Source organism: Methylomagnum ishizawai, from assembly GCF_019670005.1.
Taxonomy (GTDB): Bacteria; Pseudomonadota; Gammaproteobacteria; order Methylococcales; family Methylococcaceae; genus Methylomagnum; species Methylomagnum ishizawai.
Genome location: NZ_AP019783.1, coordinates 2,565,055 through 2,622,725, shown reverse-complemented (window position 1 = coordinate 2,622,725; position 57,671 = coordinate 2,565,055). Strand labels below are relative to the sequence as shown.

The 57,671-nt window shown below is 64.5% G+C and carries 46 protein-coding genes (2 of these 46 only partly in view); 26 read left to right on the top strand and 20 right to left on the bottom strand.

Annotated features, from left to right (window positions below; genetic code table 11):
- On the bottom strand, positions 1 to 429 hold the start of the coding sequence (locus K5658_RS11885; RefSeq protein WP_221063347.1) for a radical SAM protein. The gene continues 615 nt to the left of window position 1, outside the view; only the first 429 of its 1,044 coding nucleotides appear in the window; the start codon lies at positions 427 to 429; its stop codon lies off the left edge, out of view.
- A 258-nt stretch (positions 430 to 687) separates the two neighbouring features.
- Between K5658_RS11885 and K5658_RS11880 the strand changes: the two genes are divergently transcribed.
- Genes K5658_RS11880 through cas6 form a run of 3 tightly spaced genes read left to right on the top strand, consistent with a single transcriptional unit; the run spans position 688 to position 2,824 of the window.
- Positions 688 to 1,020, top strand: a complete 333-nt coding sequence (locus K5658_RS11880) for a cupredoxin domain-containing protein (RefSeq protein WP_221063346.1) — start codon at positions 688 to 690, stop codon at positions 1,018 to 1,020.
- A gap of 11 nt (positions 1,021 to 1,031) precedes the next feature.
- Positions 1,032 to 1,856: an FTR1 family iron permease gene (locus tag K5658_RS11875; protein ID WP_221063345.1), complete on the top strand. Its 825-nt coding sequence runs from the start codon at positions 1,032 to 1,034 to the stop codon at positions 1,854 to 1,856.
- 14 nt (positions 1,857 to 1,870) lie between these two features.
- On the top strand, positions 1,871 to 2,824 hold the full coding sequence (gene cas6 / locus K5658_RS11870) for a CRISPR system precrRNA processing endoribonuclease RAMP protein Cas6 (RefSeq protein ID WP_221063344.1): 954 nt from the start codon (positions 1,871 to 1,873) through the stop codon (positions 2,822 to 2,824).
- 56 nt (positions 2,825 to 2,880) lie between these two features.
- Here cas6 and K5658_RS11865 read toward each other — a convergent pair whose 3' ends face one another.
- The 6 genes from K5658_RS11865 to K5658_RS11840 all read right to left on the bottom strand — a co-directional run bounded on the left by K5658_RS11865 (position 2,881) and on the right by K5658_RS11840 (position 14,092).
- Positions 2,881 to 7,425 (bottom strand): EAL domain-containing protein, encoded by a 4,545-nt coding sequence (locus tag K5658_RS11865; protein ID WP_221063343.1) that lies wholly within the window; start codon positions 7,423 to 7,425, stop codon positions 2,881 to 2,883.
- 27 nt (positions 7,426 to 7,452) lie between these two features.
- On the bottom strand, positions 7,453 to 8,391 hold the full coding sequence (locus K5658_RS11860; protein ID WP_221063342.1) for an ABC transporter substrate binding protein: 939 nt from the start codon (positions 8,389 to 8,391) through the stop codon (positions 7,453 to 7,455).
- 69 nt (positions 8,392 to 8,460) lie between these two features.
- On the bottom strand, positions 8,461 to 10,590 hold the full coding sequence (locus K5658_RS11855; RefSeq protein WP_246628432.1) for a TonB-dependent receptor plug domain-containing protein: 2,130 nt from the start codon (positions 10,588 to 10,590) through the stop codon (positions 8,461 to 8,463).
- Between the two features lie 44 nt (positions 10,591 to 10,634).
- Entirely contained in the window at positions 10,635 to 11,474 is an 840-nt protein-coding gene (locus tag K5658_RS11850) for a citrate synthase family protein (protein ID WP_221063341.1), read from the bottom strand.
- A 1-nt stretch (position 11,475) separates the two neighbouring features.
- Positions 11,476 to 12,297 carry a citryl-CoA lyase gene (locus K5658_RS11845; protein WP_221063340.1) on the bottom strand — a complete coding sequence of 274 codons (822 nt, stop codon included), beginning with the start codon at positions 12,295 to 12,297 and terminating at the stop codon, positions 11,476 to 11,478.
- Positions 12,284 to 14,092: a thiamine pyrophosphate-binding protein gene (locus K5658_RS11840; protein WP_221063339.1), complete on the bottom strand. Its 1,809-nt coding sequence runs from the start codon at positions 14,090 to 14,092 to the stop codon at positions 12,284 to 12,286. Before K5658_RS11840 ends, K5658_RS11845 begins: the two co-directional genes overlap by 14 nt.
- A 557-nt stretch (positions 14,093 to 14,649) precedes the next feature.
- On the opposite strand from K5658_RS11840, the gene queA reads away from it, so the two are divergent.
- The 5 genes from queA (at position 14,650) to K5658_RS11815 (ending at position 18,507) form a co-directional block, all read left to right on the top strand.
- Positions 14,650 to 15,678 (top strand): tRNA preQ1(34) S-adenosylmethionine ribosyltransferase-isomerase QueA, encoded by a 1,029-nt coding sequence (queA, locus tag K5658_RS11835; protein ID WP_221063338.1) that lies wholly within the window; start codon positions 14,650 to 14,652, stop codon positions 15,676 to 15,678.
- A 204-nt stretch (positions 15,679 to 15,882) separates the two neighbouring features.
- Positions 15,883 to 16,308, top strand: coding sequence for an HIT domain-containing protein (locus tag K5658_RS11830; RefSeq protein ID WP_221063337.1), 426 nt, complete (start codon positions 15,883 to 15,885; stop codon positions 16,306 to 16,308).
- Between the two features lie 3 nt (positions 16,309 to 16,311).
- On the top strand, positions 16,312 to 16,569 hold the full coding sequence (locus K5658_RS11825) for a YkgJ family cysteine cluster protein (protein WP_221063336.1): 258 nt from the start codon (positions 16,312 to 16,314) through the stop codon (positions 16,567 to 16,569).
- A gap of 140 nt (positions 16,570 to 16,709) precedes the next feature.
- On the top strand, positions 16,710 to 17,324 hold the full coding sequence (locus tag K5658_RS11820; protein WP_221063335.1) for a response regulator transcription factor: 615 nt from the start codon (positions 16,710 to 16,712) through the stop codon (positions 17,322 to 17,324).
- Between the two features lie 241 nt (positions 17,325 to 17,565).
- The gene (locus tag K5658_RS11815) at positions 17,566 to 18,507 is read left to right on the top strand and encodes a sensor histidine kinase (protein WP_221063334.1); all 942 of its coding nucleotides are present in this window, start codon (positions 17,566 to 17,568) and stop codon (positions 18,505 to 18,507) included.
- Between the two features lie 389 nt (positions 18,508 to 18,896).
- Here K5658_RS11815 and K5658_RS11810 read toward each other — a convergent pair whose 3' ends face one another.
- Positions 18,897 to 19,571 (bottom strand): NnrU family protein, encoded by a 675-nt coding sequence (locus K5658_RS11810; RefSeq protein ID WP_221063333.1) that lies wholly within the window; start codon positions 19,569 to 19,571, stop codon positions 18,897 to 18,899.
- A 35-nt stretch (positions 19,572 to 19,606) separates the two neighbouring features.
- Entirely contained in the window at positions 19,607 to 20,128 is a 522-nt protein-coding gene (gene moaB / locus K5658_RS11805; RefSeq protein ID WP_221063332.1) for a molybdenum cofactor biosynthesis protein B, read from the bottom strand.
- Positions 20,129 to 20,295: 167 nt separating this feature from the next.
- On the opposite strand from moaB, the gene K5658_RS11800 reads away from it, so the two are divergent.
- Positions 20,296 to 21,135, top strand: coding sequence for an HDOD domain-containing protein (locus K5658_RS11800; protein ID WP_221063331.1), 840 nt, complete (start codon positions 20,296 to 20,298; stop codon positions 21,133 to 21,135).
- A 144-nt stretch (positions 21,136 to 21,279) separates the two neighbouring features.
- Here K5658_RS11800 and K5658_RS11795 read toward each other — a convergent pair whose 3' ends face one another.
- Genes K5658_RS11795 through K5658_RS11785 form a run of 3 tightly spaced genes read right to left on the bottom strand, consistent with a single transcriptional unit; the run spans position 21,280 to position 22,315 of the window.
- Positions 21,280 to 21,492, bottom strand: a complete 213-nt coding sequence (locus K5658_RS11795) for a DUF2970 domain-containing protein (protein ID WP_221063330.1) — start codon at positions 21,490 to 21,492, stop codon at positions 21,280 to 21,282.
- A 3-nt stretch (positions 21,493 to 21,495) separates the two neighbouring features.
- Positions 21,496 to 21,984 (bottom strand): hypothetical protein, encoded by a 489-nt coding sequence (locus K5658_RS11790; protein ID WP_221063329.1) that lies wholly within the window; start codon positions 21,982 to 21,984, stop codon positions 21,496 to 21,498.
- A 10-nt stretch (positions 21,985 to 21,994) separates the two neighbouring features.
- Positions 21,995 to 22,315: a lipocalin family protein gene (locus tag K5658_RS11785; protein WP_246628431.1), complete on the bottom strand. Its 321-nt coding sequence runs from the start codon at positions 22,313 to 22,315 to the stop codon at positions 21,995 to 21,997.
- Positions 22,316 to 22,645: 330 nt separating this feature from the next.
- On the opposite strand from K5658_RS11785, the gene metH reads away from it, so the two are divergent.
- The 5 genes from metH (at position 22,646) to K5658_RS11760 (ending at position 31,047) form a co-directional block, all read left to right on the top strand.
- A complete protein-coding gene (gene metH / locus K5658_RS11780) occupies positions 22,646 to 26,356 on the top strand; it encodes a methionine synthase (RefSeq protein WP_221063328.1) in 3,711 nt (1,236 codons plus the stop codon).
- 74 nt (positions 26,357 to 26,430) lie between these two features.
- Complete coding sequence (locus K5658_RS11775) at positions 26,431 to 27,639, top strand: ATP-binding protein (protein ID WP_221063327.1); 1,209 nt, start codon at positions 26,431 to 26,433, stop codon at positions 27,637 to 27,639.
- A complete protein-coding gene (locus tag K5658_RS11770) occupies positions 27,636 to 28,667 on the top strand; it encodes a ParA family protein (RefSeq protein ID WP_221063326.1) in 1,032 nt (343 codons plus the stop codon). The genes K5658_RS11775 and K5658_RS11770 overlap by 4 nt, the downstream gene beginning before the upstream one ends.
- A gap of 218 nt (positions 28,668 to 28,885) precedes the next feature.
- Positions 28,886 to 29,416, top strand: a complete 531-nt coding sequence (locus K5658_RS11765) for a TIGR00645 family protein (protein ID WP_221063325.1) — start codon at positions 28,886 to 28,888, stop codon at positions 29,414 to 29,416.
- Complete coding sequence (locus K5658_RS11760) at positions 29,413 to 31,047, top strand: aspartate ammonia-lyase (RefSeq protein ID WP_221063324.1); 1,635 nt, start codon at positions 29,413 to 29,415, stop codon at positions 31,045 to 31,047. The genes K5658_RS11765 and K5658_RS11760 overlap by 4 nt, the downstream gene beginning before the upstream one ends.
- A gap of 6 nt (positions 31,048 to 31,053) precedes the next feature.
- Here K5658_RS11760 and K5658_RS11755 read toward each other — a convergent pair whose 3' ends face one another.
- Positions 31,054 to 32,184 (bottom strand): polysaccharide pyruvyl transferase family protein, encoded by a 1,131-nt coding sequence (locus K5658_RS11755; protein ID WP_221063323.1) that lies wholly within the window; start codon positions 32,182 to 32,184, stop codon positions 31,054 to 31,056.
- 352 nt (positions 32,185 to 32,536) lie between these two features.
- On the opposite strand from K5658_RS11755, the gene K5658_RS11750 reads away from it, so the two are divergent.
- A complete protein-coding gene (locus K5658_RS11750) occupies positions 32,537 to 33,523 on the top strand; it encodes a serine/threonine protein kinase (protein ID WP_221063322.1) in 987 nt (328 codons plus the stop codon).
- Here K5658_RS11750 and K5658_RS11745 read toward each other — a convergent pair.
- The 3 genes from K5658_RS11745 to K5658_RS11735 all read right to left on the bottom strand — a co-directional run bounded on the left by K5658_RS11745 (position 33,516) and on the right by K5658_RS11735 (position 36,075).
- The gene (locus K5658_RS11745) at positions 33,516 to 33,827 is read right to left on the bottom strand and encodes a c-type cytochrome (protein WP_221063321.1); all 312 of its coding nucleotides are present in this window, start codon (positions 33,825 to 33,827) and stop codon (positions 33,516 to 33,518) included. The genes K5658_RS11750 and K5658_RS11745 overlap by 8 nt on opposite strands.
- 28 nt (positions 33,828 to 33,855) lie before the next feature.
- Positions 33,856 to 34,746, bottom strand: coding sequence for a hypothetical protein (locus K5658_RS11740; RefSeq protein ID WP_221063320.1), 891 nt, complete (start codon positions 34,744 to 34,746; stop codon positions 33,856 to 33,858).
- Between the two features lie 102 nt (positions 34,747 to 34,848).
- A complete protein-coding gene (locus tag K5658_RS11735) occupies positions 34,849 to 36,075 on the bottom strand; it encodes a DUF1015 domain-containing protein (RefSeq protein ID WP_221063319.1) in 1,227 nt (408 codons plus the stop codon).
- A gap of 119 nt (positions 36,076 to 36,194) precedes the next feature.
- On the opposite strand from K5658_RS11735, the gene K5658_RS11730 reads away from it, so the two are divergent.
- From K5658_RS11730 to tsaB, 3 genes are read left to right on the top strand one after another with little or no spacing between them, the layout of a single operon-like run.
- Entirely contained in the window at positions 36,195 to 36,767 is a 573-nt protein-coding gene (locus K5658_RS11730) for a tetratricopeptide repeat protein (RefSeq protein ID WP_221063318.1), read from the top strand.
- 2 nt (positions 36,768 to 36,769) lie between these two features.
- Positions 36,770 to 38,695, top strand: coding sequence for a DNA repair helicase YoaA (gene yoaA / locus K5658_RS11725; RefSeq protein WP_221063317.1), 1,926 nt, complete (start codon positions 36,770 to 36,772; stop codon positions 38,693 to 38,695).
- A gap of 11 nt (positions 38,696 to 38,706) precedes the next feature.
- Positions 38,707 to 39,402, top strand: a complete 696-nt coding sequence (gene tsaB, locus K5658_RS11720) for a tRNA (adenosine(37)-N6)-threonylcarbamoyltransferase complex dimerization subunit type 1 TsaB (protein ID WP_221063316.1) — start codon at positions 38,707 to 38,709, stop codon at positions 39,400 to 39,402.
- Between the two features lie 73 nt (positions 39,403 to 39,475).
- Here the strand turns inward: tsaB and K5658_RS11715 are convergent, their stop codons facing one another.
- Positions 39,476 to 42,238, bottom strand: coding sequence for a glycoside hydrolase family 44 protein (locus K5658_RS11715; RefSeq protein WP_221063315.1), 2,763 nt, complete (start codon positions 42,236 to 42,238; stop codon positions 39,476 to 39,478).
- 233 nt (positions 42,239 to 42,471) lie between these two features.
- On the opposite strand from K5658_RS11715, the gene K5658_RS11710 reads away from it, so the two are divergent.
- The 7 genes from K5658_RS11710 to K5658_RS11680 are packed head-to-tail and all read left to right on the top strand — an operon-like array spanning position 42,472 to position 48,961.
- A complete protein-coding gene (locus K5658_RS11710) occupies positions 42,472 to 43,092 on the top strand; it encodes an L-threonylcarbamoyladenylate synthase (RefSeq protein WP_221063314.1) in 621 nt (206 codons plus the stop codon).
- Positions 43,093 to 43,114: 22 nt separating this feature from the next.
- Positions 43,115 to 43,801 (top strand): site-2 protease family protein, encoded by a 687-nt coding sequence (locus K5658_RS11705; protein ID WP_221063313.1) that lies wholly within the window; start codon positions 43,115 to 43,117, stop codon positions 43,799 to 43,801.
- Positions 43,802 to 43,810: 9 nt separating this feature from the next.
- On the top strand, positions 43,811 to 44,632 hold the full coding sequence (locus K5658_RS11700; protein ID WP_221063312.1) for a segregation and condensation protein A: 822 nt from the start codon (positions 43,811 to 43,813) through the stop codon (positions 44,630 to 44,632).
- A 1-nt stretch (position 44,633) separates the two neighbouring features.
- Positions 44,634 to 45,233 (top strand): SMC-Scp complex subunit ScpB, encoded by a 600-nt coding sequence (scpB, locus tag K5658_RS11695; RefSeq protein WP_221063311.1) that lies wholly within the window; start codon positions 44,634 to 44,636, stop codon positions 45,231 to 45,233.
- Complete coding sequence (gene rluB, locus K5658_RS11690) at positions 45,190 to 46,080, top strand: 23S rRNA pseudouridine(2605) synthase RluB (RefSeq protein WP_246628430.1); 891 nt, start codon at positions 45,190 to 45,192, stop codon at positions 46,078 to 46,080. Before scpB ends, rluB begins: the two co-directional genes overlap by 44 nt.
- 10 nt (positions 46,081 to 46,090) lie before the next feature.
- Positions 46,091 to 47,662 carry a hypothetical protein gene (locus K5658_RS11685; RefSeq protein ID WP_221063309.1) on the top strand — a complete coding sequence of 524 codons (1,572 nt, stop codon included), beginning with the start codon at positions 46,091 to 46,093 and terminating at the stop codon, positions 47,660 to 47,662.
- 3 nt (positions 47,663 to 47,665) lie between these two features.
- Positions 47,666 to 48,961 carry a type III PLP-dependent enzyme domain-containing protein gene (locus K5658_RS11680; RefSeq protein WP_221063308.1) on the top strand — a complete coding sequence of 432 codons (1,296 nt, stop codon included), beginning with the start codon at positions 47,666 to 47,668 and terminating at the stop codon, positions 48,959 to 48,961.
- A 6-nt stretch (positions 48,962 to 48,967) separates the two neighbouring features.
- On the opposite strand, the gene K5658_RS11675 is transcribed toward K5658_RS11680, so the two are convergent.
- The 3 genes from K5658_RS11675 to K5658_RS11665 form a co-directional block, all read right to left on the bottom strand.
- Positions 48,968 to 49,864: a GGDEF domain-containing protein gene (locus tag K5658_RS11675; RefSeq protein WP_221063307.1), complete on the bottom strand. Its 897-nt coding sequence runs from the start codon at positions 49,862 to 49,864 to the stop codon at positions 48,968 to 48,970.
- A 188-nt stretch (positions 49,865 to 50,052) separates the two neighbouring features.
- Positions 50,053 to 54,045, bottom strand: coding sequence for a translocation/assembly module TamB domain-containing protein (locus K5658_RS11670; RefSeq protein ID WP_221063306.1), 3,993 nt, complete (start codon positions 54,043 to 54,045; stop codon positions 50,053 to 50,055).
- A 437-nt stretch (positions 54,046 to 54,482) separates the two neighbouring features.
- The gene (locus K5658_RS11665) at positions 54,483 to 54,692 is read right to left on the bottom strand and encodes a hypothetical protein (protein WP_221063305.1); all 210 of its coding nucleotides are present in this window, start codon (positions 54,690 to 54,692) and stop codon (positions 54,483 to 54,485) included.
- 45 nt (positions 54,693 to 54,737) lie between these two features.
- Here K5658_RS11665 and K5658_RS11660 point away from each other — a divergent pair, with 45 nt between their 5' ends.
- Positions 54,738 to 57,671 carry the 5' portion of a methyl-accepting chemotaxis protein gene (locus tag K5658_RS11660; RefSeq protein WP_221063304.1) on the top strand. The gene runs 324 nt beyond the window's last position, so 2,934 of the gene's 3,258 nt are visible here — the first part of the coding sequence; its start codon is at positions 54,738 to 54,740; its stop codon lies off the right edge, out of view.

The following is a 57,671-nucleotide window of genomic DNA, read 5'->3' as shown; positions in this document are numbered from 1 at the left end:
GCGCAGCTTGAATTCCTCCGGCGAGGTGGAGACATGGATGCTGAGGCTCATCGCCAAATCCAGGAAGCGCCGTTGCAGGTTCGAGCCATTGGTGATGAGGGTGATTTTCAAGCCCTTGGCATTGGCGGCCTGGGCGAATTCATAAAAGTGCTTGTGGAGGGTGGGTTCCCCGTCGCAATGGAAATGGATGGGGCCGGGCGTCAGTGCCGCGACCTGATCGAGTACCCGGTGGAACAATCCGGGCTCCATCGCCGTCTTGCGCGGATGTTCGTGGCTTTCGCAGTAGAAGCAGTGGTAATTGCAGACCGAGGTGAGTTCGATGAAAACCTGCGGCTGGGCCAGACAGGCGGTTTCGAGATGGCGGGCATAGCCGGGATGGGCGGCGTCGCCCCGCAAGGCCGGTGGGTCGGCCTGGGTTGGATGGGTCATGGGGGCCTCGTGGGATGGCGGGAAATCCGGTGTCCGGGGAACGGGGCGCAGTATACCCGGCGCATCGGGCCGTGGCCGGGCGGAGGGCGGTTGGGCGGAGCGGCGAATGGTGAATTTTGCGGCGGTCCCGGCCGCGGCGGCGCGGTTTCCGCCCATCGGCGATTGCCTCGTCAAATGATAGCCAATATCATCTGGACCCATTCCCCGAGTTCGCGAGGGGATTCTCCTCCCTATCCTCATCACGGAACCCATAACACCATGCGCCATCCCGCTCCACGCCTCGCCCTGTCCGCCGCCGCCCTCGTGTTTGCCTGCGCCGCGACCGCCGCCGAGGATTACGTCCTCACGATCAAGGACCATCAGTTCACCCCGGCGGAACTCGAAGTCCCGGCCGGCCAGAAATTCAAGCTCACCGTCAAGAACGAGGACGCCAGCCCCGAGGAATTCGAGAGCAAGACCCTCAAGAAGGAAAAGATCGTGCCGGCCAAGAAGCAGATCGTCATGCCCATGGGGCCGCTGGAACCCGGCAGCTACGACTTCGTCGGCGAATTCCACGAGGCCACCGCCAAGGGCCGTTTGATCGCCAAGTAGGGGGAACCGCCATGCTCGCCACCGCCATCATCGTATTCCGCGAGGTCATCGAAGCGGCCTTGGTCATCAGCATCGTCATGGCCGCCAGCCGGGGGGTCGCCCGCCGCGGCCTGTGGGTCTGGGGCGGCGTGGGCTTGGGCCTTGTGGGTTCCTGCGTCGTCGCCGCCTTCGCCGACCGGCTGGCCGAAGCCGCCGCCGGGGTGGGCCAGGAATTGTTCAACGCGGCGATCCTGTTCACGGCGGTGGGGATGCTGGGCTGGCACAACGTCTGGATGCGCCGCCATGGCCGCGAGTTGGCGATGGAGATGAAGCAGGTGGGGCAGGCGGTGTTGTCGGGCACCCGGCCCTTGTACGCGCTGGGCTTGGTGGTCGGGCTCGCGGTGCTGCGCGAGGGGTCCGAGGTGGTGCTGTTCCTGTATGGCATCGCCACCGGCGGCGAGGGCGGCACCGGTGCCATGCTGCTGGGCGGCGCGGTGGGCCTGGGGTTGGGGGCGGCGGTCGGGTTGGCCATGTATTTCGGCCTGCTGCGGGTGCCGACCCGGCATTTGTTCGCCGTGACCAGCGGCTTGATCCTGTTCCTGGCGGCGGGTTTGGCTTCGCAGGGCGCGGCCTGTCTGGTCGATGCCGATTGGCTGCCGCCCCTGGGCCGCGCGGTGTGGAACACCTCGGACCTGCTGTCGGAGGACAGCCTCGCCGGACAGGTGCTGCATACCCTGGTGGGTTATGTGTCGCGGCCCGACGGGGTGCAGATCGTGTTCTATCTGGCGACCCTGGTCATCATCGCCAGCCTGATGCGGCGGTTCGGCGACAAGCCGGGCCGCTCTGCCTCGTCCTGAGCGGGGGATATCCAGTGCCGGACGCCATTTCCCTGCCCATAGGCCGCTACCGCGCCTGGTTTTTGGCCGACGCGCCGGTCGGGTTCTCCGAATTCCCCGGCTCGGCCTGGCGCGGGGCGTTCGGCCACGCCCTGAAGGGTGCCGCCTGCGCCACCCAGGAGCCGCGCTGCGAAACCTGCATGCTCTACCGGAGCTGCGCCTACCCCTATTTGTTCGAGACCCCGCCGCCGCCGGACGCCGCCAAGATGCGGCGCTATTCCGCCGTGCCCCATCCCTATGTGTTCGATCCCCTGCCCCCGACGGCGGCGGGGTGCGCCCTGGAATTCAGCCTGTTCGGCGCGGCCAACCGCCATCTGGCCTTGGTGGTGTACGCGCTGGGGCGGGCGGGCGCGGGGGAATTGGGCGTCGCCGGCAACCGCCTGCGCCTCGACCGCCTGGAACGGGAACTCGGCCTGGGTTCGGGGGAATGGCGGGAAGTCGCCCTGCCGGAAGGCTTGGCGGCGGTGGGGATGCCGTCGCCGCCGGAGATTCCCGGTCCCTTGGGCGCGGTGGAGATCGCCATCGAAACTCCCCTGCGCCTGAAGCGGGAGGGGAAGCATGTCGGTCCCGGCGTGTTCGCCTTCGCCGATCTGTTCGGGAACCTGCTGCGGCGGATTTCCATGCTCACCTATTTCCACACCGATACCCCGCTGGAGACCGATTTCCGGGGCTTGAGCGACGACGCCCGGCGGGTGCGGGCGGAGTCGGCGCTGGAATGGCGGGAGCAACGCCGCTATTCCAACCGCCAGCGCCAGGCCATGCGCCTGGGCGGGGTGTGGGGGCGGATGCGGCTCGAGGGGGAGGATTTGACGCCGTTCTGGCCCTATCTCTGGCTGGGCCAATGGACCCACGCCGGCACCGGCGCGACCATGGGGCTGGGCCGCTACCGGCTCCATGCGGGGGCGGAGCGCGGGGCCGTGGACGTGTAGGGCCGTCGCGGTGGGCACGCGATACGTGCCCACCCTACAGGAAATATGAAAACGCGCTAGGTCCGCCGTTCCAGGCCGGGTCCGGCCAAGAGGGCGGTCCAGTGCGGCGGCGGATAACCCGCCTTCCCGGCCAGCAGGGTGGCGGCTTCTTCCGGCGGCACCGGCGGGCTGTGGTAATAGCCCTGGATTTCGTCGCAGCCATGCGCCTTGAGGAACTCCCATTGCTCCGGGGTTTCCACCCCTTCCGCGATCACCCGCAGCTTCAGGTTCCGCGCGATGGCGATGATGGTCAGCACGATCTCGGCGTCGTCGGTGTCGTGCGACAGATCGCGGATGAAGGACTGGTCGATCTTGAGCTTGTCGAACGGGAAGTTCTTGAGGTGGTTGAGGCTGGAATAGCCGGTGCCGAAATCGTCCACCGAGATCGAAATGCCCCGCGCCTTCAGCTTGGCCAGGGTCTCGCCGGTCTTGGCCGGGTCCTTCATCAGGGTGGTCTCGGTCAGTTCCAGTTCCAGGTAGCGGGGTTCGAGGCCGGTGTCCTCCAGCACCTTGGCGATCATCCGCGCCTCGTAGTCCACTTCCAATTGCCGCGCCGAGAGGTTCACCGCCATCACGATCCTGGGGAGTCCTTCGTCCTGCCACGCCTTGTTCTGGGCGCAGGCGGTGCGGAGCGCCCATTCGCCGATGGATTCGATCAGGCCGGTTTCCTCGGCCAGCGGGATGAACTGGCCGGGCGAGATCAGGCCGAATTCCGGGTGCCGCCAGCGGATCAGGGCTTCCAGGCCGACGATCCAGCCGCTGGCCAAATCCACCTGTGGCTGGTAGTGCAGCAGGAATTCCCCATGGTCCAAGGCCCGCCGCAAATCGCCCTCCAGCCTGAGTTTCCGGGAAATCTCGCTGGCCATGCTGTTCTCGAAGAAGCAGAAGCCGTTGCCGCGTTCCTTGGCGCGGAACATCGCCATGTCGGCGTGCTTGATGAGGATGCCGCTGGACGTCCCGTCGGCGGGGTACAGGGCGATGCCGATGCTGGTGCTGAGATAAAGCTCCCGCCCCAGGAACACGAAGGGCTTGGCGATGGTGGCGCGGACCTTCTCCGCCACCATGGCGGCGATCTCGGGACCGCCGATGTTGTGCAGGATGACGGTGAACTCGTCCCCGCCGAAGCGCGAGACGGTATCGACCGGCCTCAGGCAGCCCTTGACGCGCTCGGCGGCGGTCTTGAGCAGCAGGTCGCCGACCTCGTGGCCCATGGTGTCGTTGACCAGCTTGAAGCGGTCGAGGTCCAGGAACAGGATGGCATGGACCCGCTCCGGGTCCGCGGCGGCGGCGCGTTCCGCCACCAGGGTTTCGAGGCGTTCGCGGAACAGGGCGCGGTTGGGCAGGCCGGTGAGGGCGTCCTGGTAGGCCAGCCGGGTCACATGCTGCTGGGCGCGGCTGGCCTCCAGCATCCGGGTGACGCGCTGGCGCAGCACGGAGAAATGCACCGGTTTGGGGATGTAGTCGCTGGCCCCCGCCGAGAACGCCCGTTCGATGGAATGGTCGTCGTCCAGGGCGGTGATGATGAGGATGGGGATGGCCTCGCCGCCGGGCAGGTCGCGGATGCGGCTACAGGCGGTGAAGCCGTCCATCTTGGGCATGCGGGCGTCCATCAGGAGCAGGTCCGGCATCTTGCGCTCGCACAGGGCCAGGGCTTGCAGGCCGTTGGTGGCCTGCTCGATCTGGTAGCCGTCCTTGAGCAGGACGTTGTGCAGGGCGAAGCGCATGGAGCGGTCGTCGTCGGCCACCACGATGCGCGGGGTTTCCTTGGGTTCCACCGTTTTCTGGGCGCGGCGCGGGTGGGGGTTTTGCCCGCGCAGTTCGACCACCAGCCGTTCGTATTCCTCGGTCAGCCGGGCGTAGAGTTCGGGCGCGGTGTCCTCGCCGCCGCCCCGGCCCAGTTCCTCCAGTTGCCGGGTCAGTTCCACCAGGCCGTGCGCCCCCAGGTTCTTGCCGCTGCCCTTGAGGCAGTGGGCGACTTCCTCGATGGCGGCGAAGTCCTCCGCCGCGATGGCCTTCTCCAGCGACCGCAGGTACATCGGCGTGTCCTCCAGGAACACCTCGATGATACGGAAATACGCCGGGCCGGTTTCCTCGCGCAGCTTGTCCAGGATTTCCCGGTCCAGGCAGTCCGGGGCGGCGGGCGGCGGTAGCGCGGGGTCGGCGTCCGCCGCCGGGTCCTGGGGTTCGGCCCGGAGCCGGTCGCGTTCCTGCGAGAGCCAGCGGGTGAGCTTGTCCTTGAGCGGCTCCATCTTCAAGGGCTTGGACAGGTAATCGTCCATGCCGGCCGCGATGCAGGTGTCGCTGTCGCCGTCCTGCACATGGGCGGTCATGGCGATGATGGGGATTTGGGCCGGGTTGCCGCCCAGCATGCGGATGCGCCGCGAGGCTTCGTAGCCGTCCATGCGCGGCATATGGCAATCCATCAGCACCAGGTCGAACGGCGACTGGGCGATGGCGTCCAGGGCTTCCTGGCCGGTGCTGGCGATGGCGGTCTGGCAGCCCAACCGTTCCAGCATGCCGAGCGCGACCTGTTGGCTGGCGCGGTTGTCCTCCACCACCAGGATGCGCTTGCCGCCGTAGGTCGGGTGCTTGGCCTCGGCCAGCCCGGTATGGGGCGCGTATTCGAGCAAGGCCAGCTTGGCGCTCATCAGGCAGTCGTGCAGGGGCGAGGCCTGCACCGGCTTGGCGATGCTGTCGACGATATTGGCGGGCCGGGCTTCGTCCCATTCGGGTTCGGGCGGGCTCGCCATCAGCACGATGTGCAGTTTCGCCAGGGCCGGGTCCTCGGCGATGCGGTGGGCCAGTTCCAGGCCGCCCAGCCCCGGCATGATCTGGTCCACCAGGGCGATGTGGTAGGGTTTGCCGCGGGCGGCGGCGATCCGCATCAGGCGCAGCGCCTGGTAGCCGGTGACGGCGCTGGCGTAGGACGCCCCCCAGCTTTTCAGGAATTGCTCCAGGCAGCGGCAGTTCACCGGGCTGTCGTCCACGATCAGGATGCGTAGCCCCGCCATGTCCTCGCGCTGGGGGCGGACCGGCGCCGGGGTTTCGGTGGAGGGCGTCTCGAAGGGGATGGTGAACCAGAAGGTGCTGCCCTGGCCGGGTTCGCTGTCGACGCCGATATCCCCGCCCATGAAATCCACCAATTTGCGGCAGATGGCGAGGCCGAGGCCGGTGCCGCCGTAGTTGCGGGTGGTCGAACCGTCGGCTTGGGTGAAGGCTTCGAAGATGCGCTGCTGGGCCTCGGCGGGGATGCCGATGCCGCTGTCCGCCACCTCGAACCGGAGCGCGGCCTTGCCTTCCCTGCCCCCGGTCGGGTCGATCCTGCCCCGGACCTCCACCGTGCCGTTTTCGGTGAACTTGATGGCGTTGCCGATCAGGTTGACCAGGACCTGGCGGATGCGGGCCGGTTCGCCCTTGAGCCGGTGCGGGACTTCGTCGGCGACCACGTAGGCCAGTTCGATGTGCTTGCGCTGGGCCTGCCCGGCCAGGAGTCCGATGACCTCGTCCAGCATGTCCTGCAAATCGAAATCGATGGGCTGGAATTTCAGCTTGCCGGAATCGGTGCGGGAGAAATCCAGGATATCGTCGATCAGCTTGAGCAGGGATTCGCCGGCGTTGCGGGCCACGCTGACGTATTCGTGCTGCTTGGGCCCGAGGCCCATGTCGTGCAGCAATTCCAACATGCCCAGCACGCCGTTGAGCGGCGTCCTCAGTTCGTGGCTGACGTTGGCGGCGAATTCGCCCTTGATCCTCGCCGATTCCAGGGCGGCGTCGCGGGCGTTCTCCAATTGCAGTTCGCGGGTCTCCAACACCGCCATCATGGCGTTGAAGGCGCGTTCCATGTCGATGATGTCCTTGGGCCCGCGCACGTCGGCCCGGAGGTTCTTCTCCCCGGAGGAGGCCTTGCCCATGATCTCGGCCAGGTTCTTGAGCGGGTGGGTCAGGCGCTGGGTGATCGCCAGCAGCAACAACAGCAGCAGCAGGGCGAAGGCCACCGACACCGCGAGGTTGGTGCGCAGGATGCTGGCGGCCATGGTCTTGAGGGTGTCCTTGCCCATCTTCATCCGCGCATGGCCGATCAGTTCCGCCGTCTTGGGCGTGGCGGCGAAGGGCGAGTCCTGGTCCTCCTTGCCCATGTTCAGGTAGACCGGGGCCACGAAATACCAGGCGTCGGCGGTTTCCAGGTCCAAGCGCGGCCAGCGCGGCCATTCCCCGGTTTCCGCGCCGGGCGGGATGGCGCCCTCGCCCTTTTCCAGGAGGGCGTGGTGGTTGAGGTCGTAGATGCCGGCCCCCCGCACGTCCGGGAAGGCCAGCCCGGCCCGCAGGGGTTCCTCGGCGTTGTCGCCGCTGAGGTAGATCAGGGCCAGGGCGCTCTGCCCGGCCAGGGTTTCGGTGGCTTGCAATCCTTGCTCGATGAGCTTGGTATGCACGATCCGGCTCGACAGCGTCGAGATGGCGAGCGAGGACAGCAAGGCCAGGCAGAGGATGCCGATGGAGAAGGTCAGCGCCAGTTGGTGCAGGAAGCTGGTGCGACCGAACAAGGACCGGGATCGTTTTTTCATCGGAGCTTGTTATGGGTTGGCACGGTTTCAGGGAGAGGGGAAGATCAGGTTGAATTTGCGCTTGTCCTGGCTGGATATCCTGAGCCCCAGATGCTCGGCGGTGCGGGAGTTCACCGCGATCAGCAAGTCCTTGAGGGGCAGGATGCCGGGGGGTTTCCCCCCGCCCGGCAACCATTCCTGGGCCAGGGCGGCGAGGCTGTGGCCCAGGCCTTCGTTGTCGGGATAGAGCGAGAACAATACCCCTTTCTTGACATGTTCGGGATTGTTCGAGAACACCACCAGGTTTTTTTCCCAGGCTTCTTTCAAGACCGCCGGCAACAGGGCGGTTTCGTCCAGGGTCGAATTATCCTGGGGCAGCCACAGGGCTTCCGAATTGTCCTTGATTTGGCCGAAGAAGTCCCGGTAGAGGTTGGCGGCTTCGCGGATGTTCCCGGCCGGCAGGGTGTTCAGCGCCAGGCCGCGCCGCTTGGCGGCCTCCCGCGCCCGGACCATCATCCATTCGTCGCGGCCCTGGTTGTAGATCACGGTCACCCGCTTGACCGGGGCGACCAGGGACTTCAGCCAGTCGAACAACACCTCCGGGTCCGGGGTGAGGGCGATCCCCGAATAGGCCGCGCTTTCCGGGCTGTGCACGACCAGGACCGCCCCCATCACGACCGGCAGCCCGGGCGGGAACTTGCGGATCGCCAGCATCCCCAGGCGGCCCAGGGCGACGACCACCTTGACCTGCTCGTCCCGCAGCCGCGTCCCCAGGGCCGCGATATCGTCGGTTTCCTCCACCATGTATTTGTCCGAGGGGACTTTCAAGCCGGCCTGGATCCCCTCGACGATCTTGGCGAACACGCTCCGGTAGGGTTCGCGCACGTCGGGGTAGAGGATCGCCACCGGCGCGGCCTGGGCCAAGGCCAAGGCCGGCCACAAGGCCAGCACCAGGGCGGCCAGCACGGCGCGGACCGGCCTGTTCAAGCGCCACATCCTGGCCGGGGCCGGTGGCCCGCGTCGGAAGGGGGGTACGCCCGCAGGGGGGGCCGGGACTCAAAATTCAAACCGGATTTCCCCGTAGAAGTTGCGCCCGGCCAGCGGGAGGTCGTAGGGGATGAAGGCCGGGTTGCCCGAGGAACCCGCCGGACTCGGCTCCCTGGCGTCGGTGTTGAACAGGTTGCGGACCGAGAAGGCGATTTCCCAATGGTCCATGAGGTATTTGCGCCTGAGGGTCAGGTCGACCAGGCTGTAGTCGGCGATATTGGGCCGGTTGTCGCCGGCCGCCCGTTCCCGGTCCAGGATCCATTTGACCTGGGGGTTGAGATGCCAATTGGGCAGGAATTGCCAGTCGCCCCGGAGGTAGAGCTGGTGGTGCGGGGCGTAGCCGGCGTCGTGGTGGGTGGACTGGTCGATGGAATGCTGGTAGGCGTACCAGCCGGTGAGCTTGAAATCCTCGGTGGCCTGCCAGTCCGCCTCCAGTTCCAGGCCGTGGCCGTTTTGTTGGCCGCTGTTCTGGGCGATGTAGGTGCCCGAGCCGGGAGCGGCTACGAAACGGATGATATCGCTCCACCAATAATTGAAGATATTGGCCCCGAGGCGGAGCTTATCCGTGGGATGGTAATCGAAAGCCAGCTCTATGGAATTGATGGTCTCGGGTTTCAGGTTGGGATTCCCAAGGTCCACCGGGTTGTTGATATTCCGGGTTTCGGCGAAGGATGGGGCGCGGAAGGCCCGGCCATAGAGGAGTTTGGTGGTCAAATCCTGGCGGGTTTCCCAGACCAGGGCCAGGCGCGGATTGATGGTGTCGCCGAAGTCGGAGTAATGGTCGTAGCGCACGCCGGTGGTGAGTTGCCAGTCGTTGGAGAAACGCCATTCGTCCTGGAGGAAGGCGAAGGTGTCGGTACGGCTGCCTTTTTTGAGGAAGACATCGGGGGTGTCGCTGACATCCTCCAATCCTCCCAGGGGTTGCGGAATGCCGGAGGCGAGGGGGATGTAGTAGTTCTTGGTTTCCCGGACATCGTAGATGCTGAGGTAGTTGAAGCCCATGCCCAATCTCACGACATGCCGGTCGAAGCCCGAATAGAACGCCGACAGGTTGGAACGGACTTGGCGCTCGAAAACCTCGGGGTTGCCGATCATGCCGCGGGTGAAGGTGCCGGTGCCGAAATCCGCCCCCTTGGGATAGAGCAGCGCGTTCTCGCCCACTTGCTGGCTGGTGTCGAAATAGCTGACCTGTGCCGTTACGTCCCAGTCCTTGGTGAATTCTGGATTGTGGTAGGTGATATCGGCATTCCAACGGTCGCTGGAGAAGCGTCCGTTGGGGTCGAGGGCCTGGCCTATCCCCGGACCCGTACCCCAGTTGTTCCGGTGTTGCAGGCCGCCCCTCACCCGCCAGTTTTCGCGGGAAAGGTCCAGGCGCGCATCGAAGTTTTCGCGCTGGAGGTTGACGGAACCGGGGGCCAGGGAGGCTTGGGTGTGGTAAAGCCCGTCGTACAGGGTTTGGGCGTCGGCTTGGATGGTTCGGTCTTGTCCGGCGGTTTGGTGGTATTCCACCATGGCCGCCACATCGAAGCCCGCCCAGGTGTCCCCGTGCAGCCCCCAGCCGTCATAGGTGTCGAAGCTGCCCACCCTGCCGCCGATCTCGGTGCCGTTAATATCTTCCTTGGTCTTGGTGATGATGTTGATGACACCGGCGAAGGCGTCGGCGCCGTATAGCGCCGATCCGGGGCCGCGGATCACCTCGATGCGGGAAATGGCTTGGACCGGCATGCCCCCCCATACTTGGTTCCTGTCGCCGACGAACAGGTTGGTGATGGGTATTCCATTGACGAGGACCAGGACCTGCGGGTTTTCTTTGGAGTAGATCCCCCGGATGGTATAGATGGGATCGTAGCCGGTGGTGTTCCTCGCCACGTGGAGGCCGGGCACCGTCTCCAAGGCCTCGTCGAGGTCCGTGGCGCCCATCCGCTTGATATCCTCGGCGGTGATCACGGTGGTGGTGGCCGGGGCTTCGGAGATGCGTTGCTTGCCGCCGGTCGCGATGCTGATGATTTCCTCGTTCCCATAAACCTGAAGCAATACCTTTTCATCTTCTTGCCCGACCGTTTCTTGCTCGACCGTTTGGGCCATCGCCATGCCGGGCAGCAGAAAAAGGCCGATGACATGCCTATATATCGTGGCCATAGGGGGTTTCCGTTAGGGGGCTATCGATTCCGGGGGCCGGGCGCTTACGGCGATTGCCCCGGTTCGCCCGCGGCGGGGGTATGCCACGGCCGGGCCGGGGTGCCCTCGTAGGCGATCCTATCGCAACGCAGGGGGAAAAAGCCCAGGCCGGGTTGGTTTACCGCCTCGATATAGCAGGGGAACATGCCGGCGGAAAAACCCAGGATCATGAAATGGTGGTATTCGCGGCGCGAGAGGCCCTGGTCCGCCGCGATGGCGGCCAGCAGCGCCGCGATGTTCATCGGCAGCCGGAACCTGTGGGCGAGCAGGATATCCTCGATCTCGAAGGCCAGCGCCACATGGGGACCGCGGGGGAAGCCCAGTTCGCCGAGCAAGGCCAACACCGGGCCGATCCTCTCGTCGGTCCGCCGCACCGGCCTGCCGTAGCCGGGCAGGGTCCGGTTCCGCCGTAGCCGGTCCTTGACGAACTCCGCGAGGTTTCCCCCGAGGTCCCTGGCCGTTTTGGCCGCCAGCAGGAAATCTATGGCCCCGATGATGGGCCGGTGGCCGTAGATCGTGGCTTCGGAGACCGCGTTGGCCCCGCAGACCGCCAAGGAGGCCGTGCTGCGGACGGTCCCCGCCAGGGCCGCGACCCGGTTGTTCCATAGCCTGGGGTCGGGATAGCTGGTGCAGAGGGTCCAGATGCCCTCGAACAGCCTGGTTTGGTTGGCGTCGAACCTGCGCCCGGTGATGCCGTAGAGCAGGAGTTCCATCCAGGCCATGTCCTTGCAATCGCGGTGCAGGTCCTTGCCGCGGAACACCACGCGCCCTTCCGCCGGGAAGAACGCGCCCATCCCGGTGGTCCAGCGGTCCTCGCTTTGTTCGAGCCGTTCGGGGCCGCCCATGTCAGTCTGTTTCCGGGCGGCGCGGGCCGGGGTCGTCGGCGAGGACGAGGCCGTCGCCAAAAAAGGGGAATTTGCGCCAGCCGTAGCCCCGCTGTTCCAGGGCGTGGACCGCCGCGCCCGGCAGGCGCAGCAGCAGGCAGAGCATCTCGGCTTGGTCGCGGTCGAAGCCGAGGTCGGCCAGGGCCGCCGCCGCCACGCCGATCAGGGTCAAAGGCGACCGTGCCGCCGCTTCCAGGTCGGGCCGTTGTCGATGCAGCCAGGGCAGGGCCGGGCCCGGACTCAGCCCGGCGAGGTGGGCGAGGGTTTGCCGCACCGGCAGGGGGCAGTCCGCGCCGTTGGGATCGAAGCCGGGGAAGTGGTCGATTCCGGGCCAGATATCCGCGGGGCCGGGAGGGGCCGGCGGTTGCCGCAGCCGCCCGGTCCAGGCCTTGAGGTCGGTGCCGCAGTCCCGCCAGAGGTCCATGGCGAGGGCGGTTTCGTGCGCCCCGCCCAACTGCCCGGCACCCACGGCCAATGCGGCCATCAGGCTGGCGGCGTGGGTGGATCCGCCGACCCCGCCGCACATCGCGGCGTGTACGCCGGGATCGCGCGGGCCGGGATTGGCCAGGGCCACGGCCAGGTCTTCCAGCAACCGCGCCTCCGCCGGGGCCGGGCGTTCCCGCTTGAACAGGAGATAGAGGTATTCGGCCCAGCTTGCTTTGCCCAGCAGGTCGCCATAGACATCGTAGCCGCCGCAGCGGCAGACGGCGGCGGCGAACGGATTGCCGGCCTCGGGGGTTTCTTCCCAGATACGGGTGTGTATGACTTCCTTAGCCGGCTTCATCGTCGAGTCCCAGGACTTTGATGCGCATGGCGATGGGGGGGACTTCATCGGCGTCGATCCGCACATCCAGCACCGTGGGGCCGGGCCGGGCGCACAGGGCGGCGATATCCAGCGCCCTGAGGTCGGCCGGGGAACGGATGATCTGGCCGGCCGCGCCCATGGCCTCGGCATAGGCCCGGAAATCCGTGGGCGGCAACTCGAACGCGACCGGCTCCGATCCCCGGAGGCGCTGGCCATGCTTGACCATCCCCAGGGCGGAGTCGTTCAGCACCACGAAGATGATGGGCAGTTTTTCCTGGACCGCGACGCTGATCTCCTGGCCGCTCATCAAGAGGCTGCCGTCCCCGGTGATGCAGACCACCGGCTGTCGCGGATTGCCCAGGGCGGTGCCGACGGCGGCGCCTATCGCCCAGCCCATCGAGTCGAATTCCATGCAATGCCGGAACCGGCCCGAGCCGTGGGCGGCCTGGGTGGAAGGCCCGCAACCGAAGGGGTGCAGGTAATGGATGGCCCAGGCTTGGCTGTTGCCGGCGTCGGCCAGGAAGCAGGTGTTGCGGGGGAAGGTATCCACCAGTTCCCGCATCAGCCGCTGCGGTTTGATGGGGGCGGAAGTATCCGCGTATTTGTGTTCTTCGTCGAGCCGGAAATGGAGCAGGGTGTCTTGGCTGGCGGTGTCCACATCGCCCATGCCACCCTTGGGGAGTCCGGCCTTGCTGTGGTTTTTGAAATATTCCAGCACGTATTCGAAGATCGACAGGATGCGGCCCCGTACCTGGAGCCGGGCCACCGGGGAGCGCATCAGGTAGCGCTCGTTGGAGTCGATATGGATCAGCCGGTTGTTCATCAGGAGGTCGGTGTTCCAGCCGCAGCTTTCCCATTCGCCCAGGGCCGTGCCCATGGCGACCACCAGGTCCACGGCCGGGTCGGCCAGGGTGTCCTTGGCGGTTTGGTGCCCGGCGAAGCCGATCACGCCTTTGAACAAGGGGAAGTCGGAGCTGACATGGCCCTTGCCGTTGGGCGTGGCCACCACCGGGGCGTGTAATAGGCAGGCCAGTTCCAGGATGTGGGCGCGGGCCTCGCCGCAGCCGCCGCCGATCACGAACACCGGCTTGCGGGCCTGTTCGATCTGCTGGCAGAGTTTATTGGTGATATCCCGGTCGAGCAGGGAAGGGGGTAGGGTGTGGGTGGCGAGGTCGTAGAGGGGGGGAGTGTCGGGCAGGTGGTGGCGGAGGATATCCAGGGGCACGCTGATATGGGCCGGGCCGTGCGGGGAGCCGAAGGCCGCCATCACCGCGGCGGCGAATTTATGCTCGAACTGGTCCACATGGGAGATGAGCGTGCTGTAGCGGGTGCAGTAACGGAAGATGCCGACGGTATCGATTCCGGTGCAGGAGGACTCCTGCAAGGCACCCCGCCCGAAATGGGACAGGGCGGTCTGGGCGGTGACGACCAACATCGGGATATGGTTTTCGTAGGCCGAGGCCACGCCCGTGACCAGGTTGGTGGTGCCGGGCCCGGTGGTGCCGCAGCACACGCCCAGCTTGCCGGTTTCCCGGTAATAGCCATCGGCCATGAACGCCGCGCTGGTTTCGTGCCGTGCCACGACGGCCCTGGGCCCGCCCTTCCTGGCGCTATGGGCCAGGGCGTTGTAGAGCGGTTCGATGGCACCGCCTGGGATGCCGAAGACATAGTCCACCGATAATTGGGCGAGATAATCGATGATGAGGTCGGCGACCTGCCTGTGACGTTTTGATATCACCGTTCCGTTGTCGATGAGATCATTGGTTTGTGACATAGGTTTATCGCTCGGAATGACTGTGGGATTTAGGGGCGTTGTGTTTTGGTTTGTGAGGGAGGTCTATTTCGGGGTATTTAATATCGGGGTTTGGGCGGGGCGTGAGATTCTTTATAATATACCCGTATCGACGGTGCCCTTGGTTTTTGGGGGGTGTGGGACTCTGGTTGTGGCGTTTTTGGGGGCGGGGCCACGCCGATAGCTTAATGTAACGCAATTGTCGGGATTGTTCTACATGTATATGTTTGTGCGGTTTGTGTCTTCTGTCGGTTTAATCCGTGGGCGCGCTGTGGATTTAATCCCCAGGCGCGCGTGACTGTGGTATGGCTGGGGCTACTTGCGGCCGGGGCGGGGTCGGGATCGGAGGGGCCGTGGTGGTGATCCAATGGGTGGACGCCTACCGCCGCGCCGCATCCCGGCCTCGATGACCCCGGCCCTATGGGTTTCTGCCGGATTCCGCCCGGCCGGGTGGTCGAACCGGGCTTGATTGTGGAACTATGAACGTCCCGCCGGATGTCGGCGGTTTTTCCATGCCCATCACTCAGAAACCGTGCCCGATGCTCAAAAGCGATTTCCATTACGACCTCCCCGAACACCTGATCGCCCAAACCCCTTTGCCGGAACGCGCCGCCAGCCGCCTCCTATGCCTGGACGGAACCAGCGGGCGGTTGGAGGACCGCCATTTCGCCGCCTTGCCCGACCTGTTGGCGGCGGGCGATCTGCTGGTGCTGAACGATACACGGGTGATCCCGGCCCGGTTGTTCGGCCACAAGGCCAGCGGCGGCCGGGTGGAGGTACTGATCGAGCGGGTGCTGGACGTCCGGTTGGCCCTCGCCCATGTGCGGGCCAGCAAAGCGCCCAAGCCGGGCGGGGCGATCCATCTGGAGGGCGGCTACGCCTGCCGGGTCCGGGGACGGCGGGAGGATTTGTTCGAATTGGAATTCCCGGAAGGGCCGGGGATCGAGGCCGTGCTGGCGGCGGTGGGGCATATGCCCTTGCCGCCCTATATCGCCCGCGCCGACCGGGACGAGGACCGCGAGCGCTACCAAACCGTGTTTTCCCGGACGCCGGGCGCGGTGGCGGCCCCCACCGCCGGGTTGCATTTCGACGCCGGGACGCTGGAGCGGCTGGCGGCGCGGGGCGTGGAGTCCGCCTTCGTGACCCTGCATGTGGGCAGCGGTACTTTCCAGCCGTTGCGGGTGGACGATCTCGACCGGCACCGGATGCACTTCGAGTTCTGCGAGGTGTCCCCGGCCACCGTGGACAAAATCCGGGCGGCGCGGGCCGGTGGCGGGCGGGTGGTGGCGGTGGGCACGACCGTGGTGCGGACCTTGGAGACCGCCGCCCTGGGCGGGGAGTTGGCCCCATACCGGGGCGAGACCGATTTGTTCATCCGGCCCGGCTTCCGCTTCCGCTGCGTCGATGCCCTGGTCACCAATTTCCACCTGCCCGAATCCACCTTGCTGACCCTGGTGTGCGCCTTCGCCGGGCGGGCGGAGGTCTTGGCGGCCTACCGCCACGCGGTGGCCGGGGGATATCGGTTCTTCAGCTACGGCGATGCGATGTTCGTGACACGGCGGCCTTAGCGCTTTTGGGTCTGGCGCGCGATGGGTGCCCACGTCGGCCCCGGCGCTGTTAAACTACCTCCCGTTCCGCCACCCCAGGAAATCATCGACCATGGATTGTGTCGCACATGCCCGTTCTGGCCGTGCCGTTCGAGTTCCCGCCCGTTCCGGGCGGTCGGGGCGGCGCTTCCCGCGCGTACCGGCCCCGTTCCGGGGGACTCCCTGATGATGTTCGAACTCCATCCCCGCCTCGCCCAGGACGGCCTGCCGCTGGGGCGTTTCCCCCTCTGCCGCCTGCTGTTGATGAACGAGCGCCGCTATCCCTGGTTCATCCTGGTGCCGGAGCGGCCCGGCATCGCCGAAATCCACCAATTGCCCGACGCCGACCAAATCCGGCTGATCCGGGAGTCCTCGGTCCTGGGCGGGGCGCTCGCCGCCGCCTTCGCCGCCGACAAACTCAATATCGCCGCGCTGGGCAACCTGGTGCCGCAACTGCATGTGCATCATGTGGTGCGCTACCGCCACGATCCGGCCTGGCCCGCGCCGGTGTGGGGCCGGTTCGAGCCATGGGCCTACGACGCGGCGGGCTTGGCCGCCGTCCGGGAGCGGCTGGCCGGGATGGCGCTCCCGGACTTCGTGCCCTGGTCCTAGCCTATGGAATGCCGTCCCGGTTGTGGCGCGTGCTGTATCGCGCCCTCGATCAGCGGTCCGATTCCGGGGATGCCGCGCGGGAAGCCCGCCGGGGTCCGTTGCGTCCAATTGACCGGGGACGATCGCTGCGCGGTGTTCGGAAGCCCTGGGCGTCCGCGCTGCTGTTCGGGCTTGCAACCCAGCGAGGAGATGTGCGGCGCGGACCGGGACGAGGCACTGGCACGGTTGGCTTGGCTGGAGCACGCCACCCGGCCGGGGTGAATCGATGAACCCGTCCCCGTCACAAGGGATGGGCATGGAAATAGTCTATAGTTAAAAAGGAGATTCTATCGTGAGCCTACCCGATCCATTTGCTGGATACCTTATGACCGGCGGCTACCCGTTGATTTGGGAGCGAGACCATGGCGGTTGACGAATTAACCCTATTCATCGTCGATGACGATACCCCGGTGCGCGAAGCCTTGGCGGCGCTTTTGGAAGCGGAAGGTTTCAAAGTGGCGCTGTTCGCCACGGGCACCGAATTCCTGGAGGCCATCCGGCCCAACCTCCATGGCTGCATCGTGCTGGATATCGACCTGCCGGGCTTCACCGGCCTCGAAATCCAGCGCATCCTGGCCGAGCGCGATATCGACCTGCCCATCATTTTCCTCACCGGCATCGGCGATGTGGAAAAGGCTCGGACCGGTTTCAAGGGCGGGGCGGTGGATTTCCTGGAGAAGCCGGTGGATGCCGCGGTGCTGATCGAGGCGGTGCGGCGGGGCTTGGAACTCGGGGTCCGGCGCGATGTGGAAAAAGCCCAGCATAGCAAGCTGGAAGCCCTGTATTCCCATCTCACGCCCAGGGAGAAGGAAATCCTGGTTTTGTTGGCGCGGGGATATTCCGCCAAGCAGGTGGGGCGGGCGTTGGGAATCAGCCATCGTACCGCCGAGATCCATCGCGCCCGCATCATGGAAAAGCTGGGGGTGGATTCCCTGGCCGATTTGGTCGCCTTGGCCATCGGGATTGGCGTGCGCTGAGGAATGTAGCAGAAGTGGTGGAACCCGCTGGCGCGGACGTTTCATAGCTAGGCTATAAGCAGTACTACGTACACCCAAGAGGCACAGGAATCACGTATTCTAGCCGGAACAAAAGGTATTTCCGGATACCGTTTAATCGTCGCGGTTATCCCTAGTGTTCATTCATTTTCCCTTGGATCGGGCCATGGATTTCCCCTGGAAGCCGTGGGGTTGGGTCCGAGGCGTTCAGAAGGCCGGCGCCATGGAAAAACGATATACCCCGCCACCCGATCCAGGAGTCCCGGCGGACCGCTGTGTGTTACTTCCCCCCGACCCTTACGGCAGCGGCCCGGCCCGGCAGGGCAAGGCCGCGCCGACCGCGAGCGAAGAGGAATGCCACGTATTGCGGGAACGCATCAGGCTCAGCGAACAGGCCCGGCAGCGGGCCGAAGCCGAGAACCGGCGCCTGGCGGGGTTGCTCGCCGGCTCCGGCGGTGTGGCGCTGGAGGCCGGGCATTACGCCGATTTCCTATCCGTCCTGGTCCATGAATTCAGGAATCCCCTGACACCCATCCTGACCTCGGCGCAATTGCTCAAGCGCTACGGCATGGCCCGGCCCGAACTCCTGGAATCCGCCGCCGGGAGCATCGAGCGGCAGGTGCGCCAGCTCAGTCAGATGATCGCTGACCTGTCCGATTTCTCGCGGATGGAGCAGGGCCGTTTGGAACTGAACTTGGAAAGCCTGGACGCGGTCGCGCTGACCCACCACGCCGCCGAGACCGGGCGGCAACTCTTGGCCAAGCGCCGGCAAAGCCTGAGGGTCGAACTGCCGCCGCCGGAGTCCTGGAGCCTCCAGGCCGATCCGGTGCGCCTGGGCCGCGTCCTGGAAATCCTCCTGGCCCACGCCTCGCGCTATACCCCGGCGGAGGGCGAGGTCCGGCTGGGGCTGTGGCGCGAAGGGCGCGGCGTCAGCTGGACAGTGCGGGCCGAGGCGATGGGCTTGGCCCCGCCGCGCTTGGAACATCTCTTCGAGCCTTTCATCCCCCTCGACCCGCCCTTGCACGGTGGCAAACACGAAGGCATGGGGATCGCCTTGGCCTTGGCGCGGTGCTATGCCGGCCTGCATGGCGGGAGCCTCGGGGCCGAGGTTGCCGACACGGGGCCTGGCGGGCGCTTCGTCCTGGCCCTTCCTCTCAGCCCGTAAGTACCGGGAACCCCCGCTCACCCGCCCCCGCCACAAGGCCACCGGGAAATCGCGCGGCCATCCGGCCCCGTCGACAGCCGCAAGCCATCGCCCGGCACCTGGATCAAGGTATCGCCCCAGTTTTCCGATCCCAGCGGCAAATCCTCCAGGTCTGGCGGCTCGCCCAGGGCGCGGTTGCCGATCCGGTTGTGGTTTTGTGAAAAGTTGACGAAGGCAGTTGGAGGTAACCAGGAGGTGGGTTGGCCCCGTGGGATGCCAACCCGGAAAGCCGAAATCTGGCTAGGACATTGGACCCAAAGCTTTTTTACCGCAATCGGTAGGCTTACTCATGCGAAAAAATCCGCGTATGGGGGGCCGGGTTCGCGGGCAAGGCGCGCCCGGCTCCAAGCTCAAAACAGCGGCGACACCCCGAACAGCCCCTTGTGGAAATGCAACATCGCCAAATAAAGCACCAAGGCCAGCGCCGGACGCCACCCGCCGATTTCACCCGGCACCAGGGTGTTGCGCTTCTGGATGATCGCCAGGAACGGCAGGTTCGAGGTTGCCAGCGAATATTTTTCCCAGTCTTCCCCATACATCCGCAAGCGCTTGTCGTCGATGGCATAGGTACCGCCCACCGCCAGCAGCAGCAATGAACCGAACAATACCAAGGACGCCGCGTCGCCATTGGCGATGAGGTGCGTGGCCGCCCACAGCGCCACGCCCCACAGGAAGGGATGGCGGGTGATCCGCAGGATGCCCCGCGCGGTTTGGGCCGTCGGGGCGGCGCCGCCCACCGCGGTGGGATTGGCCGGGGTCGTCCCCAGCGTGGCGAACAGGAAGGCGGGCAACATCAACAACAGGGCGGCCGGCTTGAACCAACCCAGTTGCCCCCAGGTTTCGATGTAAGGCGCGGCCCGGTAGGCATGGGCTAGCCACCACAGCCCGAATATCGACAGCAGGCTGAATCCCGCCCGGAACCGGGATTCGCCCAGCCGGGCGACCAGCGTGTCGCGCAGCCTGGAACCCGAAATCACGAAATGGATGCCGACGAAGAAGATCGTGGCCAATACGAGTGGGATCATGGAGGCCTCCTGGAGCGGGGGTTGAAAGACGGGGTTCATTTTTCCAGCAAGCGCGGCATCAATTCCACCAGGTTGCAGGGCCGGGTGCGGTAATCGAGCTGGTCCTGGATCAAGCGGTCCCAACCGGTGCGGCAAGCGCTGGCGGAACCGGGCAGGCAGAAGAGATAAGTGCCGTTGGCCACCCCGGCGAGGGCGCGGGATTGGAGGGTCGAGGTCTTGATCTCCTGGTACGAGAGGGCGCGGAACATCTCGCCGAAGCCGTCCAGGGTCTTGTCGAACAGCACCGCCACCGCTTCCGGCGTGCCGTCGCGCCCGGTGACGCCGGTGCCGCCGGTGGTGATGACGGCCTGGATGGCGGGGTCGGCGATCCAGGCCGAGACGATGGCGCGGATTTGGTAGATATCGTCCGCCACGATGCGCTTGTCGGCGGCGCGGTGGCCGGCGGCGGCGAGGCGCTCCACCAGGGTCTTGCCGGAGGTATCGGTCTCCTCGGTACGGGTATCGGAGACGGTCAGCACGGCGATGGACAGGGGGATGAACTTGCGTTCCTGGCTCATGGTTCGGGTCCGGGGGTTGGGGGTGGGCCGCTAAGCTACCGGAGCCCGGCCTCCGGCGCAATCGGCCCTGTTCGGGGTCCGGGCGGAAATCCCGGCTTTGCCCTAAACTTGCCGATGGAGCGGGAAACCTCATCCCGCGATGTCTCAACCTAGGTTTGGACCCTACTGTGGATTTACGCAACGAAAAGGTATTTCTCGCCTATATGCAGGCGGCGGTGCAAAGCGACAAACTGCGCCTGCCGACCCTTCCCCAAGTGGCTTTGCAAGTCCGCCAAGCGTTGACCAGCAACCGGGCCACCGACGCCGAAATCGCCCGGCTGATCGCCAACGACCCCAGCCTCTCGGTGCGCCTGTTGCAGATGGCGAACAGCCCCTTGTTCCGGGCGCGGACCAAGGTCGAAAGCCTCCAGACCGCCATCGCCCGCATGGGCCACAACACGGTGCGCACCCTGGTCATCAGCCTGGCCATGAAGCAATTGTTCAAACCGGGCTGCCTCAACCTGGACCGCCAGTTCCAGGCCATCTGGCGCGAGAGCGTCAACGTCGCGGCGGTGTGCCGGGCGCTGGCCGTCCGCTGCCGCCACCTCGACCCGGACCTCGCCATGCTCGCGGGGCTGCTGCATCAGATCGGGAAACTCCCGATCCTGACCCTGGCCGAGAAATTCCCCGAACTCGGCAACGATACGGAAGTCTTGTCCCAGCACTTGGAGCATCTGCATCCCTTGATCGCCAAGCTCATCATGCGGTCGTGGGATCTGCCCGAAGCCCTGGCGCGGGTGACTTGGGAATACCTGGAGTTCCAGCGCGATCCCGAACCCGAGGCGGATTATGTGGACGTGGTGCAGGTGGCCTATTTGGAAAACCGGGTGGCCGCCGATCCCGGATTCCAGGTGGATTTGGCCAAGGTGCCGGCCTTCGCCAAACTGGGTTTCGAGGGCGGGGTCGAGATATTGCAGATGGAGGATATCTCGGCGACTTCCGCCGAGACCCGGAATCTGCTGTTGTAGGGGGCGGGGGGGCGATGGGCGCGGGCTGGACCGCCCGTCAGATCGTCCCCCACCGCCAAGGGCGGGACTAGGGCATTTTCACGTGTGGATACGTATTCCGTGCCCACCGGGATAGCCTGAGCGTAAACCCGGACCGGTAGCGCTCTAGCCGACCACCGTCTTCACCACGGCGACGATGGCCATGATGAAGAGGACGGTGAAGATCAGGCCGGCGACGATATAAGGGGTCGCCGAGGTGCCCTGGGCGAAATCGCGCCGCCGGTTGGCGTCGCTCTGTACGCCGAAGGCGGCGGCGAACACGCTGCCCACGATTTGCATCAGCGAGGGTTTGCCGGAGGGATTGTCTTGTTCTGCCATGGTTCAAGCCTGGGGGTTGCCGGCCTTTTTCGCCTGGTAAATCCTCACGCCGATGGCGACGCCGATCACCAGGAGGACGGTGAACAAGGCCCGCCAGGAGGCGCTGCCGGAATAGATCATCTCGTCTTCCACCGTGCCCATCAGGTCGCCCTTGGAATCGGCGATGCCCATGTCCAGCAGGTATTTCCACAGGTAGTTGATGGGGACGATGGTGGCGATGCTGCAACCCATCGAGACGATGAACTTGTCGATGGCCTTGTTGATGATGGGGTTCTTGGTCATGTTTTCGTTGATGACCATGTTGTCCATGTACAGTTTCACGATCACATAGCCCGGCAACACCATCACCACGGCCAGGCCGATCAAATCCTTGACCACCAGTCCGGTGCTGGAGATGAGGCTCAGGGCCAAGATCATGATCAGGCTGAAGATACCCAGCCCGGCCCACATGTATACATCTTCCTTACCGAATTTGAATAAGTCTTTTATCATTATCGCCTCCTCATTGTTTTTTGAAGAAATAGAATCCCTCGATTCCGCCCTTGAGAATCATCTCGTTGCCTTTCATCTCGTAGACGGAGTAATCGATGGTTTTGCCCGGCCTGCCCGGATCGTCGGCGGATATTCTCCCGTTGACGATTTTGTATTTCCACTCGTGGCGGTCTTCGGTTTTGAAGTGCCGGTTATAACCGCTGGTGATGATGGTCCCGTCGGTGCGGAATTCCCAGATGCGGTTTTCTTCGGTCCTGGGTTTGTCGAGGGCCGCAGCCACCGAGACCAGTTTCCAGGTTCCGGCGATTTCGCTGCCGTCTTTGAGTGGCATGTCCGCTTGCGCGGCCATGTGATAAGCGCCCATGATTCCTAGGAAACCGGCGGCGCAGAAAGTCCTTATTTTCATAATAACCCCCTTGGCGTTGTTGTTGTGGGAAGCCCAGGCTTTCCGTGCCGGGATCGGGGCACCGATGTCGGCGGAATCTGTGGGCCTCGTGGATAAAGAACGCCGAATTTTTACATTTTTCATTTCCCGATAGCAAGGAAACCCAAGGGTTTGCCAAGGCTAGGGGCTGTTTATACCAAGGTCCGCCCCGACTAAAATATGCCGCCCGGACTTCCGGGCAAACCTTCCGCTTTTTCTCCACAGGAACAGGACACGATGACCGATTTCACCGCCCGCGCCGCTTTGCTCCAACGCCTGCTCTCCGAACGCATCTTGTTCCTGGACGGCGCGATGGGCACCATGATCCAGACCTACCAACTCGGCGAGGCCGATTACCGGGGGCAGCGCTTCGCCGCCTGGCCTTCCGACCTCAAGGGCAACAACGACCTCCTGTGCTTGACCCAGCCCCGGATCATCCGCGCCATCCACGACGCCTATCTCGAAGCCGGGGCCGATATCCTCGAAACCTGTTCCTTCAACTCCACCCGCGTCAGCATGGCCGACTACGGCATGGAGGAATGGGTCTACGAACTCAATGTCGCCGCCGCCCGCATCGCCCGCGAGGCTTGCGACGCCATGGCGGCCAGGACCCCGGACCGGCCCCGTTTCGTGGCGGGCGTGTTGGGGCCGACCAGCCGCACCTGTTCGATTTCGCCCGATGTCAACGACCCCGGTTTCCGCAACGTCCATTTCGACGAACTGGTCGAGGGCTATCTGGAAGCCATCGCCGGTTTGGTGGACGGCGGGGCCGATATCATCCTGATCGAGACCGTGTTCGATACCTTGAACGCCAAGGCCGCCGTGTTCGCGGTGGAGGTGTACGGCGAGCGCCATGGGGTCGAACTGCCCGTGATGATTTCGGGCACCATCACCGACGCCTCGGGCCGCACGCTGTCGGGTCAGACCGTGGAAGCCTTCTGGAATTCCCTGCGCCATGCGAAACCGCTCGCCTTCGGTTTCAACTGTGCGCTCGGGGCCAAGGAACTGCGCCAATATGTCGAGGAACTTTCCCGTATCGCCGACACCTATGTCTCGGTCCATCCCAACGCCGGTTTACCCAATGAATTCGGCGGTTATGATGAAACGCCGGAAGCCATGGCCAAGGAAATCGCCGAATGGGCCGAGCAGGGCTTCCTCAACATCGTCGGCGGTTGCTGCGGCACCAATCCGGCGGTGATCCGGGCCATCCACGACGCCGTGTCCAACTTCCCGCCGCGGCGGATTCCCGACATCGAACCGCGCTGCCGCTTGTCCGGCCTGGAACCCCTCAACATCGGCCCGGACACCCTGTTCGTCAACGTCGGCGAGCGCACCAATGTCACCGGCTCGGCGGCGTTCCGGCGCTTGATCCGCGAGGAGAAATACGAACAGGCCATCGACGTGGCCCGGTCGCAGGTCGAGAGCGGTGCCCAGATCATCGATATCAACATGGACGAGGGCATGTTGGATTCCCAGGCTGCGATGGTGCGCTTCCTCAACCTGATCGCGTCCGAGCCCGATATCGCCCGCGTGCCGGTGATGCTGGATTCTTCCAAGTGGGACATTCTCGAAGCCGGTTTGAAATGCTTGCAAGGCAAGGGCATCGTCAATTCCATCTCGCTGAAGGAGGGAGAGGCAGCCTTCCTTCATCACGCCAAGCTGGTGCGGCGCTACGGCGCGGCGGTCATCGTCATGGCCTTCGACGAGACCGGGCAGGCCGACACCCAGGCCCGCAAGGTCGAAATCTGCGCCCGCGCCTATAAGCTCCTGACCGGGACCCTGGATTTCCCGCCGGAAGACATCATCTTCGACCCGAATATTTTCGCGGTCGCCACCGGCATCGAGGAACACAACCGCTATGGCCTGGATTTCATCGAGGCGGTGCGCGACATCAAGGCCAGTTTGCCGCACGCCCTCATTTCCGGCGGCGTTTCCAACGTGTCGTTCTCGTTCCGGGGCAACAACCCGGTGCGGGAAGCCATCCACGCCGTGTTCCTGTACCACGCCATCCGCGAAGGCATGGACATGGGCATCGTCAACGCCGGGCAGCTCGCCATCTACGAAGACGTGCCGGTCGAACTGCGCGACGCCATCGAGGATGTCATCCTGGCCCGCTCGCCCGAAGCCACCGACCGGCTGCTGGCCCTGGCCGAGAAATACCGCGAGGAAGGCGGCGGCGCTACGGAAAAGAAGGAGGAACAGGCGTGGCGGTCCTGGCCGGTCAACAAGCGCCTGGAACACGCCCTGGTCAAGGGCATCGACGAGTTCGTCGAGGCCGACACCGAGGAAGCCCGCCAGCAGTACGACCGCCCCCTGCACGTCATCGAAGGCCCGTTGATGGACGGCATGAACGTGGTTGGCGATTTGTTCGGCGCGGGCAAGATGTTCCTGCCGCAGGTGGTGAAATCGGCGCGGGTGATGAAGAAATCCGTGGCCTATCTGATGCCGTTCATGGAGGAGGAAAAAGCCAACAATCCCTCGCCCAAATCCAACGGCAAAATCCTGATGGCGACGGTGAAGGGCGATGTCCACGATATCGGCAAGAACATCGTCGGCGTGGTGCTGCAATGCAATGGCTTCGACGTGGTCGATCTGGGCGTGATGGTGCCCTGCGACAAAATCCTGGAGGCCGCCCGCGAACACAAGGTGGATATCGTCGGCCTCTCCGGCCTCATCACCCCGTCGCTGGACGAGATGGTGCATGTCGCCAAGGAAATGGAGCGCTTAGGGTTCGATATCCCCCTGATGATCGGCGGGGCGACGACTTCCCGCGCCCACACGGCGGTGAAGATCGAGCCGAATTACAGCCGGGGCACGACGGTCTATGTCACCGATGCTTCCCGCGCCGTGGGCGTGGCCGGGAGCCTCCTGAGCGAGGATTTGCGCGACGACTACATCGCCAAGTTGCGCCAGGAATACGGGGAAGTCCGCCAGCGCCATGTGGGCCGCAAAGCCCAGGCGCCGATGCACGAACTCGCCGCCGCCCAGGCCAACGGCCTGCACGGCGATTGGCCGCATTACACCCCGCCCAAACCCAGCTTCACGGGGGTCCGCGCTTTCGAGCGCTATCCGCTCGCGGAACTGGTGCCCTATATCGATTGGACGCCGTTCTTCCACACCTGGGAACTTTCGGGCAGTTATCCCAAAATCCTCGACGACGCCATCGTCGGCGAACAGGCCCGCACCTTGCTCCAAGATGCCCAGGCCATGCTGGAACTGCTGGTGCAACAGGAATGGCTGACCGCCAACGCCGTCGTCGGCTTCTTCCCGGCCCAGCGGGTGGGCGACGATATCGTCCTTTATACCGACGACAGCCGCGCCGAAGTCCTCACCACGCTCCACCACCTGCGGCAACAGGCGGTCAAGCCGCCGGGGCAACCCAATTACTGCCTGGCCGATTTCGTGGCCCCGGCGGACAGCGGGCTGCCCGATTACATCGGCGGGTTCGCGGTCACGGCGGGGCAGGGGATCGAGGCCAAGCTCGATGCCTTCGCCGCCAGCCACGACGATTACAGCGGCATCATGCTCAAGGCGCTGGCCGACCGTTTGGCCGAAGCCTTCGCCGAGCGGCTGCACGAGCGGGTGCGGCGCGAATTCTGGGGTTACGCGCCCGAAGAGCATCATAGCCACCGGGAATTGATCGACGAGGCGTACCGGGGCATCCGGCCCGCCCCAGGGTATCCCGCTTGCCCGGACCACACCGAGAAAACCGCGCTGTTCGACCTGCTGCGAGTCGAGGCGAATACCGGCATCACGCTCACCGAATCCTGCGCCATGTATCCGGCGTCCTCGGTCAGCGGCTGGTATTTCTCGCATCCCGCCGCCAAGTATTTCAACGTGGGCAAGATCAACCGCGACCAGATCGAGGATTATGCCCGGCGCAAGGGGATGGAGGTGCGGGAGGTGGAGCGGTGGTTGGCTCCGGTGTTGGCTTACGAGCCGGAGTAGGTTAAGGAATAGCAAAGGTGGTTATTGAAGGGCCGTTTTTGTATGGATTGCTATAAACAACCGGTAATTAGGACATGAAACGATATTCGGACCTAGAACTCGAAGCCCTTTTGAGTGATACCGAGTCGGACCGGGTGGAGCGCAAGGAAACCTTTAAAGGCGATGTCCCCAAAAAGGCCCGCCAAGCGGTGTGTGCTTTCGCCAACGATTTGCCGAATCACAACGAGGCGGGTGTATTGTTTATCGGTGCCAAGGATGAGGGAGTGCCGACGGGATTGGATATCTCGGACCAGCTTTTGCTCGCGCTCGCCGATATGAAAACGGATGGTAATATCCTGCCGCTTCCGGTGTTATCCGTGGAGAAACGGGTGATAAAAGGGGCAGGGATGGCCGTGGTGACCGTCATGCCGTCCGATATGCCGCCGGTCAAATATGAAGGCCGCATCTGGATACGGACGGGGCCGCGCCGGTCCATCGCCAACGAGCAGGAAGAGCGGATATTGAACGAGAGGAGGAGATATAAAAATATTCCGTTCGATATTTATCCCATCCCCATCGCCAAGCTTTCTGATATTTCAAAGACCGTTTTCGAGAATGAGTTCCTGCCGGCGGCTTTCGCTGCCGATATATTGGAAAGCAATGGCCGGACTTATGAAGAACGGTTGGCCTCATGCAAGATGATCGTATCGCCGATGGATACAACGCCGACCGTGCTGGGTTTGTTGAGCTTGGGCAAAAGTCCGCAGGATTTCCTGCCGGGAGCCTATATCCAATTCCTACGTATTGATGGGGTGGACCTGGCCGACCCGGTCGATGACGAAGAAGAAATAACGGGCGCGTTGGTCGAAATGTTGCGTCGGACCTTGGAGAAAATCAAGGCGCACAACCGGATCGCCATGGATATTACAACCGCCGCCACGCATATCAGGACCACGCCTTATCCGCTGGCGGCCATCCAACAAATACTATACAACGCGGTATTGCATCGCACCTATGAAAGCACCCATGCCCCGGTGCGTATTTATTGGTTCAATGACCGTATCGAAATTAACAGCCCAGGCGGTCCTTATGGCAATGTGACATCGGAAAATTTCGGCAGGCCGGGCATCACGGACTATCGGAATCCGAATATGGCCGACGTATTGAAGACATTCGGCTTTGTGCAAGCCTTTGGCCGGGGTATCGCGGTTGCCAGGAGGGAAATGGATAGAAATGGCAATCCGCCCCCCGAGTTTGAAACCAGCCAGAGCGCGGTGTCTTGCATTTTAAAGGCTAAGCCATGAGCACCTCGGTATTGACGTTTTTCAATAACAAAGGGGGTGTGGGCAAAACCTCGCTGATTTATCATTTGGCATGGACCTTGTCGGAATTAAGAAAGCGTGTTGTGGCGATTGACCTGGACCCGCAATCCAATCTTACAGCGGCTTTTCTGGATGAGGAAAAAATAGAAGAGGTTTGGAATCAATCGGGTACTGGTTCCACCATCTATAAATGTGTGAAACCGCTGACGGGCGTAGGCGATATTACCGAGCCTTCTCTACAGAACATCGCTACCGACCTTTATCTTTTGCCGGGTGACGTAGATTTATCCGGTTATGAGGATGCTTTGTCGGCTGAATGGCCGAATAGCATGGGTGATAACAACCTTTATCGTCCCATGCGGATACTCAGTTCCTTCTGGCAAGTCATGCAAATGGCCGCTTCCAAGGTCCAGGCGGACGTGGTTTTGGTCGATATAGGTCCCAACCTTGGCGCGATCAACCGTTCGGTGCTGTTGGCGTCGGATTATGTGGTGATTCCCTTGGGGGCGGATTTGTTTTCTTTGCAAGGGTTGAAAAATCTCGGGCCTACGCTACGGACCTGGAAAAACCTATGGCGGAAAAGGCTTGATAATTGGGATGAGAGCCGGGATAAATCCAGTTTTCCAGGGTTCAGGTTACCACAGGGTCGGATGCAGCCTATTGGGTATGTTTGTCAACAGCATGGGGTGAGGCTGGATCGTCCGGTCAAAGCTTACGATAAGTGGATACAGCGTATTCCCAACGTCTACCGGGAATTCGTGCTGAATGAAAAGCCAGGTCCTGACGAAACCGTTGAAATCGTGCGTCAGGAAGACGACCCTTATTGTTTGGCGACCATCAAGCATTACCGTAGCTTGATCCCTATGGCGCAAGAGCATCGTAAGCCCATTTTCAACCTGACTTCGGCGGATGGTGCTATTGGTTCACACGCCGGCGCGGTGCAAGCTGCAAAAAAGGAGTTTAAGAGTTTGGCGGCTCGGATCGCTAAGGAAATAGGTATGGCTCTATAAGCACCGACAATGCCCTATAGAGACTTCAACCTGAAACGCGCTAGCACCGACTGGGCATCGCCGCCGCCAAAGCCCGAGGTATTGGCATCCTGGCCGCGATGGTGGAGCAGACGGCTTGATAAGGCTTCCATCCCACCCCATTGATAAGCCCGCCGGGCTCTTTTGACTCAAGTCCCGCCCAATCCGCTTATCAACCTCTTAGAACCAATCTCCCCGATATGACCGTAGAACACCTGCTCGAACGCTGCATGTACGCCAGCCGCTGGCTGCTCGCCCCCATCTACCTGGGGATGAGCCTGGGGCTGATCGCCCTGGGCCTCAAATTCTTCCAGGAAGCCTTCCACGTCCTGCCCCATGTGCTGGAAACCGCCGAGGAAGACCTGGTCCTCACCGTGCTGTCCTTGATCGACATGGTGCTGGTCGGCAGCCTCCTGGTCATGGTGATGATCAGCGGCTACGAGAATTCCGTGTCCCAATTGGAATTGACCGAGGACACCGAGCGGCTGGGCTGGCTGGGCAAGCTGGATTCCGGCTCCTTGAAGATGAAGGTCGCGGCGTCCATCGTCGCCATTTCCTCGATCCACCTGCTTAAGGTGTTTATGAACGTCGAGCGGATGCCGGACGACAAGATCATGTGGTCGATCTTTTTGCACCTGACCTTCGTGGTCTCCGCCTATTTCATGGCGGTGATCGATAAAATCACCAAGCACGGCCACGGCGACAGCCCCGCCGGGAGCAAGCCGCATTGAGCCGCCTCGAACTCTATGGCACTTACGGCTGCCATCTCTGCGACGAGGCTGCGGCCCTGTGCCGGGCGGCGGCCTCTTTCGCGTGGTGTTCCATCGATATCGCCGACGATCCCGGCCTGATGGAGCGCTACGGGCTCCGCATCCCGGTCCTGCGCGACCCCGGATCGGGGCGGGAACTGGGCTGGCCGTTCGACCCGGCCCTGCTGGCAGGCTTCCTACAAAACTTGACGAGAGAGAGCAACATGACCGCTACCGACTACCGCACCGAACAAGACAGCATGGGCGAACTCCAAGTCCCCGCCAGCGCCCTCTACGCCGCCCAGACCCAACGCGCCGTCGAAAACTTCCCGGTCAGCGGCCTGACCCTGCCGCCCGCCTTCATCCGCGCCGTGGCCTTGATTAAAAAGTGCGCGGCCCGCGTCAACGTCGAACTCGGCGTGCTGGATGCGGATTTGGGCGCGGCGATCCAGGCCGCCGCCCAGGAGATCGTCGAGGGCGGGCACGCCGACCAATTCCCGCTGGATGTGTTCCAGACCGGCTCCGGCACCAGCACCAATATGAACGCCAACGAGGTGGTCGCGACCTTGGCGTCCCGCGCCGCCGGGCGCAAGGTCGGGGCCAACGACCATGTCAACATGGGCCAGAGCAGCAACGACACCATCCCCACCGCCATCCATGTCAGCGCGGCGGTGGAATGCCACAGCAAGCTGTTGCCCGCGCTGGAACATCTGGCCGCGACCCTGGAAACCAAGGCCGCCACCTTGGCCGATAGCGTCAAGACGGGCCGCACCCATCTGATGGACGCCATGCCGGTGACGCTGGGCCAGGAACTGTCCGGCTGGGCGCTGCAAATCCGCAACGCCCACGCCCGTGTCGGCATGGCCCTGACCCGCGTCTACAAACTGGCGCAGGGCGGTACGGCGGTCGGCACCGGCATCAACGCCCATCCCGAATTCGCCGCCCGGATCGCCGATGCCTTGATCCACGAAACCGGCTTGCCGTTCACGCCCAACGCTTCGTTCTTCGAGTCCCTGGGTTGCCAGGACGCGGCGGTGGAATTGTCCGGCCAGTTGAAGACGGTGGCGGTCAGCCTGATGAAGATCGCCAACGATTTGCGCTGGATGAATTCCGGTCCCTTGGCGGGCCTGGGCGAGATCGAACTGCCCGCCTTGCAACCCGGTAGCTCGATCATGCCGGGCAAGGTCAACCCGGTGATTCCCGAAGCCGCGTGCATGGTCGCGGCCCAGGTCATCGGCAACGACACCACCATCACCGTGGCCGGGCAATCGGGCTCGTTCCAGTTGAACGTGATGCTGCCGGTCATCGCCCACAACCTGCTGCAAAGCATCGAATTGCTGGCCAATGTTTCGCGCTTGCTGGCCGACAAGGCCATCGCCGGCTTCGTGGTGCGCGAGGACAATCTGCGGAAGGCGCTGGCCTTGAATCCCATCCTGGTCACGGCCTTGAACCCGGTCATCGGTTATGCGAAAGCGGCGGAAATCGCCAAGGCCGCGTACAAGCAACGGCGGCCCATCATCGACGTGGCGGCGGAAATGACCGGGATGCCGCCTGGGGAACTGGAAAAGCTGCTCGATCCGGCCCAATTGACCCAGGGCGGGATTTCGGCCTAATAGCGATCAGAGCTTGGCCAACTCGGCCGGGAGGTCGGTCGGCAGGTCCGGCATAAAGTCCAAGCCGGCGAAGTTGTCCGCCGCCCGCCGCGCATGGACCTGTAGCGCCCGGTCCAGGGACGAAGGGGAAAACCCCCCGACCCTTTCGACCGCTTGGCGCAGGCTTTCCCGCCATTCGGACGGGCTGCCGGTGCCGGATAGGACCGGCAGGCCGAACGCGTCCGCGAAGGGCTGGATTTTCCCGGTGCTATCGAACACCGGGATCACCGGCTTCCCATGCAATACCCCCAGGATCAGGCCGTGCAGCCGGGCCGTGACCACCACGCGGGAGCGCCGGTATTCGGCCAGCAGGCCATCCAGGGTCGGGCAGGGCACCAGCGTGGCCGGAATATTCAAGCGTCGTTGGATCAGCCCGGCGATATGCTGGCCGGTTGCCAGGTCGAGGTCCGGTCTCGGATCGTGCGCCACGAGACGGACTTCCGCGACCAGCCCCCGTCCGGCCAATGCCCCCACCAGTTCGACCACCGATTCCGGATCGCTGTCGCGGCCTTCCCCGGCGTCGTGGGCCAGGGCCATCAGGCAGGTTTGGGAATCCACCGGGCCGGGCGGGAGCGATCCCGCCAGGAAGGCCACATCGGAGGTCAGCCGCAGTTTGGGAAGTAGTTCGGGGAAGGCCGCGCCCAGCCGGCGGAGGGAGCTTTCGTCGCGCAGGCCGATGGATTCGCAGCGGCCCAGGATGTAGCGCCAAGCCCGGCGTTTCCAGCGCGATTCGAGCGTGCCGACGCCCGCGCCGACCACACGGGCTTTTTCCGCCCTCCACGCCGCCAGGGTCGTCCCCAGCATCAACATCAGCAGGAAGCCTGCCGAGACTTGTTCGCGGATGATTTGCCCCCCGCCGATCACCAGTTTGGCCTTGAGGCAGCGGCCCAGGAATCCCGGTGGATTGCGGCGGATGGGTTCGAGCTTGAGGCCGGATTGGGCGAACCAAGCCGCCGTCCGCGGCGGGACCGGATTGTAGGGGGCCAGCGCGACATCCTGGCCGGAAAGTTCCGCCACATGCCGCGCTTCGATATATCCGAGGTATTGGTCGCCAAGGTTGTGTAAATCACCGATGACGAAGAGGGTCTTGGGGTTCATTGGGGGGGCACTCCTGTGATTGCGCGCAGCCGAAAAGGCGGGCGACGGGGCTTCCAAGCCGTTCCATGGAGAAGGGGACGGACTTCTCCAGGGGTCTGGCACCAGATTTACAAGATCGGGGCCAATCCTTCGTTTCCCCATGAGTAGCGGCCCGTCCGGTCGGTTGCCCAACGATTCGAGGGCCTGGAAGTGTTGCGGAGCCAGCACGGCCTGCTGATTCGATGACCGAGGGGCCGCATCGCCATGGCCCGGCCCGCGTTTCTTTTATATTTCCATGTATTAAGATAACAGTATCATAAGCGCTGGCGTGATCCGCGCGCCCAACGAAGATGGACTAGGGGTAGAATGGGGCATGACCAACACCACACCCTATGCCACGCTCACCCCGGATTGCATCCTGAATGCTTTGGATAGCGCCGGATTCCCCTGCGATGGCCGCTTGGCCGCGCTCAACAGCTATGAGAACCGGGTCTACCAGATCGGCATGGAAGAGGGACCACCCGTGGTCGCCAAATTCTACCGGCCTGGCCGCTGGAACGACGCGGCGATCCTGGAGGAACACGAGTTCGTGCGGGAATTGGCCGAATCCGAACTCCCCGCCGTCCCCGCGCTGGTCGGCGGCGATGGCTCCACGCTGCACACCCACCAAGGTTTCCGTTTCGCCGTATTTCCCCGCCAGGGCGGCTATGCGCCGGAATTCAACGACGACGCCATTTTGGAACAGATGGGGCGGCTCTTGGGCCGTATCCACGCCGTGGGCGCGTTGCGGCCCTACCAAGCCCGTCCCGGCATCGATATCGCCGGTTTCGGCGAGGAGCCCAGCGCTTATCTGCTGGCGCATGGCTTCATCCCCGCCGAACTCCGCGACGCCTACCGCGATGCCACCGAACGGGCCTTGGACCAGGTCCGGCGCTGTTTCGAGCGGGCCGGGGAAGTGGCGCGGCTACGCCTGCACGGCGATTGTTACGCCGGTAATGTGCTGTGGACCGGCGATGGCCCGCACTTGGTCGATTTCGACGATAGCCGCATGGGACCGGCCATCCAGGATTTGTGGATGCTGCTCTCGGGCGACCGTGGGGAGATGGGGCGGCAACTCGGCCATCTGCTGGCCGGCTACGAAACCTTCTTCGACTTCGACCTCCGTGAATTGCGCCTGATCGAAGCCCTGCGCACCCTGCGCATGATCCACTACGCCGGTTGGATCGCCCGCCGTTGGGAAGACCCGGCGTTCCCCCAGGCCTTCCCCTGGTTCGAGTCGCCGGGCTATTGGCACGAGCGGATCCTCGAACTCCGCGAACAAACCGTCCGCATGGCCGAGCCGCCGCTGTGGTCTATTTGAGATCGGCCCCGAGTTTCAAAGGCTTCTTGTCGAAGCGGTAAAAACTCCGGTCGAGATAGAACAGCACATCCTCGATATCCTCCTGTTTCCAGCCGGTATTGGTATGCGCCGCCCAGGCCTCGATCCTGGCCCTGAGTTCCTTCGCCGAGCGGAGATGCCGGACTTCGGGCCGCCCGAAATCCTCGTGGCAGGCTTGGCAATGGTCCTCGAACAGTTCCTGCCCGCGGGCGAAGTTCTGCGCGGAGGCCGGGGATATGCCCCAGGCGGCGAAGCAGGCGACGATGAGGCCGGATCGGATGTTCATGGGCAAGCTCCTAGCATGGATGGGGGAATCAATCCTTGCCCGTGTGCTTGGCATCCTTGATATAGCGATGCACACGGATCGAAGGCAGGAAGGCATGGAGTTCGATGGATAGGTCGTTGCGGCGCAGGCGGCGGCGTTTCTTCTCCAAGTCGGGCAAAGGGATGATCTCCGGGGCCATCGCGCCGATCTCCGCCGGATAGAAAAGGGGGGCGGCGGCCATGACCTGCTTGCGCACCGGACCTTCGGGCGTAGGAAAGGTCAGGTTCACCCTGGGATATTCCTTGAGTTGCTGCACCTGGGCCAGGGGTTCGTCTTCGGGCAGGTCCATCAAAGCCTCGAATTGGGAGCGGTGGCGGGGATCGATATCGCCGGTTTCGGCGATGCGCTTTTCCAGTAATAGCCGGGCCTCGTCGCGGGTGATGCGGACGATCTTCCGCACCTTGCCCCAGAAATAGGAAGCCGCGACGGGCCGGGCGTCCAGGATGGTGAAGCTGCGTACCGCCTGCCGCCGGTTGAAGCGGGCGCGGCCTATGCCGGTCAGCAATTGCGCGGTCCAGGCGCGTTGGGTGGGCTGGCCCTTCGGTCCTTCGATCACCCCGGAATCCAGCCGCATCAGCAAACCGTGCAGGGCTTGCTTGAGCCGGTTCACCGTGCCCACCCAGCGCAAAGTCTCGTCCGAGGCGCCGAGCAAACCTTGCAGCCGTTCGGTACCGCCCGGTTCCAATGCGTCCGAATAATCCAGCCTTTGCAGGAAGGCGGCGCAAGCCTGCCGGGCCAGCACCGTTTGATCCTGTCCCTCGACCCAGGCCGGCCGACCGCCATCCGCGATCACCGCCGCGCCCAGGTTGAACAAGGCCGTTTCCAACTCGCCGATATGGCGCAATAGCAACACTTGGGCTTGCGAATCCAGGCTGGACATGGCGGTTTCCTCGATGGCGTTCGTGGGTACGGTCTCGGAAGCTTTATGATAACAGTATCATTTTGAATAAAAACCAAAACACAAAAAAATAAAACCAGAAAACTAAACAATCACATGCGAAACCATACCATCAGCCAATTTAGGCTCAAACCACGTCGACTTTGGTGGCATCACTTCACCGACATCCGCCACCGCCATCAAATCCTGCATACGGGTAGGGTACAAGGAAAAAGCCAAAACCATCTCGCCACTATCGACCCGACGCTCCAATTCACCCAAACCCCGGATGCCACCCACGAAATCGATCCGCTTATCACGCCGCGCATCGGCGATGCCCAGGATCGGCTCGATCAGATAGGCATGCAACAAACTCACATCCAAACGTCCAACCGGGTCTTGCGGAATAAGATGGCTATGGATGTTCAAACGCCGCCACCGCCCTCCCAGATATAAACCGAACTCGCCGGGCTTGGCCGGATGGACCGGATCCGCGCTGGCCTCGATGTCGAACCGGTCAGCCACACGGTTCAAGAATTCCGCCTCGTCCAAACCCTGCAAATCCCGGATCAAGCGGTTGTAGTCCAGGATACGCATTTGATGGTAGGGGAACATCACCGCCAGGAAATACTCATGATCGGCCTCGGCATCGCTGGTGCGCCGCGCCGCCGCGATCCGGGAAGCCGCCGCCGAACGGTGATGCCCATCGGCGATATACAGCGCAGGCAGCGCCTCGAAATGGCCGGTCAGTTCGGCGATGGTCCGGGCATCGCGGACCACCCATAGCGTGTGCCGCACTCCGGATTCCGCCACGGCGTCGGCTTCGGGCGTACCGGCGGACACTTCGGCCAGGATCGCATCGACCGCCGGGGCGTCGGGATAGGCCAATAACACCGGCCCGGTCTGCGCGTTCAAGGCATCGATCTGACGGACGCGGTCGTCTTCCTTATCGGGGCGGGTGAATTCGTGACGGCGGATACGGTGGCTATCGTAGGCCGCGACGCTGGCGCTCGCCACCAAGCCGACCTGGGAGCGCCCGTCCATCACGAGCCGGTAGACGTAATAACAGGGTTGTCCGTCGCGTTGCAGCACCCCGGCGGCGATCATGTCGGCGAGGTTTTGCGCGGCCTTGGCATAGACTTCCGGCGCGTAAGGGTCGGTGCCTTCCGGCAGGTCGATTTCGGGCTTGGAGATATGCAGGAAGCTCCAGGGCTTGTTCTGGGCCAGGGCACGGGCTTCCGCGGTGTTCAGCACATCGTAGGGCGGGGCGATGATCTCGGTGGCGCGGCCCGGCGCGGGGCGGAGGGCGGCGAAGGGTCGGACGAGGGGCATGGGGGCTCTCCTGGGTGAAAAGTCGGCATTCTAGCACCCTCATTCCACCCCGCCGCCAGCCCGATATGCGGTATCCTTTAGCCCCACTCCCGGACCGTGTATCGCCAAGTCCATACCCTATGCCATTCCATACCCGCCCAAGCCCGCAGCGAACCGACCGCCTGTTGTGGCTGCTTCCGGTCTTGTTGGCCCAAACCGCCTGCGTGGGTACCGCCACCACCACGATCTATCGCCATCCGCATCGGGAACCCACCCGTACCGCCCCGGCCCCACCAGCCAAGTCCGTTGCGCCGGCCCCGGTTCCCGAATCCACCGCGCCTCCGCCCGCCGACACAGCCCCGGAAGAACGCACCGGAGGCACCGGACCGACCCACACGCCGCCCGCCGTCCTGGCCCTGATGGACGAGGCCGGGCAAAGCCTTCAAAGCGGCGATCTGGACAACGCCGCCACCGCGTTGGAGCGGGCCATCCGCATCCAGCCCAAGAACCCCAAGCTTTGGCACGATCTGGCCGAGGTCCGGTTGCGGCAACAAGAACCCGGCTTGGCCGAAGACCTCGCCAAGAAATCCAATCTCCATGCCCAAGGCGACAATGCCCTGATCAGCGCCAACTGGTCCCTCATCGCCGAAGCCCGGCGCTTGCGGGGCGACACGGCGGGCGCGGACGAGGCGCTACGCAAAGCGGGGCAGTAGCGATGCACGACCTCCACACTTTATTTGGCCCCGATGGCCTGTTGATGCGGCGCTTGCAGGGTTTCGAGTCCCGCCCGGCCCAGCTAGAAATGGCCGAGGCCGTCGCGGCGACCTTGGAACGGGGCGGCAACCTCGTGGCCGAAGCCGGCACCGGCACCGGCAAAACCCTGGCCTATCTGATTCCGGTCCTCCTGTCCGGCAAGAAAGTCATCGTCTCCACCGCCACCAAGACCTTGCAGGACCAGCTTTACCGCAAGGACTTGCCCTTAGTCCGGCACGCCCTGGGCCTGCCGTTCCAGGCCGTGCTGTTGAAGGGCCGCGCCAATTACCTGTGCATCTACCGATTGCAAACCACCCTGGGCTTCAAGAGCGGTTATAGCCCGACCGACGCCGCCACGCTGGAAGCCATCCGCCGCTGGGCCAAGCACACCCAGACCGGCGACATCGCCGAGGCGGTCGACGTGCCGGAATCCTCGCCGCTGTGGGCGGCGGCGACCTCCACCGTGGACAATTGCCTGGGTTCGGAATGTCCCCAATATGCGGAATGCCATCTGGTCAAGGCCCGCCGCGCCGCGCTGGAAGCCGATGTGGTGGTCGTCAACCATCATTTGCTATGGGCGGATTGGACCCTGAGGAACGATGGCTTCGGCGAACTCCTGCCGAATGTCCAGGCCATCGTGGTGGACGAGGCCCATCAATTCCTGGAGTCGTCCACCCAGTTCCTCGGGTTGAGCGTGACTTCGCGCCAATTCACCGAACTGGCCGACGATATCACCGCCGAGTGGGTCAAGGACGCCCGCGACGTGCCCGAGTTGCAAGACGAGGCCGATTGGCTGCACCGCCAAACCGAGGATTTGCGGTTGGCGCTGGGGGTGGAAACCACCCGCCGCGAAGCTTGGCACCGGGTGGCGGACGATCCCTTGGTCAAGGAGATCATCGGCGGCCTGTTCGTGCAATTGGGCCGGTTGGTCGAATTGCTCAAGCCTTTGGCAGTGCGCGGCAAGGGTTTGGAATCCTGCTACAAACGCTGTTTCGAGATCGGCTCCCGGCTCTACGCTTTCCTCGACGATAACGAGGACACCGACATCGGCGACACCGTGCGCTGGTTCGAGACCCGCAAACGCGCCTTCAGCCTGAACCGCACGCCGTTGACCGTCGCCAACGAATTCGGCAAATTCCGCCAGCACAGCCAAGCCGCCTGGGTGTTCGCCTCGGCCACCCTGACCGTGGGTGGCGACTTCGGGCATTTCATCAACCAATGCGGACTCCAGGAAGCCGAATGCAAGGCTTGGGACAGCCCGTTCGACTATCAACGCCAATCACTGCTATACCTGCCGCCCGGCCTGCCCGATCCGGGCACCCAGGGCTATACCCAGGCCGTGGTCGGTGCCGCCGTGCCGGTGTTGCGGGCCAGCCGGGGCCGGGCGTTCTTGTTGTTCACTTCGCACCAAGCCTTGCTAGAAGCCGCCAAGCTCCTGCCCGAACACCTGGACTATCCCTTATTCATCCAGGGCAGCCAACCCAAATCGACCTTGCTGGAAGCGTTCAAGCGGGCGGGCAATGGTGTCTTGCTGGGAACGGCCAGCTTTTGGGAAGGGGTGGATGTGCAAGGCCCGGCCTTGTCCTGTGTCATCATCGACAAATTGCCGTTCGCCTCGCCCGGCGATCCGGTGTTGGGCGCCCGTTTGGAAAGCCTGAAGAAAACCGGGGTGAATCCCTTCATGTCCTATCAATTGCCCACGGCCATCCTGGCTTTGAAGCAGGGCGTGGGCCGCTTGATCCGCAACCAGACCGACCGGGGCGTGCTGGTGCTGTGCGATCCGCGCCTCGTGGGCCGTTCCTATGGCGATTCGTTCCTGGATAGCCTCCCGGACATGCCCAGGAGCCGCGCCCTGGCCGATGTGGAACGCTTTTTCGCCCAGATTTGACGACACCGACCATGAACCTACTCGCCATCGAAACCGCCACCGAAGCCTGTTCCGCCGCCTTGCTGGTGGGGGACCACATCATTGAGCGTTACCAACTGGCCCCGCGCCTGCACAACAGCCTGATCCTACCCATGGTGGACGAGCTGTTGGCGGAAGCGGGGCTGGTCGTCGGGCAACTCGACGCCCTGGCTTTCGGGCGCGGGCCGGGTTCGTTCACCGGGGTGCGGATCGCGGCGGGGGTGGCGCAGGGCATCGCTTTCGGGGCGGATTTGCTGGTGGTGCCGGTTTCGACCTTGGCGGCCTTGGCCGAGGCGGCGCTGGCCGAGACCGGGCTGGACACCGCCTTTCCCTGCATCGATGCCCGGATGGGGGAAGTCTATTGGGGCGTGTACCGGCGGGGTGGGGCGGGCTGGGCCGAATTGCTGGGGGAGGAAGCCGTGCTTCCGGCGGAGCAAGCGCCGTTTCCCGAGGCGGTCCGGGGCGTAGCGACCGGGAGTGGTTGGGCGACCTATGGTGCCGTATTGGGGGAGCGCCTGGGCGGGCGGGTGCTGACCGTGTTGGAAGGGCGGTTCCCCCGTGCCGGGGTCGTCGCCCGCTTGGGGGCCGCGGCTTTCCAGGCGGGCGCGGCGGTGCCGGTGGAGCAGGCCCAGCCTATTTACCTGCGGGACAACGTGGCGAAGAAACCCCGATTGCCCAGCTTGGCCTGAGAGACCAGAACGCCCGTGGGATGTGCGTCGGCACATCCCACGGGCGTTTCCATGTCCGGTTAAAGCACCAGCCTCAGCGGATTTCGATGGTGGACACACTCATCGGCGGCAGGGCCACCACCCAGTGGGTTTTGGTCACCGGGACCGACCCCATATACACGGGCTGGGTCGCGGTACCGGCCAGCCGGTAGACACGCGCTGTGCCCTGGTTCGGCAAGCCTTGCAAGCCCACGTCCTGGGCCTTGTCGCTGCGGTTGATCGCCACGAACACCGAACGGCCCGCCACGCTGAAATCCACGCTGGCGTAGACCGATATCTTGGTGACATCGGCGGATTGCGCGGCCAAGGCGATATCCCCGAAGTTCGCCGTCTTGCCATCGAAACCCCGGTACATCAGGAACGCGGCCTCGATGAACGGCTCGGTGCCGCCCATCTGCCAACGGGTGGCGGCGAACACGCCTTGCTGGCCGAAGATGCCCAGGGCGTCCGCCTCGGCCAAAGCCCCCGAGATATGGTCGCCGCCGCCGTAGTTGTATTCGGTGATGGCGAACTGGGTGCCGGGATAATGCGCGTCGATCTTGGCCTTCATCCGGGGAATCAAGCGGATGGCCTTGTCGCCCTCCGGCAATACCCCCGGAATCCAGGAGTTCTCCACATACCCGGCATCCCACAGCGAGCGCGTCGCCTGTAAACGGGCCGCGATTACTTCGGGCGTGTTGAGCGTGGCCATCTTGCTGCCATCCCAGTAATACCCGACCGGCGAGCCGCCCGCCGATTTGGCTTCGGTGTAGAAATGCAGGTCCAGCACATCGACCAGCCGTTTCCCGACGGTGGTTTCGGCCTGTCTCATGCGGTCTAGGTAGTACTCGGTGAAATCGCCCTTGCTGGCATGGTCCGACCCGCTGCCGTCGGGCGCGCCCTGCAAATAGGTGAAGCCATACCAGCCATAGCTGACGAAACCGAACACCACGGCATTGGGATCGACCGTCTTGATGGTCTCGGCGGCGGCTTGGTTCTTCTGGCACAGGCTGTCGTAGGATTCCTGGTGCGGCTCGATGCGCGGATGGCTGGCGAACCAGATATCCGGCTCGTTATCCAGCGAGTAGAAGACCTGCTTGCCGGGATGGGCCGGTTTGACCACGGTCTTGATCCAGTTGACATATTCGTCGGTGAAGACGAAGGGATCGGCAGTGTCCGGCGTGGTGGCGAACGGCGCGTTCTTCTCCAGATCGACCTGCTTGAAACGGGTTTGCAGGTAATTGGGACCGGAATCGGCGACATCGCCCCCGGGACCCTTGTCGGCGGCGACATAGCCCAGGATCGGCACCGTGACCAGGGCCGCGTCGGCGTGGCCGGTGGCGGCGAACACCTTGTCCACCTCGTAGGAAACCGCCCGGCCCGGCACGTTGTACTGGTTGGCGGGCACCCCCTCGACCCAGGGCAGGTAGTCGTCGTTCTCGTTGAGGTAATCGACGCCGGCATTGCTGGCGTTGTTCTCCCAGTTGTAGGCGGTCCAGCGGTTGCCGCCCAAGCGTCCGAAGGTGTATTGCGGTGCGCCGTGGTTCTGGTTGCTGCCGTAGATATAGGGGGAAATCGGCTTCCGGCTGGCGGGATTCAGCGTGACCCCGACATCGACGCTGCTGTTGGCCTTGGTGGTGAAGGCGACGGCGCTGGAGGTTTGGTTGCCGAAATGGTCGGTGACCTTGAGGGTTCCGGTGTAAGCCGTGGCAGGTTGTAGCAAATCGATCAACAGGCTGCGCGAGGCGGCGAAGTCGGTAAGCGTGCGTCGCAGCGTTTCCCCGCCGCCCTGCTTCTGGAAACTCAGTTCGGCGGTGCAAGGCCGGTCGGTGGTCCATTTCAAGGTGACTTTATGGCCTTCCACGCCGGTCGCGGTCGGGGTGGACAAGATGGGCGGCGTGGTCGGGGCCGGGGGCAGGACGTAGCTGCCTTCCAGCACGCTCTGGTTGGGCGTGGCCTGGGGATCGATACGATGATCCAGGGCGGTGAAGCGGTATTGCACGGTGGTGCCGGGCGTCAGGCCGGTCAGGTTCACCGTGTGGGCCGTGCCCCAGTTCTGCAGGTCTTGGACCTTATGGCTGTAATCGTTGACGCCGTATTCGAAGCGGTAAAGCGTGGCTTCGTTGGTCTTGAAAACCAGGGCGAGTTGGTCGTGGGTGGGACTGAGGGTGGCCGAACCCGGTTTTATCACGGGGGGCGTGGTGTCCGGGCTCCAGCCCAGTTTCACCGCGGCCATATAGAAATGGGTATCGGCGGCGACGCCGGAACCGTCGTCGATGTTGAACAGCAGGAAGCGCGAAAACCGGAAGATTTTCGGATGTAGTTGCTTCAGGTTGACCCTGATGTGGAACCAGTGGCCGAAGCGCTGGTCCGCCGTCATCCCGGCCCAGCCGGGAATGAAATTCACCAGCGGGAGTTCGTCGGCATAGCCCGCGTCTTCCAGGATGAACTTCAGGTTTTCGGTTTTCGACGAGTTGGGTTCGATGTAGAGATCGAATTCGATGGTGAGGACTTCGTTCAGGTAATAGACCGGCGGATTGTTCCAATCGGCGGGACCGATGCCGAAGGCCCGCCAGAGGTTGTCCTGGCCGGAAAACCGGACTTCTATCGCCTTGCCGGTCCGGCCCGGGGCCTGGGCGTTGGGGTCGCTCATGGCGATGGTGCCCCAATTGTTCACGCCCCATTGGCCTTGGAAACCGGAATTGTTGTAGATGGAAACGGAGTTGAGCGCGGCATGGCCGGGTAGGGCCGCGACCAGCAGCAAGAGTAATCCACAAAGATGGAGCAACGACCACCCGGTAAGCTGTCGTGTAGGCATGGGAAAATCCCCCTTGGAAAGTTCGACACGGGACGGAACCTAAATCCGCCATTAGACGGCTCAAGCTTAGTCCGAAGTCCATTTGAATAATGTGGAATTTAGCCCGGAGGGCGGGGGATTATTCACCTTCGCGGCGGGCAATATTCACCGGGAAGCCGCTGGGCCCCGGTGCGGCACCGCCAATCGCCGCGCCGCCACTGCATAATGCGTACCGCATCGAGTAAACTATCGCCATGGCACAATATTTCCAGGTTCACCCCAAAGACCCCCAGCAACGGCTGATCCGCCGCGCCGTGGAGATCATCCGGCAGGGAGGTTTGATCGTGTATCCCACCGATTCCGGCTACGCCTTCGCCTGCCAACTCGACAACAAGGACGCCCTCGAACGCATCCGCCGCATCCGCCAACTCGGCGACGCGCATAATTTCACCCTGGTCTGCATCGATCTTTCGCAAATCGCCACCTTCGCCAAGATCAACAACGAAGCCTTCCGCCTCATCAAGACCCTGACCCCCGGACCCTTCACCTTCATCCTGCCGGCCACCCGCGAAACTCCCAGGCGCTTGCAGCACTCCAAGCGCAAGACCATCGGCATCCGGCTCCCGAACAATCCCATCACCATGGCCTTGGTGGAAGAACTCCAAGAACCCTTGTTCAGTTCCACCCTGATCCTCCCAGGACACGAAGACGCCATGAGCGACCCCGAGGACATCCGCGCCCGCCTCGAAAAAGAGGTGGACCTGATCCTCGACGCCGGCCCGGTGGCCTACCAACCCACCACCATCATCGGTTTCACCGAGGCCCGCCCGGAACTGATCCGGCAGGGCAAGGGCACCGTTGACGGCTTGTTTTAACCGCTGATTTGCCACTATCCCCATGGAACAACTCACCACGGTCGGGCGTTTCGCCGTTTGGGCCTTGCCCGTGATTTTCGCCATCACCCTGCACGAAGTCGCCCACGGCTGGATCGCCAAGCTGCTCGGCGATAAGACGGCGGACCGCCTGGGACGCCTGACCCTCAATCCGCTCAAGCATGTCGATCCCGTGGGCACGATCATCCTGCCGGGAGTGATGCTGGTGCTGGGCGGCTTCATCTTCGGCTGGGCCAAGCCGGTGCCGGTCGATTGGGGCAAGCTCCACAAGCCCAAGCGCGATATCGGCCTGGTCGCCCTGGCCGGGCCGCTGGCCAACCTGCTGATGGTGGTGTGCTGGATATTGATTTCCAAGCTGGCGCATGTGATCGGCGACCGTTATTACTCGCTGCCGATGATCTACATGGCCGCCGCCGGTATCTACATCAACCTGATGCTGATGCTCATCAACCTGGTGCCGCTGCCGCCCCTGGACGGCGGACGCATCATGACCAGCCTGCTGCCGGACAAATGGGCTTACCGCTACGGCCAGTTGGAACAATACGGCTTGGTGATCCTGTTGATCTTGATCGCGACCCCGGCGCTGTCGATGTTGCTTGGCGGACCGATGAACCTGTTGCTCAACCAATCGCTGCTCTATGCCGGGATTCCCTACGGCATCCTGTACCAATTGATGGGACCGGGGGGCTAAGGTCCGCCGATGAGCGAGCATAGCGCGCCGGGCGACAGCGCCGCGCCCGTGGAGGTGGTCGCCATCGTCAACGGCAACCCCGTCACCGACCTGCCGACCGATCTCTATATCCCGCCCGACGCGCTGGAAGTGATCCTGGAATCGTTCGAGGGTCCGCTGGATTTGTTGCTGTATTTGATCCGGCGGCAGAACCTGTCGATCCTCGAAATCCCCATCGCCGATATCACCCGCCAATACATCGCCTATATCGACATGATGGCCGTGCTGCGTATCGAACTTGCCGCCGAGTACCTGCTGATGGCCGCGATCCTGGCCGAGATCAAATCCCGGATGTTGCTGCCGAAACCCGCCGCCGCCGAGAGCGAGGAGGACGACCCCCGCGCCGATTTGATCCGCCGCCTCCGGGAATACGAGCGCTACAAACTGGCGGCGCAAGCGCTGGACCAATTGCCGCGCTGCGAGCGCGATGTCCACGAGGTGTCCGCCGACACCGGGGCCATCCAGGTCGATAAGGTCTACCCGGAAGTCGCGCTGCAAGAAATCCTGCTGGCGTTCCAGGACGTGCTGCGCCGGGCCGACCGCCTCACCCGCCACCAGATCAAGCGCGAACCCTTGTCGGTGCGGGAGCGGATGGCGGGCATCCTGGGGAGGCTGAAAACACAGGCGCTGGTGCCGTTCCAGGAATTGTTCGAACGCGGCGAAGGCCGTCCCGGTGCCGTGGTCGCGTTGCTGGCTATACTGGAATTGTCCAAGGAGCGGCTGATCGAAATCCTCCAGGACGAACCGCTCGGGCCCTTGCAAATCCGCGCCGCCGCCCCGGTCGCCGACTAGGATGGAACTCAAGCACATTATCGAAGCGGCCTTGCTGGCGGCGGGCCGGCCCCTGAGCCAGGCGGAATTGCTGGGCCTGTTCGGCGAACTGGAACAGCCCGGCCCGGAAGCCTTGCAAGCGGCCTTGGCCGCGCTGGCCGAGGACTGCCAAGGCCGCCCGGTCGAATTGAAACAGGTGGCGACCGGCTACCGCCTGCAAGTGCGGGCGGCCTTTTCGCCCTGGCTGTCGCGGTTGTTCGAGGAGCGCCCGGCCCGTTATTCGCGGGCCTTGCTGGAAACCCTCGCCATCATCGCCTACCGCCAACCGGTCACACGGGGCGAGATCGAGGACATCCGGGGCGTGGCGGTGAACACCGGCATCGTCCGCACCCTGCTCGACCGCAACTGGGTCCAGACCGTGGGCCACAAGGAAGTCCCCGGCCGCCCGGCCTTGCTCGCCACCACCCGGCATTTCCTCGATTATTTCGGCCTGAAAAGCCTGAGCGAACTACCGCCTTTGCAGGCGTTCATCGACCGGCTCGACAGCCCCCAGGAACCCAATGAACAGGAACCCTCCCATGCGCACATTCCCACGATCCCAACCGCAGCACCGGACGCCTGAGCCGGAGACCCCATCCGCCGCCGACCAGGCCGGGGAGCGCATCCAGAAAGTGCTGGCCCAATTGGGCCTGGGTTCGCGCCGGGAAATCGAGCAATGGATCAAGGATGGACGCATTTCCCTCAACGGGCAGCGGGCCGAACTGGGTGCGCGTTGCCGCCCGGACGACAGCATCACCGTCAATGGCCGCCCCATCGACCTCGCCCGGAAATCCCAGGCCGAAACCCGGGTGCTGCTCTACCACAAACCCGCCGGGGAAGTGGTCAGCCGCCGCGACCCGGAAGGCCGTCCGGTGATCTTCACCCAATTGCCCAGGCCGGAACGCGGGCGCTGGATCGCCATAGGCCGCTTGGACATCAACACCCAAGGGTTGCTGCTGGTCACCACCCATGGTGAACTCGCCAACCGGCTGATGCACCCTTCCCACCAGATCGAGCGCCAATACGCCGTGCGCGTCCTGGGTAATATCGACGAAGCCATGCTCGGGCGGCTGTCGCAGGGCGTATTGCTGGAAGATGGCCTGGCCCGGTTCGAGACCATCGAGGCGGCGGGGGGGGAGGGGGCCAACAAATGGTTCCATGTCACCCTGCGCGAAGGGCGCAACCGCATCGTGCGGCGGCTCTGGGAATCGCAGGGCGTCGCGGTCAGCCGCTTGATCCGTATCCGGTTCGCCGGGGTGGCTTTGCCGCCGCATTTGAAGGCCGGGCATAGCTGGGAATTGCCGCCGGAGGGGGTCGCGGCATTGATGGCGCTGGTGGGTTTGGCGGCGGAACATCCGGCGGAAAAACGGCACGGGCCGATGGAGCGCCGCCCTGGCCGGGACGATACCCGGCCCAGGGGGCGGAGATAGGGCGCAAACCTTGGGCACCGCGCCGCGTTCCCTGGAACAATGGCTGTGCTCGGGCGGGGACGAGCGCTCGGTCCTGGGCGCGGATGGGCTGAACCGCTACGGCGGCGCGGTCCGGCCCCGGCCCGGCGTGGGTTTCGGTAGCTGCACCAGTTCGGCCATTTCGCCACGGGGTTGGGCGGCGGCCCGCTCGGCCCTGGAAGCCTTCCAGTGGCGGGCGGCGGCGGACGGTGAACTCGCGGCGGCGGACGCGCTGGGGCGCTGGATACGGGATGGCCTGCTGGATTTGATGGAGCTGCGCAACATCCAGGGTTTGCGCGTCATGCTGACGCCCTCGGGCACCGATGCCGAATCGGTGGCCCTTGGCATCGCCGGGTGGGGCCATCGCCGCCCCTTGGTGAACATCGTGGTCGGTGCCCGCGAAGTGGGCAGCGGCAGCGTGTTGGCGGCGGGGGCGCGGTATTTTTCCCGGCGCTTGCCCTCGGGCCGGAGCGCCGAACCCGGCGCGGCGCTGGATGCCGATCTGGCCGGGCGCACCCTGGTCCACGAAATCAAAATTCGCGGCGACAGCGCCGCCGAACGCGCCCCCGGCGAACTGGACGCTGAAATCCTGGGCCGGGTCCGGGCCGGGCTGGCGCGCGGGGCCAAGGTCGTCGTCCATGTGGTCGCCCACAGCAAGACCGGCGTCCACGCCCCCCGCCTGGAAACCCTGAACGCCCTGATCGACCGCCATGGCGGCGACCTGATCCCCATCATCGACGCGGCCCAGGGCCGGTTCAGCCGCCGGGGGTTGCGCGATTATCTGGCGCGGGGCTGCATGGTGATCCTGACCGGCTCGAAATTCTACGGCGGACCGCCTTTTTCCGGCTGCCTGCTCATCCCCGCGCGACGCCTGCCGGAAGACCAAACCCGAATCCGGTTTCCCTCGGGATTTTCGGCCTATCTCACCCCGGCCCAATTGCCGGAGGATTGGACCCAGGCGCGGGAGGCGCTCGCGCCCGCCGTCAACCTGGGCTTGCTGTTGCGCTGGGAAGCCGCCCTGGCCGAGATGCGGGCCTATTACGCCACGCCGCCCTTGGCGCGTTACCGCGTCCTGCGCTTCTTCGAGTCGCAAGCCCCCGCCATCCTGGGCCGGAGTCCGCTGCTCGAACCCATCAATGTACCGACCCCCCTCTACGACGACGCCTCCGAGCGGTTGCTGGAATCGAAAACCACGGTGTTCAGCTTCCGGGTCAAAGCTTGCGGCGTACATGCCCACCAACTGGAAAAACCCGATCTGGAGCGCTGGCTGCGCTGGATGAGCCGGGATATTTCCGGCCTCGCTGCGGAAAAGGAAGATCGCGTGGTTGTGGATGCCGCCCGCGTCTGTTTCCAACTGGGCCAGTCGGTGCATGTGGGCCGCCACGACCATGTCATCCGGGTGGCGATAGGCGGGGTGTTGATCGCCGATATCGCCGCCGACGCCACGCTGGGCGTGGATTTGGAGGCCCGGCTGGCCTGGCTGGCGGCGAAGCTGGAACAAACGCGCCTCAAGCTGGAATTCATCGCCGCCCACGAAGCCGCCTTGCTGGCGCGGGAAGTCTGAACCATGGCGGAAGCTTTCGCTTGGCATACCCGCATCGACGCGGCGGAGGCGGGCCAAGCGCTCGCCGCCGCCATGGCCCAAGGCGTCGCGGGCGACCGGCCCGCCTTGCTGTTCCACAGCCTGGACGCCCTGGCGGCGCGGATCGACCTGTTAAGCACCAGCTTCCCGCCGGGCACCCTGCACGCCCTCGCCATCAAGGCCAATCCGGTGGTCGGGGTGCTGCGCTTCGCGGTGGCGCGGGGCATGGGCCTGGAAGCCGCCTCCTGGGAGGAAGTGGCCCTGGCCCAGGCGGCGGGCTGCCCGCCGGAACGCATCCTGTTCGATTCGCCCGCCAAAACCCGCGACGAACTCGCCACGGCCCTGGACGCCGGCGTCACGGTCAACGCCGATAATTTCGACGAGTTGGCCCGCATCGATACGCTGCTGGACGGCGATCCCCAGCCAACCAGCCTGATCGGCCTGCGCGTCAATCCCCAAACCGGCCTGGGCAGTATTGGGATGCTCAGCGTCTCGGGCGGTTATTCCAAGTTCGGCGTGCCTTTGGGGGAGCAACGCGCCGCCATCGTCGCGGCGTTCCGGCGCTATCCCTGGCTACGGGGTTTGCATGTCCACACCGGCAGCCAGGGCATCGGCATGGCGCGGATGGTCCGGGCGGCGGAACTGGTGTTCGCCTTGCGGGAAACGATCCATCGGGATTTGGGCGAGCGCCGCATCGTCTCGGTGGACATCGGTGGCGGCCTGCCCTGGCCTTACCGGGCGGATGGAACCGCGCCCACCCCGGCGGCCTATGCCGCCGCGCTGGGCCGGGCCGTCCCGGAGGCGTTCGCGGAAGGGGTCCGCTTGGCGACCGAATTTGGCCGGATCCTGCAAGCCGGGAGCGGTTTCGCGGCCAGCCGGGTGGAATACCTCAAGACCGATGCAGGGCGGCGGACCGCCGTCGTCCATTTCGGGGCCGATTTGTTCATGCGGAAGGTCTACCGCCCGGAGGATTGGCATCATCATATTTCGGTGCTGGCCCCGGATGGCCGCCCAAAGCAAGCCCCCGGCGAACCCCATGTCATCGCCGGACCCTTGTGCTTCGGCGGCGATATTTTGGCGGAAGAGGCCGTTTTGCCCAGGGTGGAGGCGGGCGACTGGATCGTGCTGCACGACGCCGGGGGCTATACGCTGGGCCTGTGGTCGCGGCATTGCAACCGGGGTTTGCCGAGGGTCTTGGGCTACCGGGCCGACCCGTGGCGGTTCCAGGTATTGCTGGCAGGGGAGGAGCCGGCGGATGTGGTCCGGTTCTGGGGGGGGTAAACCGCCCTAGGCCATCGCCACCCGGTTGCGGCCCAGGCGCTTGGCCTTGTACATGGCCTGATCCGCCCGGTTCATCAGGGCCATCGGCGACTCGCCCGGAGCGAGCAAGGCCAGTCCCAGGCTTACCGTCACCGTCAGCGTCGCGCCGTCCTCGCCCACAGGATGCGCCTGCGCCGCCACGGCTTGGCGGATGCGTTCCGCCAGGCTCAGGGCGTCCCGCCTGCCCACATGGCTGAACAAAACCACGAACTCTTCCCCGCCATAGCGGAACACGCCATCGGTGGAGCGCACCACTTGCTTGACGCTATGGGCCACGGAACGCAGCACCGCATCGCCCGCCGCATGGCCGTGGGTGTCGTTGATGGCCTTGAAATGGTCGATATCCAGGAACACCACCGCGAAAGGCGTCCCATGGCGGCGGGCCAGGTCGATTTCGCGCTGGATTTGGCTCAGGAGGGCGATCCGGTTGCCGACCTGGGTCAGGGGATCGGTATGGGCATAGCACACCGCCTCCCGGTAGCGTAGGCAGTTGCGGAGCGGATAGAGCAAATGGGACAGCAGGTTTTCCGTGATTTCCAGGTCGGCCTGGCTGAAACGGCGGTCGCGCCGCATCCGCCATTCGCCCAGGGTTTCATCCTGCAACTTCAGGGTATAGCTGCAATGGTGGTGCGCTTCCCGGCCCTGCTCCAGGTCGAGATTCAGGAGCGGGTTGTGGAATCCATAGCCCTCGTGCGGCACGCTCGCTTGTAGGTGTTCGCTGAACATCTGTAGCAATTGGGCGATATCGAGGGTGGTTTGCAGATCGGCCAACAGGTCGAACATACCACCGCTTTCATGCCGCCATTCCCCCAGGACCTTATGGGTTTGGGGAACCACCGCCAGGTTTCCGGCATCGTTTTTCATCGCTCGCCTCGGCTTGTCGTCGGGTTTTCGTTGGATTTATCCCAGCCTAAACCATGCCAAATGATAGGCACCCGCTTGGATCAAGGGAATAGGCGGCGACACGGTTGTTGATCGGGCCGGGATCGTCGGCTTTCCGACGCCGCCCAGGCCGGTTTGCGAACGCTCCCGGACGACGGCTTTCCGACGGTTCAGTACTCGATCTGATAGATCAAGCCGACGCTGTTGGTTCCGACCGTGGAACCGGGCGTGGTGGCCCCGGTCCCGGCGCTGCCTTCCACCTTCAACCCCTTGGCGATATCGATCTGCACCGTGGCCTGGGTGCTGTTGCCGGAAAAACCTTGCTTGGCCCCCACGAACACGCCGGGCGCGACATAGCGCCCGGCTTCCAGGCTGGGACTGCCGCCGCTTCCGCCCAGGGCCAGCCGGTCCAGCCCCAAACCCTTGCGCACGGTATCCAGGGGACTGCCCACTCCGGCGGTGACCCCGGTCAGGGAAACCACCGCCGAGGCGATCTGCACCATCTCGAACGGGCTGAGGCTGGCGGTGGCGTGGCCGAACAGCAGTTGGGCCAAAATCTCGTCCGGCGGCAATTCCGGCGCGCTGCTGAGGGTGATCTTGGGTTTGCGGGCGGTGCCGGCCACGCCCAGGGTGGCGGTGACGTTGTTGCTGGTGGAACTGGCGGAGAAGTCCAGGGTGGGATCGGCCAGGTTGCCGCCGTTGAAACCGATCACCCCCTTGTTGAAGGTCAGGGTCTTGCCGGCCAGGCTGAATTCGCCGCGGCGCAACTCGAAGCGGCCTTCCGGGCGCGGAGCGTTGGAATCGCCGCGCAAGCGCACGGTGCCGCCCAATTCGGCGTCCAGGCCGCGCCCGCGCACGAAAATCTGGCCCGGCGCGCTGATCGTGAGGTCCAGGCCGACGCGGGGACCGGGTTTGGGCGGTGGCGGCGGGGTTTGTCCGGGACGGCGCACATCCAGCACCGCGATACTGGCGGGCATGGTCTCGGGGACGCGGATTTCGGCCCGTTGGAGCCGCAGCGTGCCGTTGGCGGCGAGTTCCCCGGCGGCGTGGCCTTGCAGGCCCAGGTCGGCGTTCAGGTTCACCGTCAGGCGGTCGCTGGCCAGGGGTTGGGCATTGCGGGCGGTCAGCTTCAAATCGATGGGGAAGCCCTCGGCCAGCACGCCCAAGCGCCCGGCCAGGTTCAGCGTGCCGGGACCGGCCCGGCCCTGGAACTGGCTGATGCGGACGCTGTCGCCCTCGGCCAGCAACAGGGCGGCGATATTGGAAACATGCATCCCTTGCGCGAAATCCTGCACTTCGCCGCCGCTCCATTGCAGGCTGCCGTGGATGCGGGGTTCGGCCGGGCTGCCCGACAGAGTGGCGTTCAGGAGGGTCCGCCCACGCACCCGGCGGCCTTCCGCCATCAGCAGGGGATCGAGGATTTTCAAATCCAGGTCGCCGCTGGTGTGGAGGTCGAATTCCCCCCCCGGCACCAGCGGCGCCCGCCCGGTCACGGCCAGGTTGGCGAGCGTCCCGGCCTGCACGCGGGAATCGACCTCGGCGCTGGTGCCGGCGAGGTCGAGCCGGGTGGCGAGGTTGACCGGCGGCAAGACCCGGCCCGCGCCTTCGCGGGGATGGACGCCCTGGGCGGCCAGCGTCAGCGTGCCGACCGGGCGGGCCGGGGAGCCGGACAGGTGGGCCTCGGCCCGCAACGCGCCATCTAGCGCCAGCCCAGGAACGAACAAGCCCGCCAAATCGGCGGGCAGATCGCGCAGGGCCACCTCCAGGTCGAGCGTGGGCGTGGCGCGACCCTCGGCTTCCAACACGGCCCCGCGCAAGCCCAGACGCAAACCCTCGAAGCTCAAGCCCTTGCCGTAGCCGATGCGGGCGGGTTGCAGCAGGCGCAGGGTTTCCTGCTTCCACTGGGTTTCCAGACTGGACACCCGGATCGATTGGGCGGGGATATCGAGCCGGAATGCGCTGGATAGCTGGGCATCCGACCCGGCCAGCGCCTTCATTTCGGAGGTCAGCCCCAGGTCCAGCGCCTCGGGCGGACCCTGCGCCGTCAAGCGGGCGGAACCCCGCAGGGTTCCGGCTTCGATGCCGTCCAGGGTCATCGTTCCCTCCACCCGCGGGTGCTTGAGCGGATCGTCCAGCGCGAGCGCCAGGGCGGCATGTTCCACCTGGGCGGTGCCGGTCAGGCCGATGTCGCGGGCGTCCAGCCTGAGCCGGGCCTCCCGCTCGGTGGCGTCCAGGCCGGCGCTCAGGGAGCCGGTCAGCGGCTGGCCCAGCCAGGGCCGCAAATCCTCCAGCCGGGTCATCCGCAGGTCGATCTTGCCCAGGGGCAGGGCCGCGCCTTGGGGCAGGCTCAACGCGCCCTCGGCATGGGCGCTTTTCCAGTCGGCCCGGTCGATGGCGACCCGCAACGCGCCGTCCGCGCCGCGTTGGGCGGTCAAGGCCAATTGCAAGGGCGAGCCGTTGAGCGTGCCTTGCGCCTTCACTTGTCCGGCCGGGTTCCTGGGCAGGCCCCGCAGGCGGATATTCGCGCCCACCGGCCCCCTCGGCAGTCCTGGCGCGGCCAGTTCGCCGCCCATATCGGCGACGAGGGCGAGATCGTCCTTGGCGCCGTCGATCCGTCCCGTCAGCGCCGCCCGTCCGATCAGGTTCGGGGCCAGCGCCGCCAGATCGGGCAGGTCCAGCTTCCAATTCAAACCCAGCGTTTGCCCGGACCATACGCCATCCGCCGCGAGGGCCAGCGCCTTGCCCTCGAACCGTAACCGCGACACCGCGATCTCCGGCCCCCGCAACGTCGCCGATAGGCCGATTTTCCCATCCGCGCCGACCAGGGCGGGCAGGGGAGCCATACCGCCGGTCAGGGCGAGCTTGTCCTCGGCGGTGATCTGGAGGGTAGCGCCGGTTTGCGCGGCGCGTAGGCTCAATTCGGTGGAACCCCGCAGATCGACGCCGCCCAATCCCGCCCAAGGGGCCAAGTCCGGCAATTTGAGCGAGGCCGTGCCGTCGGGGTCGGGTCCGGTCCGGGCCTGGCCTTCGAGGGTCAGCAATGGATGGCGGGCCGAGAAATGCACGGGACGTTCGGGCGCATCGAGCTTGGCATCGGCGGCAAGCACCAAAGGCGCGGCGCGCAGCAGGTCGGGGCGCGCGCCGGGAATGCGGACGCCTGTGAGAACGGCCCGGAGCCGCAAGGCACCGGCGTCGCCTTGGAGTTCCAGCGCGGCTTCGGGGATGGCGGTCCCGGCGGCTTCCAGGGCGGCGATATCGAGCCGGGCCTGGGCCGTGGGGCGGATGAAAGGGCCGTGCAGCTTGGCGTCCAGCGCCACCGATTGCCAGGACACCCCGGGCCGTGGCCGCAAGGCGGGGGCCGAGGCGGTCAGGGCGAGGTCGGCGGCGTTGCGTTCCAGGTCGAGGGTGCCCCGCGCCTCGGCCCGCAGTGGTCCGGCTTCCAGGCCGAACCGGATAACGAGCGCGGAATAGGGGCCGTCCAACTGGGCGTCCAGGGACAACGCGCCCAGTTCCGGCGCTTGGGCGAGTTGCGCCAGCAAGCCCTGGGGCGGTTCCCGCGCTTCCAGGGCCAGATGCAACCCGCCGGGTTCGATCCGGCCTCGCAGCGCGTAGCGGCCCGCGCCATCCAGGCGGGTGATCGCAAGCGTGGCCCCGCCCTGGTCCAGCGCCGCGAGCCGCCCGGAACCCTCGATCCCAAGCGCGGCGGCGACGCCCGCGACCGGCGGGGCCAGTTCCAGCCGCCCCACACGCAGGCGGTGCAGTTCGACGCCCACCGGCAGGGAAAAAGCGGTTTTTCGAGGTTCGGGTTCGGGCGAGGGCAGGGGACGGCGGGCCAGGGCGATGCGGCCCGCCTCCAAGCGCTGGAGGTCGGCGAGCCCGGTCAACAAGCGGGCCGGCGACCAATCCAAGGCCAAATCGTCGATGGCCAGCCAAGTCCCGGCGGGATCGCGGATTTCGATATGGCCGATCCGCAAGGCGTCGGGGAAGCGGCCTTCCAGCTTGGCGATGCCGACCTGGCCGCCGGTGAATCCTGGGAGCGAGCGTTCGATCCAGGCCCGGCCCGGCGGGCTGTTCGCGGCCCACAGCGCCAAGGCCAGCGCGACGACCGGCAAACCCAGGATTCCCGCCAAAAGCCAGCCGCTCCATCGCAGCACGCGCCGCATTTCGATTCGTTCCTCGTTAATAAGCCACGGAATATCGCCGGAAAAATCATACAGGAGTTCCCGCCGGGGCCGGAACCGCATGGACGTGGACCGCCGGACCCGGTGCTGGGTGGGGAACCGGACCGTCCCGCCGCCCGGTTTGAGATCCCGGCTTCCCCGGCACGGGGGAAACCGATATTAACGATTGAATCGATAATATTATATCTTGAAATTTTCCGGGCCTGGGCTATCCCTTAATTAAAGGCGCATTCCAAATGCGAAAACCCGGTTTTGCGGTTTGTCCATTGGTTGCGCCGCACAAACGCGGGGGGTTTGTGTAACGTGGAAATGATGATCAAGTATTAATCCGAAGCAGACCCGTGGGCAGGCCATCGAGCAAGCATTGCGGTCCATGCCGATTATGCCGCCCCGCCAGCATGGGCTGTCCCGGCAAAAACTCACAGCCGATACAACGATATGATTTTAAATTGAAACCAGGCCGAACCCATGGGCCTCGACAGGAATATGGCCTTTACCCGGTTGACGGATGGGCCGTTGGGGCGATGGAAACCAATCTCTTTCCAAAAAACCAAGATAACCAGCGTCAGCGCATCGATGATAATCAAAAATGACATCAACCGTACCGGCCTTATTGGTTCGGTTTGCATAAAGGCATCCAGCGATCCTTCCCATACATACACGAGGAAAAAACAATGAAAATTGGACACCAACTGATCGGTGGTTTTTCCCTAGTCGCGTTGTTGATGTTGGGAAGTGTCGGTTTCGTCATATCGCAGATGGGGAGCATCCAGGACCGCCTGGACAATATCGTCGGCAACAAAACCCAGCAGGTCTTGGCCATCACCGCCATGCACGACAACCTCCTCGAAGAAGGCATGGCGCTCCGCAATATCGTCATGGTCACCGATGCCACGCTCAACGGGGAATTCAAGCGAAGGATAGAAAAGGCCAGGGACATCTACGACGAAAACGAACGCTATCTGCGGCAATCGCCGCTGGACGGCGAAGGCAGGAAACTGCTCGACAAGATGGCCGGGATGAAGCAGGAGGTCCGCCCGGTCAACGACGCGATCAGCGCCCTGGGTTTCGCCAATAAGAACCTGGAGGGCCAGTCCCTGCTGTTCACCCAGGGGCGGCCGCTCAACCGGAGTTGGATCAGCGCGGTGGGCGAATTGCGGGAGCGGCAAATGCCCTTGATCGCCGCCGCCCAGGCCGAAGCCCGGCAGGCCTATGTCGCGGCGCTGCTCTGGAGCGGTGTGTGGGGCGGGGGGACGGTGCTGGCCGCGCTGATCCTCGGGGTGTTCATCACCCGCCATATCCTGCGCCAACTCGGCTGCGAACCCGCCGAGGCGGCCCACCTCGCGCGGATGCTGGCGGTCGGCGACCTGACGTTCAAGATCGACACCCAGGGCAAACCGGAGTCCAGCCTGGTGGTGGCGGTAAAAACCATGGCCGACGCCGTCAACGCCTTGATCGCCGAGGTCAACCAGTTGTCCGACCGGGTCATCGAAGGCTACCTGGACACCCGTGCGGACGCCACCGGGCACCAGGGGGACTACCGCCGGGTGGTCGAAGGCGTGAACCAGACCCTGGAGACCTTGGTCGGCTTCATCGACAACACCCCCTTGCCCGCGATGATCATCGACAGGGAGCGGACCATCCGCTACATCAACAAATGCGGCATGGGCCTCGGCGATCTCGCCAAATCGCAATTGCTGGGCCAGAAATGCCACGGCTATTTCAATACCAACGATTGCCATAGCGGCCAATGCGCCGTCGTGAGGGCGATGTCCAGCAATAGCCCGGTCCAGGGCGAAACAGTGGCGCGCCCAGGCCGGCTCGAACTCGATATCCAGTACATGGGGCAGCCGCTCCGCGCCCGCAACGGCGAGGTCATCGGCGGCTTCGAGTTCGTGGTGGACCAGACCGGCGTCAAGCAGGCGCAGCGGCTCGCCAGGAAGATCGCCGATTACCAGGAAAAGGAGGTGGTCAAGGTGCGGGCCGCGCTGACGAGCATCGCCGCGGGCGACCTCGGCGCGCGGATCCAAACGGCCACGCCGGACCAGGATACCCAGGCGGCCCACGCGACCTTTTCCATCATCGCCCAGGCGGTGGACCAGGTGATCGAGGCCATCCATGGCTTGGTGGAAGACGCCGCGATGCTGTCCACGGCGGCGGTGGCGGGCAAGCTCGCCGTCCGCGCCGACGCTTCCAGGCACCGGGGCGGCTACCGCGAGGTCATCGAGGGCGTGAACCAGACCCTGGACGCGGTGATAGGTCCCTTGAACATGGCGGCGGACTACGTGGGCCGCATCGCCAAGGGCGATATCCCGCCCAGGATCGCCGGCACCTACCATGGCGATTTCAACACCCTCAAGGACAACCTCAACACTTGCCTGGACGCCATCGGCTTTCTGGTCGTGCAAACCGGGGTCGCCATCGACGCCGCCAAGGCGGGCCGGCTGGAAGTCCGGGTGGACGCCGAACGCGCCCAGGGCGTATACCGCAAGATACTCCGGGGATTGAACGAGACCCTGGACGCGCTGGTTGATCCGTTGAACGTGGCGGCGGACTACCTGGACCGCATCGCCAAGGGCGATATCCCGCCCAGGATCGCCGACGCCTACCACGGCGACTTCAATACCCTCAAGGACAACCTCAATCTCGCCATCGACAACATCAACGCCTTGATCGAGGACACCGCCCTGCTGGCCCAGGCCGCCCGCGAGTTGGAACTGGATACCCGCGCCGACGCCTCCAGGCACCAAGGCGATTACCGCAAGATCGTGCAAGGCGTGAACGACACCCTGGACGCCTTCATCGGCCCGGTCAGGGCGCTGATCGCCGATGCCAACCAGTTGTCGGAAGCCGCCACCCAGGGCCGCCTGGCCGTCCGCGCCGACGCGGCCCGGCACCGGGGAGAATTCCGGACCGTCATCCAGGGCATCAACGGTGTCATGGAAGCGATGCATGGGCCGGTGGAGCGCGTCCGCGCAATCATGGCCCGCCTGGCCCAGGGCGATTTGACCGCCACCATGGAGGGCCATTACCAGGGCATGTTCCTGGAATTGAAGGAAGCCATCAACGATACCGTGCATAAGCTATCGGAGACCCTGTCCAATGTGAGGGAGGTGGCCAACACCCTTTCCTCGGCTTCCGGGCAGGTGGGTTTGACTTCCCAGCACCTATCGCAGGCCTCGTCCGAACAAGCCACCAGCGTCGAGGAGACTTCCAGTTCCATGGAACAGATGGTCGCCTCCATCGACCAGAACAAGGACAACGCCAAGACCACCGACTCCATCGCCGAAAAAGCCGCCCGCGAGGCCGCCGAGGGCGGCGAGGCGGTGACCCTCACCGTCGGCGCCATGAAGCAGATCGCCGACAAGATCGGCATCGTCGACGACATCGCCTACCAGACCAACCTGCTGGCGCTCAACGCCGCCATCGAGGCCGCGAGGGCGGGGGAACATGGCAAGGGCTTCGCCGTGGTCGCCGCCGAGGTCAGGAAACTGGCCGAGCGTTCCCAGGTCGCCGCCCAGGAGATCGGCGGACTGGCCGAGTCCAGCGTCGCCATGGCCGAACGGGCCGGCACGCTCCTGAAGGAAATCGTGCCATTGATCCAGAGG

Excerpts from the sequence above, each read along its gene's own strand:
- K5658_RS11880 (WP_221063346.1), top strand. The coding sequence starts at position 688 with ATGCGCCATCCCGCTCCACGCCTCGCCCTGTCCGCCGCCGCCCTCGTG.
- K5658_RS11875 (WP_221063345.1), top strand. The coding sequence starts at position 1,032 with ATGCTCGCCACCGCCATCATCGTATTCCGCGAGGTCATCGAAGCGGCC.
- K5658_RS11865 (WP_221063343.1), bottom strand. The coding sequence starts at position 7,425 with ATGAAAAAACGATCCCGGTCCTTGTTCGGTCGCACCAGCTTCCTGCAC.
- K5658_RS11855 (WP_246628432.1), bottom strand. The coding sequence starts at position 10,590 with ATGGCCACGATATATAGGCATGTCATCGGCCTTTTTCTGCTGCCCGGC.
- K5658_RS11850 (WP_221063341.1), bottom strand. The coding sequence starts at position 11,474 with ATGGGCGGCCCCGAACGGCTCGAACAAAGCGAGGACCGCTGGACCACC.
- K5658_RS11845 (WP_221063340.1), bottom strand. The coding sequence starts at position 12,297 with ATGAAGCCGGCTAAGGAAGTCATACACACCCGTATCTGGGAAGAAACC.
- K5658_RS11840 (WP_221063339.1), bottom strand. The coding sequence starts at position 14,092 with ATGTCACAAACCAATGATCTCATCGACAACGGAACGGTGATATCAAAA.
- queA (WP_221063338.1), top strand. The coding sequence starts at position 14,650 with ATGCTCAAAAGCGATTTCCATTACGACCTCCCCGAACACCTGATCGCC.
- K5658_RS11830 (WP_221063337.1), top strand. The coding sequence starts at position 15,883 with ATGATGTTCGAACTCCATCCCCGCCTCGCCCAGGACGGCCTGCCGCTG.
- K5658_RS11825 (WP_221063336.1), top strand. The coding sequence starts at position 16,312 with ATGGAATGCCGTCCCGGTTGTGGCGCGTGCTGTATCGCGCCCTCGATC.
- K5658_RS11820 (WP_221063335.1), top strand. The coding sequence starts at position 16,710 with ATGGCGGTTGACGAATTAACCCTATTCATCGTCGATGACGATACCCCG.
- K5658_RS11815 (WP_221063334.1), top strand. The coding sequence starts at position 17,566 with ATGGAAAAACGATATACCCCGCCACCCGATCCAGGAGTCCCGGCGGAC.
- K5658_RS11810 (WP_221063333.1), bottom strand. The coding sequence starts at position 19,571 with ATGATCCCACTCGTATTGGCCACGATCTTCTTCGTCGGCATCCATTTC.
- moaB (WP_221063332.1), bottom strand. The coding sequence starts at position 20,128 with ATGAGCCAGGAACGCAAGTTCATCCCCCTGTCCATCGCCGTGCTGACC.
- K5658_RS11795 (WP_221063330.1), bottom strand. The coding sequence starts at position 21,492 with ATGGCAGAACAAGACAATCCCTCCGGCAAACCCTCGCTGATGCAAATC.
- K5658_RS11790 (WP_221063329.1), bottom strand. The coding sequence starts at position 21,984 with ATGATAAAAGACTTATTCAAATTCGGTAAGGAAGATGTATACATGTGG.
- K5658_RS11785 (WP_246628431.1), bottom strand. The coding sequence starts at position 22,315 with ATGCCACTCAAAGACGGCAGCGAAATCGCCGGAACCTGGAAACTGGTC.
- metH (WP_221063328.1), top strand. The coding sequence starts at position 22,646 with ATGACCGATTTCACCGCCCGCGCCGCTTTGCTCCAACGCCTGCTCTCC.
- K5658_RS11775 (WP_221063327.1), top strand. The coding sequence starts at position 26,431 with ATGAAACGATATTCGGACCTAGAACTCGAAGCCCTTTTGAGTGATACC.
- K5658_RS11770 (WP_221063326.1), top strand. The coding sequence starts at position 27,636 with ATGAGCACCTCGGTATTGACGTTTTTCAATAACAAAGGGGGTGTGGGC.
- K5658_RS11765 (WP_221063325.1), top strand. The coding sequence starts at position 28,886 with ATGACCGTAGAACACCTGCTCGAACGCTGCATGTACGCCAGCCGCTGG.
- K5658_RS11755 (WP_221063323.1), bottom strand. The coding sequence starts at position 32,184 with ATGAACCCCAAGACCCTCTTCGTCATCGGTGATTTACACAACCTTGGC.
- K5658_RS11750 (WP_221063322.1), top strand. The coding sequence starts at position 32,537 with ATGACCAACACCACACCCTATGCCACGCTCACCCCGGATTGCATCCTG.
- K5658_RS11745 (WP_221063321.1), bottom strand. The coding sequence starts at position 33,827 with ATGAACATCCGATCCGGCCTCATCGTCGCCTGCTTCGCCGCCTGGGGC.
- K5658_RS11740 (WP_221063320.1), bottom strand. The coding sequence starts at position 34,746 with ATGTCCAGCCTGGATTCGCAAGCCCAAGTGTTGCTATTGCGCCATATC.
- K5658_RS11735 (WP_221063319.1), bottom strand. The coding sequence starts at position 36,075 with ATGCCCCTCGTCCGACCCTTCGCCGCCCTCCGCCCCGCGCCGGGCCGC.
- K5658_RS11730 (WP_221063318.1), top strand. The coding sequence starts at position 36,195 with ATGCCATTCCATACCCGCCCAAGCCCGCAGCGAACCGACCGCCTGTTG.
- yoaA (WP_221063317.1), top strand. The coding sequence starts at position 36,770 with ATGCACGACCTCCACACTTTATTTGGCCCCGATGGCCTGTTGATGCGG.
- tsaB (WP_221063316.1), top strand. The coding sequence starts at position 38,707 with ATGAACCTACTCGCCATCGAAACCGCCACCGAAGCCTGTTCCGCCGCC.
- K5658_RS11715 (WP_221063315.1), bottom strand. The coding sequence starts at position 42,238 with ATGCCTACACGACAGCTTACCGGGTGGTCGTTGCTCCATCTTTGTGGA.
- K5658_RS11710 (WP_221063314.1), top strand. The coding sequence starts at position 42,472 with ATGGCACAATATTTCCAGGTTCACCCCAAAGACCCCCAGCAACGGCTG.
- K5658_RS11705 (WP_221063313.1), top strand. The coding sequence starts at position 43,115 with ATGGAACAACTCACCACGGTCGGGCGTTTCGCCGTTTGGGCCTTGCCC.
- K5658_RS11700 (WP_221063312.1), top strand. The coding sequence starts at position 43,811 with ATGAGCGAGCATAGCGCGCCGGGCGACAGCGCCGCGCCCGTGGAGGTG.
- scpB (WP_221063311.1), top strand. The coding sequence starts at position 44,634 with ATGGAACTCAAGCACATTATCGAAGCGGCCTTGCTGGCGGCGGGCCGG.
- rluB (WP_246628430.1), top strand. The coding sequence starts at position 45,190 with ATGCGCACATTCCCACGATCCCAACCGCAGCACCGGACGCCTGAGCCG.
- K5658_RS11680 (WP_221063308.1), top strand. The coding sequence starts at position 47,666 with ATGGCGGAAGCTTTCGCTTGGCATACCCGCATCGACGCGGCGGAGGCG.
- K5658_RS11675 (WP_221063307.1), bottom strand. The coding sequence starts at position 49,864 with ATGAAAAACGATGCCGGAAACCTGGCGGTGGTTCCCCAAACCCATAAG.
- K5658_RS11670 (WP_221063306.1), bottom strand. The coding sequence starts at position 54,045 with ATGCGGCGCGTGCTGCGATGGAGCGGCTGGCTTTTGGCGGGAATCCTG.
- K5658_RS11665 (WP_221063305.1), bottom strand. The coding sequence starts at position 54,692 with ATGCAAACCGAACCAATAAGGCCGGTACGGTTGATGTCATTTTTGATT.